Annotated in this window: 52 protein-coding genes and 2 pseudogenes (2 of these 54 running past the window's edge); 19 read left to right on the top strand and 35 right to left on the bottom strand. The window is 60.6% G+C overall.

Translation table 11 applies throughout. The annotated features are described in order from the left end of the window. The 3 genes from CAURIM_RS01590 to CAURIM_RS01580 form a co-directional block, all read left to right on the top strand. Nucleotides 1-642, top strand: the 3' end of a protein-coding gene (locus tag CAURIM_RS01590; RefSeq protein WP_201828734.1) for an ATP-binding cassette domain-containing protein. The gene continues 870 nt to the left of window position 1, outside the view; 642 of the gene's 1,512 nt are visible here — the last part of the coding sequence; the start codon falls outside the window, past its left edge; it ends in the stop codon at nt 640-642. Between the two features lie 68 nt (nt 643-710). After that, on the top strand, nt 711-968 hold the full coding sequence (locus tag CAURIM_RS01585) for a type II toxin-antitoxin system Phd/YefM family antitoxin (protein ID WP_070645790.1): 258 nt from the start codon (nt 711-713) through the stop codon (nt 966-968). 5 nt (nt 969-973) lie between these two features. After that, nucleotides 974-1,228 carry a Txe/YoeB family addiction module toxin gene (locus CAURIM_RS01580; RefSeq protein WP_070645789.1) on the top strand — a complete coding sequence of 85 codons (255 nt, stop codon included), beginning with the start codon at nt 974-976 and terminating at the stop codon, nt 1,226-1,228. Here the strand turns inward: CAURIM_RS01580 and CAURIM_RS01575 are convergent. The 9 genes from CAURIM_RS01575 to CAURIM_RS01535 all read right to left on the bottom strand — a co-directional run bounded on the left by CAURIM_RS01575 (nt 1,225) and on the right by CAURIM_RS01535 (nt 10,442). Continuing rightward, nucleotides 1,225-2,607: a protoporphyrinogen oxidase gene (locus tag CAURIM_RS01575; protein ID WP_070711024.1), complete on the bottom strand. Its 1,383-nt coding sequence runs from the start codon at nt 2,605-2,607 to the stop codon at nt 1,225-1,227. The genes CAURIM_RS01580 and CAURIM_RS01575 overlap by 4 nt on opposite strands. Next, nucleotides 2,608-3,648 carry a uroporphyrinogen decarboxylase gene (gene hemE / locus CAURIM_RS01570; RefSeq protein ID WP_201828735.1) on the bottom strand — a complete coding sequence of 347 codons (1,041 nt, stop codon included), beginning with the start codon at nt 3,646-3,648 and terminating at the stop codon, nt 2,608-2,610. Between the two features lie 38 nt (nt 3,649-3,686). Then, nucleotides 3,687-4,184, bottom strand: a complete 498-nt coding sequence (locus CAURIM_RS01565) for a tellurium resistance protein TerC (RefSeq protein WP_070711023.1) — start codon at nt 4,182-4,184, stop codon at nt 3,687-3,689. Further along, nucleotides 4,181-4,894: a hypothetical protein gene (locus CAURIM_RS01560; protein ID WP_201828736.1), complete on the bottom strand. Its 714-nt coding sequence runs from the start codon at nt 4,892-4,894 to the stop codon at nt 4,181-4,183. Before CAURIM_RS01560 ends, CAURIM_RS01565 begins: the two co-directional genes overlap by 4 nt. Nucleotides 4,895-4,904: 10 nt before the next feature. Continuing rightward, the gene (gene hemB / locus CAURIM_RS01555; RefSeq protein ID WP_049154862.1) at nt 4,905-5,882 is read right to left on the bottom strand and encodes a porphobilinogen synthase; all 978 of its coding nucleotides are present in this window, start codon (nt 5,880-5,882) and stop codon (nt 4,905-4,907) included. An 85-nt stretch (nt 5,883-5,967) separates the two neighbouring features. Next, nucleotides 5,968-7,650, bottom strand: a complete 1,683-nt coding sequence (locus tag CAURIM_RS01550; RefSeq protein WP_201828737.1) for a bifunctional uroporphyrinogen-III C-methyltransferase/uroporphyrinogen-III synthase — start codon at nt 7,648-7,650, stop codon at nt 5,968-5,970. A 179-nt stretch (nt 7,651-7,829) separates the two neighbouring features. Further along, on the bottom strand, nt 7,830-8,720 hold the full coding sequence (gene hemC / locus CAURIM_RS01545) for a hydroxymethylbilane synthase (protein WP_070447912.1): 891 nt from the start codon (nt 8,718-8,720) through the stop codon (nt 7,830-7,832). Continuing rightward, nucleotides 8,721-10,097: a glutamyl-tRNA reductase gene (locus CAURIM_RS01540; protein WP_201828738.1), complete on the bottom strand. Its 1,377-nt coding sequence runs from the start codon at nt 10,095-10,097 to the stop codon at nt 8,721-8,723. It lies immediately after the preceding gene. A gap of 105 nt (nt 10,098-10,202) precedes the next feature. Further along, a complete protein-coding gene (locus CAURIM_RS01535; RefSeq protein ID WP_070447908.1) occupies nt 10,203-10,442 on the bottom strand; it encodes a glutaredoxin family protein in 240 nt (79 codons plus the stop codon). 106 nt (nt 10,443-10,548) lie between these two features. Here CAURIM_RS01535 and CAURIM_RS01530 point away from each other — a divergent pair, with 106 nt between their 5' ends. Further along, a complete protein-coding gene (locus CAURIM_RS01530; RefSeq protein WP_201828739.1) occupies nt 10,549-11,565 on the top strand; it encodes an HAD-IB family hydrolase in 1,017 nt (338 codons plus the stop codon). Here CAURIM_RS01530 and CAURIM_RS01525 read toward each other — a convergent pair. Further along, the gene (locus tag CAURIM_RS01525; protein WP_070719002.1) at nt 11,562-12,140 is read right to left on the bottom strand and encodes an LURP-one-related/scramblase family protein; all 579 of its coding nucleotides are present in this window, start codon (nt 12,138-12,140) and stop codon (nt 11,562-11,564) included. The genes CAURIM_RS01530 and CAURIM_RS01525 overlap by 4 nt on opposite strands. Nucleotides 12,141-12,337: 197 nt before the next feature. Here CAURIM_RS01525 and CAURIM_RS01520 point away from each other — a divergent pair, with 197 nt between their 5' ends. Then, the gene (locus CAURIM_RS01520; protein ID WP_201828740.1) at nt 12,338-13,558 is read left to right on the top strand and encodes an HNH endonuclease signature motif containing protein; all 1,221 of its coding nucleotides are present in this window, start codon (nt 12,338-12,340) and stop codon (nt 13,556-13,558) included. 119 nt (nt 13,559-13,677) lie between these two features. Here the strand turns inward: CAURIM_RS01520 and CAURIM_RS01515 are convergent, their stop codons facing one another. The 5 genes from CAURIM_RS01515 to CAURIM_RS01495 all read right to left on the bottom strand — a co-directional run bounded on the left by CAURIM_RS01515 (nt 13,678) and on the right by CAURIM_RS01495 (nt 17,131). Beyond that, on the bottom strand, nt 13,678-13,779 hold the full coding sequence (locus tag CAURIM_RS01515) for a 30S ribosomal protein bS22 (protein WP_003855542.1): 102 nt from the start codon (nt 13,777-13,779) through the stop codon (nt 13,678-13,680). A gap of 244 nt (nt 13,780-14,023) precedes the next feature. Next, on the bottom strand, nt 14,024-14,212 hold the full coding sequence (locus CAURIM_RS01510; protein ID WP_010189818.1) for a helix-turn-helix domain-containing protein: 189 nt from the start codon (nt 14,210-14,212) through the stop codon (nt 14,024-14,026). A 200-nt stretch (nt 14,213-14,412) separates the two neighbouring features. Beyond that, nucleotides 14,413-15,204, bottom strand: coding sequence for a pyrroline-5-carboxylate reductase (gene proC, locus CAURIM_RS01505; protein WP_070443935.1), 792 nt, complete (start codon nt 15,202-15,204; stop codon nt 14,413-14,415). Between the two features lie 175 nt (nt 15,205-15,379). Then, on the bottom strand, nt 15,380-16,192 hold the full coding sequence (locus CAURIM_RS01500; protein WP_201828741.1) for an Rv0497 family membrane protein: 813 nt from the start codon (nt 16,190-16,192) through the stop codon (nt 15,380-15,382). A gap of 9 nt (nt 16,193-16,201) precedes the next feature. Continuing rightward, the gene (locus CAURIM_RS01495; RefSeq protein WP_012714802.1) at nt 16,202-17,131 is read right to left on the bottom strand and encodes a Ppx/GppA family phosphatase; all 930 of its coding nucleotides are present in this window, start codon (nt 17,129-17,131) and stop codon (nt 16,202-16,204) included. Between the two features lie 33 nt (nt 17,132-17,164). Here CAURIM_RS01495 and CAURIM_RS01490 point away from each other — a divergent pair, with 33 nt between their 5' ends. Next, a complete protein-coding gene (locus tag CAURIM_RS01490; RefSeq protein ID WP_201828742.1) occupies nt 17,165-18,046 on the top strand; it encodes a DUF3109 family protein in 882 nt (293 codons plus the stop codon). Here CAURIM_RS01490 and CAURIM_RS01485 read toward each other — a convergent pair. From CAURIM_RS01485 to mshA, 4 genes are all read right to left on the bottom strand, one after another. Beyond that, the gene (locus tag CAURIM_RS01485; RefSeq protein ID WP_070443947.1) at nt 18,043-18,741 is read right to left on the bottom strand and encodes a response regulator transcription factor; all 699 of its coding nucleotides are present in this window, start codon (nt 18,739-18,741) and stop codon (nt 18,043-18,045) included. The genes CAURIM_RS01490 and CAURIM_RS01485 overlap by 4 nt on opposite strands. Then, nucleotides 18,738-20,003: a sensor histidine kinase gene (locus CAURIM_RS01480; RefSeq protein WP_201828743.1), complete on the bottom strand. Its 1,266-nt coding sequence runs from the start codon at nt 20,001-20,003 to the stop codon at nt 18,738-18,740. The genes CAURIM_RS01485 and CAURIM_RS01480 overlap by 4 nt, the downstream gene beginning before the upstream one ends. 75 nt (nt 20,004-20,078) lie before the next feature. Further along, a complete protein-coding gene (locus tag CAURIM_RS01475; protein ID WP_070645831.1) occupies nt 20,079-20,828 on the bottom strand; it encodes a phosphoglyceromutase in 750 nt (249 codons plus the stop codon). Nucleotides 20,829-20,917: 89 nt separating this feature from the next. Then, a complete protein-coding gene (gene mshA / locus CAURIM_RS01470) occupies nt 20,918-22,183 on the bottom strand; it encodes a D-inositol-3-phosphate glycosyltransferase (protein WP_070443953.1) in 1,266 nt (421 codons plus the stop codon). Nucleotides 22,184-22,259: 76 nt separating this feature from the next. Here mshA and CAURIM_RS01465 point away from each other — a divergent pair, with 76 nt between their 5' ends. Continuing rightward, complete coding sequence (locus tag CAURIM_RS01465; RefSeq protein ID WP_201828744.1) at nt 22,260-23,972, top strand: long-chain-fatty-acid--CoA ligase; 1,713 nt, start codon at nt 22,260-22,262, stop codon at nt 23,970-23,972. A gap of 165 nt (nt 23,973-24,137) precedes the next feature. Then, nucleotides 24,138-25,877 (top strand): long-chain-fatty-acid--CoA ligase, encoded by a 1,740-nt coding sequence (locus tag CAURIM_RS01460; RefSeq protein ID WP_201828745.1) that lies wholly within the window; start codon nt 24,138-24,140, stop codon nt 25,875-25,877. Here CAURIM_RS01460 and CAURIM_RS01455 read toward each other — a convergent pair. Beyond that, entirely contained in the window at nt 25,874-26,872 is a 999-nt protein-coding gene (locus CAURIM_RS01455; protein ID WP_201828746.1) for a hypothetical protein, read from the bottom strand. The two genes, CAURIM_RS01460 and CAURIM_RS01455, sit on opposite strands and share 4 nt — an antisense overlap. A gap of 299 nt (nt 26,873-27,171) precedes the next feature. Between CAURIM_RS01455 and CAURIM_RS01450 the strand changes: the two genes are divergently transcribed. Then, nucleotides 27,172-36,105, top strand: a complete 8,934-nt coding sequence (locus CAURIM_RS01450) for a type I polyketide synthase (RefSeq protein WP_201828747.1) — start codon at nt 27,172-27,174, stop codon at nt 36,103-36,105. Nucleotides 36,106-36,271: 166 nt separating this feature from the next. After that, nucleotides 36,272-36,475 (top strand): hypothetical protein, encoded by a 204-nt coding sequence (locus CAURIM_RS01445; RefSeq protein WP_201828748.1) that lies wholly within the window; start codon nt 36,272-36,274, stop codon nt 36,473-36,475. Between the two features lie 114 nt (nt 36,476-36,589). Here CAURIM_RS01445 and CAURIM_RS01440 read toward each other — a convergent pair whose 3' ends face one another. Further along, nucleotides 36,590-37,774, bottom strand: a complete 1,185-nt coding sequence (locus CAURIM_RS01440; protein WP_236659338.1) for a YihY/virulence factor BrkB family protein — start codon at nt 37,772-37,774, stop codon at nt 36,590-36,592. An 84-nt stretch (nt 37,775-37,858) separates the two neighbouring features. On the opposite strand from CAURIM_RS01440, the gene CAURIM_RS01435 reads away from it, so the two are divergent. Then, the gene (locus CAURIM_RS01435) at nt 37,859-38,335 is read left to right on the top strand and encodes an S-ribosylhomocysteine lyase (RefSeq protein WP_201828749.1); all 477 of its coding nucleotides are present in this window, start codon (nt 37,859-37,861) and stop codon (nt 38,333-38,335) included. 15 nt (nt 38,336-38,350) lie between these two features. Here the strand turns inward: CAURIM_RS01435 and CAURIM_RS01430 are convergent, their stop codons facing one another. Then, entirely contained in the window at nt 38,351-39,472 is a 1,122-nt protein-coding gene (locus CAURIM_RS01430) for a UDP-N-acetylmuramate dehydrogenase (RefSeq protein ID WP_201828750.1), read from the bottom strand. A gap of 24 nt (nt 39,473-39,496) precedes the next feature. Between CAURIM_RS01430 and CAURIM_RS01425 the strand changes: the two genes are divergently transcribed. The 3 genes from CAURIM_RS01425 to CAURIM_RS01415 are packed head-to-tail and all read left to right on the top strand — an operon-like array spanning nt 39,497 to nt 41,646. Further along, complete coding sequence (locus tag CAURIM_RS01425; RefSeq protein ID WP_070645756.1) at nt 39,497-39,988, top strand: DUF2505 domain-containing protein; 492 nt, start codon at nt 39,497-39,499, stop codon at nt 39,986-39,988. 27 nt (nt 39,989-40,015) lie between these two features. Then, nucleotides 40,016-40,825 (top strand): class I SAM-dependent methyltransferase, encoded by an 810-nt coding sequence (locus CAURIM_RS01420; RefSeq protein ID WP_070443992.1) that lies wholly within the window; start codon nt 40,016-40,018, stop codon nt 40,823-40,825. A gap of 23 nt (nt 40,826-40,848) precedes the next feature. After that, entirely contained in the window at nt 40,849-41,646 is a 798-nt protein-coding gene (locus tag CAURIM_RS01415; protein ID WP_070443995.1) for an LmeA family phospholipid-binding protein, read from the top strand. Here CAURIM_RS01415 and CAURIM_RS01410 read toward each other — a convergent pair. The 4 genes from CAURIM_RS01410 to CAURIM_RS01395 are packed head-to-tail and all read right to left on the bottom strand — an operon-like array spanning nt 41,643 to nt 44,213. After that, nucleotides 41,643-42,098 carry a deoxyribose-phosphate aldolase gene (locus tag CAURIM_RS01410; protein WP_201828751.1) on the bottom strand — a complete coding sequence of 152 codons (456 nt, stop codon included), beginning with the start codon at nt 42,096-42,098 and terminating at the stop codon, nt 41,643-41,645. The genes CAURIM_RS01415 and CAURIM_RS01410 overlap by 4 nt on opposite strands. Next, nucleotides 42,098-42,388, bottom strand: a complete 291-nt coding sequence (locus tag CAURIM_RS01405; protein WP_201828752.1) for a DUF2516 family protein — start codon at nt 42,386-42,388, stop codon at nt 42,098-42,100. The genes CAURIM_RS01410 and CAURIM_RS01405 overlap by 1 nt, the downstream gene beginning before the upstream one ends. A 13-nt stretch (nt 42,389-42,401) precedes the next feature. Next, the gene (locus CAURIM_RS01400; protein WP_070444004.1) at nt 42,402-42,863 is read right to left on the bottom strand and encodes a CGLAU_01105 family protein; all 462 of its coding nucleotides are present in this window, start codon (nt 42,861-42,863) and stop codon (nt 42,402-42,404) included. A gap of 15 nt (nt 42,864-42,878) precedes the next feature. After that, nucleotides 42,879-44,213, bottom strand: coding sequence for a DUF445 domain-containing protein (locus tag CAURIM_RS01395; protein WP_201828753.1), 1,335 nt, complete (start codon nt 44,211-44,213; stop codon nt 42,879-42,881). Nucleotides 44,214-44,384: 171 nt separating this feature from the next. Between CAURIM_RS01395 and CAURIM_RS01390 the strand changes: the two are divergent. Together CAURIM_RS01390 and CAURIM_RS01385 are read left to right on the top strand one after the other, a co-directional pair. Beyond that, nucleotides 44,385-44,612 (top strand): annotated as a pseudogene (locus tag CAURIM_RS01390) (type IIL restriction-modification enzyme MmeI); the annotation flags it as partial. Nucleotides 44,613-44,739: 127 nt separating this feature from the next. Continuing rightward, a complete protein-coding gene (locus CAURIM_RS01385; RefSeq protein WP_201828754.1) occupies nt 44,740-48,069 on the top strand; it encodes a type ISP restriction/modification enzyme in 3,330 nt (1,109 codons plus the stop codon). A 247-nt stretch (nt 48,070-48,316) separates the two neighbouring features. Here the strand turns inward: CAURIM_RS01385 and CAURIM_RS01380 are convergent, their stop codons facing one another. Both CAURIM_RS01380 and CAURIM_RS01375 read right to left on the bottom strand, forming a co-directional pair. Beyond that, a complete protein-coding gene (locus tag CAURIM_RS01380) occupies nt 48,317-48,709 on the bottom strand; it encodes a hypothetical protein (RefSeq protein WP_201828755.1) in 393 nt (130 codons plus the stop codon). Nucleotides 48,710-48,888: 179 nt separating this feature from the next. Beyond that, nucleotides 48,889-49,176, bottom strand: a pseudogene (locus CAURIM_RS01375) (integrase core domain-containing protein); the annotation flags it as partial. A 69-nt stretch (nt 49,177-49,245) separates the two neighbouring features. On the opposite strand from CAURIM_RS01375, the gene CAURIM_RS01370 reads away from it, so the two are divergent. The 3 genes from CAURIM_RS01370 (at nt 49,246) to CAURIM_RS01360 (ending at nt 50,542) form a co-directional block, all read left to right on the top strand. Then, nucleotides 49,246-49,530 (top strand): IS3 family transposase, encoded by a 285-nt coding sequence (locus CAURIM_RS01370; protein WP_070444015.1) that lies wholly within the window; start codon nt 49,246-49,248, stop codon nt 49,528-49,530. A gap of 66 nt (nt 49,531-49,596) precedes the next feature. Further along, entirely contained in the window at nt 49,597-50,004 is a 408-nt protein-coding gene (locus tag CAURIM_RS01365) for an IS3 family transposase (protein ID WP_141740705.1), read from the top strand. 220 nt (nt 50,005-50,224) lie between these two features. Continuing rightward, nucleotides 50,225-50,542: a hypothetical protein gene (locus CAURIM_RS01360; protein ID WP_201828756.1), complete on the top strand. Its 318-nt coding sequence runs from the start codon at nt 50,225-50,227 to the stop codon at nt 50,540-50,542. A gap of 59 nt (nt 50,543-50,601) precedes the next feature. On the opposite strand, the gene pdxA is transcribed toward CAURIM_RS01360, so the two are convergent. From pdxA to CAURIM_RS01325, 7 genes are all read right to left on the bottom strand, one after another. Then, on the bottom strand, nt 50,602-51,624 hold the full coding sequence (pdxA, locus tag CAURIM_RS01355; protein WP_083276407.1) for a 4-hydroxythreonine-4-phosphate dehydrogenase PdxA: 1,023 nt from the start codon (nt 51,622-51,624) through the stop codon (nt 50,602-50,604). Further along, a complete protein-coding gene (locus CAURIM_RS01350; protein WP_201828757.1) occupies nt 51,617-52,870 on the bottom strand; it encodes a four-carbon acid sugar kinase family protein in 1,254 nt (417 codons plus the stop codon). The genes pdxA and CAURIM_RS01350 overlap by 8 nt, the downstream gene beginning before the upstream one ends. Further along, nucleotides 52,871-53,887, bottom strand: coding sequence for a 2-keto-3-deoxygluconate permease (locus CAURIM_RS01345; RefSeq protein ID WP_201828758.1), 1,017 nt, complete (start codon nt 53,885-53,887; stop codon nt 52,871-52,873). A 120-nt stretch (nt 53,888-54,007) separates the two neighbouring features. Continuing rightward, nucleotides 54,008-55,177, bottom strand: coding sequence for a UTRA domain-containing protein (locus CAURIM_RS01340; RefSeq protein ID WP_083276409.1), 1,170 nt, complete (start codon nt 55,175-55,177; stop codon nt 54,008-54,010). A 283-nt stretch (nt 55,178-55,460) separates the two neighbouring features. Continuing rightward, nucleotides 55,461-55,832 (bottom strand): hypothetical protein, encoded by a 372-nt coding sequence (locus CAURIM_RS01335; RefSeq protein WP_070711090.1) that lies wholly within the window; start codon nt 55,830-55,832, stop codon nt 55,461-55,463. Between the two features lie 47 nt (nt 55,833-55,879). Then, nucleotides 55,880-56,629 (bottom strand): succinate dehydrogenase/fumarate reductase iron-sulfur subunit, encoded by a 750-nt coding sequence (locus tag CAURIM_RS01330; protein ID WP_070444027.1) that lies wholly within the window; start codon nt 56,627-56,629, stop codon nt 55,880-55,882. Beyond that, nucleotides 56,629-56,983: the 3' end of a fumarate reductase/succinate dehydrogenase flavoprotein subunit gene (locus tag CAURIM_RS01325; RefSeq protein ID WP_070731326.1), read on the bottom strand. Its footprint extends 1,685 nt past the window's final position; 355 of the gene's 2,040 nt are visible here — the last part of the coding sequence; the start codon falls outside the window, past its right edge; the stop codon is at nt 56,629-56,631. Before CAURIM_RS01325 ends, CAURIM_RS01330 begins: the two co-directional genes overlap by 1 nt.

The raw sequence follows: 56,983 nt of genomic DNA, 5'->3' as shown, positions 1-56,983 counted from the left end.
GGGCGTTCTCAACAGGCCAACGATGCAGTGTCTGCCGCCCAGTCGGCGCACGACAAGGCACAGCGCGCGCTTCGCGACGACACCCATGTCCACATCGACCTCCCCGGCACAGAGCTGCCCGCGGGCACCCGAGTGCTCGTCAGCGATCTGCTCAGCATCACTGGCCCCGAGCGCGTTCGCCTCACCGGGCCCAACGGCAGCGGCAAGACCACCTTCCTCAACCGCATTGTCCGCGGCGACGTCGAATACGCGCTGCCCTGTGGATACATCCGCCAGCGCATCGTCTTGCCTGAAGAGAAATCGGTGTTCGACATCGTGCGGGCAGCCAACCCCAGCGCAGACCCGCAGTTCCTGCGCGACCAGCTGGCCCAGATGCTCTTTATCAACGACAAGATCCACCAGCCGGTGGGACAACTCTCTGGTGGCGAGCGCTTCCGCGTCGAAATCGCCCGCGTCCTGCTCAGCGATCCAGCCCCGCGCTTCCTGCTTCTCGACGAACCAACGAACAACATCGACATCCCCACCACCGACTGGCTAATTGAGGTGCTCACCAGCTACCGCGGAGCATTCATCTTGGTCAGCCACGATGAGCACGTGTGCGAGCGGCTCAACCTGACGCGCGCTGTTCACGTGGCCCCATAAACTGAAACTTCTCTAGCGCCCATCCTCTTTTCGTTGTACAGTTTCTTGTACAAGAAGGGAGATCGCTTATGAAGACCATGTCTTACTCGGAATCGAGAGCACGGTACGCCGAAGTATTGCAGTCGGTTGTTGATGACCGCGAGGAAGTCATCATCACTCGCAATGGTCATGAGTCTGCAGTCATCGTTTCCTTCGATGACTACAACTCTCTTCGCGAAACTGCTTACCTTCTGCGTTCCCCTCGCAATGCCCAGCGCCTACTTGACTCCATTGAGAGCCTCAATACGGGGAAAGCAACGGAACACGAGCTCATTGAGGAAGATTAAGCTCCATGATTCTTTCGTGGACAGAGGAAGCATGGGAGGACTACCTCTGGTGGCAGTCTCACGACAAGAAGTTCCTCAAGAGAATCAATAACCTCATTAAGGACATTGCGCGAAACGGCAACGAAGGAATAGGAAAACCCGAACCTCTCAAATTCGAGTTGTCCGGGTTCTGGTCTCGGCGAATTACCGAAGAGCACCGACTGATCTATCGCATTAAGGGCGCGACAATTGAGATTGCTGGGTGCAGATACCACTACTAGCTAACGAGTACTTGCGCGGCAGCGCGGGCGCCGGCGATGACAGCGGGCACGCCGACTCCATCGGCCCAGGCGCCGGCGGTGGCGATACCGGGGACGTCGGCAAGCGCGGCACGCACGGCGGCAACGGTGGCCAGGTGCTTTTCGTCATAGCGGGGGATGCCGCCGAACCAGCGCTGCGTGTAGATCTCTTCCACGCCACTAGCACGGCCGTCGAAACCGGTGATCTTCTGCAGGTCATCGAGGGCATAGTCCACGAGATCATCCTCCTCCGCGCGCACGAGGGCATCATCCCCGAAGCGGCCGAAGGAGGCGCGCACGAGGAAGCCCTCGCGCTCGTTCAGGTGCGGCCACTTGTTAGAAGAGAGCGTGAAGGCCTTGGCGCGCACGTCGGGCTCGTCGGAGGCGACGAGGATGCCGGTGGCGTCGGGAAGCGCATTGCCCTCCGGATCCGTGGCGGAGGCAAAGTTGAAACCGACGACCACAGAGGAGGCCAGCTGGACGGTGGACAGCTTCTGGGCGGCCTCGGGGGCCACGGCCTTGAGCAGGCGCGCCGTCGTGGGAGCCGGGGTGGCAAAGAGCACGCGGTCGAATGGACCGATATCCCCCGGCGCGCCCTTGACCTCAAAGGCATCGCCCTTGCGCGTCACACCAGAAACAAAGGCGTCCAGGTGAATCTGCGCGCCGGACTTCTCAGCCAGGGCCTCGTAAAGCTCTGCGTAGCCGCCCTTGAAGGTGCCGAAGACGGAACCTTCGGCCGGGCTGCGGCCAGACTCGATCTGCTTGATAGCTGCCGACAGCGTGACGGGTCCTTCCTTGGCCAGTGAGTCCAGCGTGGCCGCCAGGTGCGGAACCGTGGCGCGCAGGCCCAGGTCATCGGCCGAGCAGGAGTAAACGCCACCGAGCAGCGCGGAAACCACGTGGTCTACCACGTCATCGCCATATTGCTGGCGCACGAGCTGACCCACGGAGACATCCCCGCCAATTTCCCACTCGAAGGGCTGCTCGTTGGTGATGCGCTCGTTGGTCGCCTCGGAGAAGAAGTCCTGCGGCTCAGAAGGAATACCCATGACCCCGCCCTGCGGCAGGAAGTGCAGCGCGCCACCGGTATACACGCGCGGGCGCAGCTCCGGATTGGGCTCCACGAAGGAATCCTGCAGGCCCAGCTCCGTGAAGAAGTCCACGGCGTCTTGGCGGCGGCGGATAAAGGCCTCCGCGCCCATGTCCGTGGGGCCGCCGTTGAAGGCCACGGTGTGCAGCTTGCCGCCGATGCGGTCGGCTGCTTCGAAGACAAAGATGTCGTGGGGGCCCTTCGTGTTCTGCTTGAGTTCCCATGCCGCGGTGAGGCCCGCTAGGCCCGCACCGATGATCGCGATCTTCATTTAGCCCTCCTCGTGAATGATGGCGACGGCGCGGGTAATGGCCTCCGCCTCCGTGGTCGGCAGCACGCCGTGGCCAAGGTTCCAGATGTGTCCACGCAGGTTCCCTGCCGCGCGGGCGGCATCTACTTCTGCCTTGATGGCGTGTACTTCCTTGCGCACCGCATCCTCGCCGGCGAACAGCAGAGCCGGGTCGAGGTTGCCCTGGAGAATGTCCGCGTTGACGCGGGCCGCGGCGGCATCCATGCTCACGCGGTAGTCCACGCCCATGACCTCAGAACCAGCCTCCGACATCGCGCCGAGCAGCTCGCCGGTCCCCACACCAAAGTGGATGCGCGGCACGCGGCCTTCTGCAACCTTGAGGATCTGTTCCGAATAAGGCAGCACGAACTCGCGGTAATCGCGCTCGTTGAGGTAGCCCGCCCAGGAATCGAAGAGCTGCATGGCGTCAATGCCGGCATCCAGCTGGAGCTGAAGGAAGGAGATGATCGTCGGGGTGAGGCGTTGCATGAGGCGGTGCCAGGTATCCGGATCGGAATGCATCAGAGCCTTAGTGCGCTCGTGATTCTTCGAGGGGCCGCCCTCAATGAGGTAGCTGGCCAAGGTGAAGGGCGCGCCGACGAAGCCGATGAGGGCCTGCTTGTCGGTGAGCTCGCTCAGGATGATCTCAATGCCCTGGCGTACCTCTGGCACATCAACGTCGAGGATAGGCAGGTTGGCCACGTCCTCCTTGGTGCGCACGGGTGCATCCATGACGGGGCCGCGGCCGGGGACGATCTCCACGCCGACACCCGCTGCCTTGAGCGGGACAACGATATCGTTGAACAGGATGGCGCCATCAACATCGTGGCGACGCACCGGCTGCAGGGTGATCTCCGCCAGGAGCTCCGGCATGAAACAGGAATCCAGCATGCTGATTCCCTCGCGTACCTTGCGGTACTCCGGCAAAGAGCGCCCCGCCTGGCGCATGAACCAGACGGGCGGGCGGGAAGGCGTGTGGCCAGTAGCGGCAGCAATCAGCGGCGCATCAGACAGTCGAGACATACCGTCCATTATGAATCAAAAGTTGGAGTAGGCGCCAATCAGGAGTTTTGGGCTCGGCGGGCCTTAATGAAAGCCGTCGAATCCGGGTGAAAGAGGAAGTAGATGGCCACCATGAGCGCCATCGGGATAAGCAACAAGAGCAGCCCGCCCACGCCCGCGATCAGCGCCGCAATGCTGACGAACATGATGTAAGCAGACACCGCGGTAATGATGCGACGCGCCCATATCGAGCCACTCGCCAGCTGCGCGGAGCACGCCGCAATGACGACGGCACCCACCACGTTGGAGATGGCCGTGAAACGTGTGTTGAAGCGGATATAGTCCACCTGCTCTGGGCTGAGCTGGGTGTTCGTCACCGATGTATAGGAGCCGAAGAGGCCCACCATCCCGGCGGTGAGCATGACGATTGCGGCGATGACACAGACCCAGTAGGCAATGCGCAGCTGGGAAGGCCAAGTGGAAAAGTCCTGCTCGCCCTGCTTCTTAGGGCGGCGTGGGCGACGGTTATAGTCCGCGGGGCCGGGGCGCTCGCTCATCGCTTGCCGTCCTTGCGGTCTTCTTTCTCCCTGTCCTTTTCTTTATTGTCCTTGTCCTTCTTCTCGCGCTCCTCCAGGTTTTCCTGGCGGCGCTGCTCCTCCATCTCCTTGCGCATCTGGCGCAGCTGCTCCATTTCGCCGGTGTATTCAAGTACCTCTTCCTTGGTGGAGAACATCAAGCCCATCACGGCCGCCACGCCGACGAGGATCTGCACGGCACCATCAAGCAGGAAGAGCCAATCCGGCGCGCTCGCCCCGGCGGGGCTGCTGATGAAGACGATGAGCACGCGGAGGCCAAAGTAGAGGGAGAAGGCAAACCACAGGCGCCGGCCAGTACCGGCTGCCTTGGAGTTCTTGTGTATAAAGCCCAGCATGATGCCCAACAGCACCACGATGGCGAGTGAAATCAGCGAGCTGAAGGCCACCGAGCCATAGCCCACGAGCTGTACGAGGGCATCGCTGACGTCCTGCCCGGACTTCTCCGCTGCGGACTCCGCCGTAGTGCGGGCCTGGGCAAAGAGCTCTTCCCTATTCAGCAGGGTCAGCACGATACTCAAGACCAGGTGCACCACCTCGAGTACCAAGGCAACGGTCCACACCTTGAGCATGAGGGAGACGGCTTCGGTGCGCTTGGTCTGCTCCTTATCCGGCTCCGTATCCTGCTTCGCCGGCCTGTGGGCCGACGGCGTAGTGTTCGGGCTGAACGTCACGATTCTCCTTTTACTTGAGCAAGCGGGCGGCGTCCGTGGCGAAGTAGGTCAGGATCTGATCCGCGCCCGCACGCTTGAACGCGGTCAAGGACTCCAGCATAACGGCCTCGCCATCGATCCACCCGTTCTGGGAAGCGGCCTGAATCATCGCGTACTCGCCGGAGACCTGGTAGACAGCTACCGGCACGGAGGAGCGCTCGACAGCACCGGCCAGCACATCGAGGTACGGCAGGCCAGGCTTAACCATGACGATGTCCGCGCCTTCCTCGATGTCCAGGTCTACCTCCAGCATGGACTCGCGGAAATTGCGCGGGTCCTGCTGGTAGGTACGGCGGTCGCCCTCCAGGGAGGAACCCACGGCATCGCGGAAGGGGCCGAAGAAGGCCGAGGCGTACTTGGCCGAGTAGGCCATGATCGCAACATCCTCGTGGCCGGCTTCATCGAGAGCCTCACGGATGGCGGCAATCTGTCCATCCATCATGCCGGACGGGCTGACCATGTGTGCTCCAGCGCGGGCCTGGGAGCGGGCCATGTCCTGGTAGAGCTCCACGGTTTCATCGTTGAGCACGCGGCCTTGATCATCGACCACGCCGCAGTGGCCGTGGGAGGTGAATTCATCGAGGCAGGTATCCGCCATGACAATGAGGTCATCGCCGAATTCCTGGCGCAGCTCCGCAATCGCCACGTTGAGGATGCCCTGTGGGTCCCAGGCCACGGAGCCGGTCGCGTCCTTGTCTTCCTCACGCGGCACGCCGAAGAGGTCAACGCAGGTCACGCCCGCATCGAGAGCCTCGTGCGCGGCACGCTTGAGGGAATCCAGGCTGTGCTGCTGCACGCCCGGCATGGAGGGGATGTCACGGGGTTCGTTCAGACCGTCGACCACGAACATCGGGAGGATGAGGTCGGAGGGGCGCAGCGACGTTTCCGCAACCAAATCCCGAAAAGCCGGGTTCTGACGTAGGCGGCGGGGGCGGCGAGCAATGCTCATGAGTAAAAACTCTCCTTTGAGCTACGAGAAAATTGAACTACCTTCCCGACTCTAGTCGCCCCTTACCTGCCCGCCCAGAAGCGGTCTACGCCGTCTTCTTGCGCGAGCGGCGCTTCTTGCGCGGAGCTGGCAGGTTGCCGGCAGCACGCAGGGCGGCGACGTGGTCAGCGAGGGCGTCGACAAGCATCGGCACATCCGCGACCTCCGGGACCACGTCCACGCGCAGGCCCACCTCCTCAGCCGCCGCCTTGGTGGAGGGGCCAATGCAGGCGATGATGGTGCGGGCATGCGGCTTGCCCGCAATGCCGACGAGGTTGCGCACCGTCGACGGCGAGGTAAAGGCAACGGCGTCGAAGCCGCCAGTCTTGATCATGTCGCGGATCTCCGCGGCCGGCGGGGCCGCACGGACGGTGCGGTAGGCCACGACATCATCGACTTCCCAGCCCAAGTCCAGCAGGCCCGTCACCAGCGCCTCGCCGGCGATATCGGCGCGCGGCAGCAGTACACGCCCCACGGCGTCGATATCCTCAACGTAGTTGGGGAAGACCTCCACGAGGCCCTCGGCGTTCTGCTTCGTCGCCGGCGGCAAAAGCTCCGGGACCATGCCTTTGGCGCGAATAGCATCGGCGGTCTTCTGCCCCACCGCAGCGAGGTGCACGCCGGCGAAGTCGCGAGCATCGAGGCCGAGCTCCGCGATCTTCTTCCACACCGCGCTCACCGCATTGACGGAGGTGAACACGACCCACTTGTAGCGGCCCTCGACAATACCCTTGATGGCGCGATCCATCTGCGCCGGGTTGCGCGGCGGCTCCACGGAAATAGTGGGCACCGACTGCGGGATGGCGCCGTGGCCAGCCAGTCGGGCGCTCATCGCTGCGGCCTGCTCCTTCGTGCGCGGCACCAGCACGCGCCAACCATAGAGCGAACGGTTCTCCCACCAGGAATACTTCGAGCGATCATCAAAGCTGCGCCCCAGCGTGACCACGAGCTCGCCCGGCAGCTCAGCGTCAAGCTTGCCGAGTGTTCCCAGCGTGGTCTCGTGCGTGCGCTGCAGGCGCGTGGTGCCGTGGACGGTGACGTATGCTTCCGTCTCCGCGGGCATCCCGCGCTCCACCAGCTCGGCGGAAATAACCGGCAGGTCATCTGCCGTAGCCTGCAAAACCAGCGGCTGCGTCGCGGTGGCCAGCGCATCCCAGTCCGCGCCTTCCGTGATGTCGGCCTCAGTATAGGTCGCACCGAGAGCAATGCCTGCGAAGGAGGGAACCGTCGAAGGCAGAGACATACCCGGGACCACCTGGAATTCCATGCCCGCATTGGCCACGGCGGTGATCTCCGCCTTGATGGACTCACGGTTGAGCGGGTTACCGGTAACCAGACGGATCACGTCGTGCCCCTCGGCGCGCTCGAGCGCGTTACGCAGTTGCGTGACGACGTCCCCCTCGACCTCCTCAAAGACCGCTGCCGTCGGCGGTGCCGGGCGCGGCGGTTTGCGGCGTGCGCCCGCTTCCTTGGCGGCGGCGCAGATGCGCTCGTACTCTTCCTCGGCGGCGTCGAGAAGCTCCTGCGGAACCGGCACCTGCTGCGCCACCATGTCACGCACGCCCTGCGAGACCCCCGGGTCGGTAACGACGTTGGCGGTCGTCTCCAGAACCTCGCGGGCGCGAACGGTCAGCAGGTCGGGATTACCTGGTCCGGCACCGACGAAGACGACTTTGCCCAGATCAGACTTACCCAGCTCAGGCTGGGTATCCGGAACGGCATTGCTCATAAGGTTCTTTTCTAGTTTGTGGATTCCGAGTGCCCCGGCGCCACCGCTGTGGCAGGCACGGGAGTGGAGACAAGAAAGCCCCTCACTCGCGAGTTAAGGGGGCCTAAATCATTGCTCTCAATGATCGTGTGCTAGATACACACTAAAGGAAAAGGCCCCAAAGCAAAAATTACGTGCGGTTATTCCGCTGCCAGCACGTCCGCAGCGCCCTGAGCGAAGAGCTCCTTGGAGATTGCACGTCCCAATTCTTCTGCCTCGCTTGCCGAGCCCTGGGCCTGAGCGATGAGCTGACGGGAGCCGTCGAGGGCGAAGACACCGCCGCGAACGACCAGCTGCTCGCCTTCCCAGTGGGAAGTGGCAGCGACCGGCGCGGTGCAACCGGCCTCCAGCTGGGAGAGCACGGTGCGCTCGGCGCGGGTGGCGGCGGTGGCGGGGGCGTCGGCAAGCAAGGCGATGGCCTTCGCTGCCTCAGTTCCCTTGACGGCCTCGATAGCCAGCGCGCCCTGCGCAGGCGCGGGCATGAAGACCTCCGGATCGAAAACCTCGGTGGCGCGATCAGCATAGCCCGCGCGCACGAGGCCAGCGTAGGCCAGGAGGACGGCGTCGAGCTCGCCGCTGGTGACCTTGCCCATGCGGGTATCGATGTTGCCGCGCAGCGGACGGATGTCCAGGTCCGGGCGCATAGCGCGCAGCTGACTGATGCGCCGCGGCGCGGAGGTACCCACACGTGCGCCCTCCGGCAGCTCCTTGAGGGTCAGACCATCGCGGGCGATGAGCGCCTCACGGACGTCCTGGCGCTGCGGCACCACGAGGTCGAAACGCTCGTCGGCAGCCGTGGGAAGGTCCTTGAAGGAGTGCACTGCGATCTCACACTCGCCGCGGTCGACGGCCTCACGCAGGGCCTGCGTAAACACACCCACGCCGATGCGCTCCACAGGAGCCATGTTGACGTCACCCTGCGTGGTAACGATGTGCAGCTCGGCCTCATAGCCTTCCTGCTGCAACCACTCCTGCACGTGGCCCGACTGAGTAGTGGCTAAGAGGGATCCTCGGGTACCGATCTTCAACATCTATGCGTCCTTTTCTTCCTTAGTACTTTCCGCGGCTTCCATCTGCGCGGCATCCGGCAGATCTGCCATGTCTACTGCTACGCCGCTGCCCTCCAAGTGGAGTCCAAAGAGTTCCTGCAACGCGGTCTCATGGCTTACGGTGCCAGAGTTAGCTGCGAGCTGCTTCGCACGAACCGTGGGCTCGTGGAGCAGCTTATCCGCAACGCGCTTGAGCGCGCGATTGATATCTCCCATCTGGCGCTCGTCCAACTCGGGGTGCTTCTGCTCCATCCGCGCTAGCTCGCACTGGACCAGGTTTGCTGCGCGCTTGCGCAGGGCTGATACGGCCGGGACGACGTCGCGGACGCGCTGCTCGGAAGCATAGGCTTCCAGTTCTTCACTGACGATGCGCCGCGCCTGCGCGTGTGGGCTGCTACCCGCTGCCAGATCGGTATCGGCCGCCTGCAGCGAGTTGTTGAGACGTTCGATATTGACCAGGTCGACCCCCTCTGCCTCTGCCACGGCATCATCAATATCGCGCGGCAGGGACAGGTCCACGAGCATGAGTTCGCGGTCGGCCACGTGATAACGCTCGACGTCGGCAGCCGTAATTGTGAAACCCTGGGCTCCCGTAGCGGAAATCGCCACGTCCACATCGCGCAGGGCTTGGGCGCGCTCCGAGAATTCAATGACGTCTGCGTACACGCCCGCCTCATGGGCGTGCTGCGCCACGCGCTCCGCGCGGGCGATGGTGCGGTTCGCGATAATCAGGTGCGCACCCAGGCGCCCCGCGTGCGTTGCCGCCAGCGAAGCCATTGCACCTGCGCCCAAAATGAGCACTCGCTTGCCCGCGAGATCTTCCCTGCCCATGCGGCTTAGCGCCTGATCAAAAGCAAAGGAGACCATGGAGGAGCCCGCCTCATCGATCTCAGTTTCGGAATGCACCCGCTTGCCGGTACGCAGCGCGGACTGTGCCAGCGCGTGGATGCGCGGGCCGACGGTTCCTTGCTCCGAAGCAAACTGGTAGGCGGTGCGCACCTGGCCGATGATTTGCTGCTCACCCACCACCATCGAGTCCAAGCCGGAGGCCACCATCATGAGGTGCTCGGCGGCGGCGTCGGCATAGCGCACATAAAGATAGGAGCGCAGCTTCTCCTCTTCCACCCCGGAGACTTCAGCGAGGTTGCGCACGACATCCTGGACGCCCGTGTGGAAAGAGCTCGTGACGGTATAAACCTCGAGGCGGTTACAGGTGGAGATAATCATCGCCTCGGTCAACGAGCCTGCCGATACCATGGCCCGGCAGGTGTCATTCTGCACGGTCTCGTCCATGCTCAGCTTTTCCAGCAGCGCCACCGGCGCCGACTGATGCGACATGCCCACGACGAGCACACTCATGCACTACCCTCCAGTTTTGCATCATCCCTTTGGATGACATAGATCATCCAAAAGACTACTAGTTTTCAGCTCGTTTCCGAAACTCGCGGGAGTCCCCGAGGAAAGCTACTCCACCAACGCCTGCGCTAGCTCCTCATTGTCCACTTCCCAGCAGGAGAACTCCTCGCCATCAATCACCACAACGGGGACGCGATCACCATATTCCATGGCCAGCTCCGCATCCTCATCGACGTTGCGCACTTTAAGCTCTGCCCCAGCCTGCCGGACCACCGGGGTAATCTGCTCCAGAACGCGCGCGCAGGAGCCGCACGTGGTACGCACCATCAGCTCGACGACGTGAGACATTAAGAACTCCTCGATAGGACGTAGAACGGTTCGCGGTTTACTATGGACACGTTAGTCTTCCCGCCTTATGAAAGCTGAACGCGTGCCTCTCCCGCCCCCTCCTGGTATGCCCGATTCTCCCCGTGAGTTCCTTGCCAATTGGACCGCAAGCAGGGGAAACTTGCGTAATTTCCTGGAGCAGCAGGCTTTCGCCCCGCTGGGTGAAGAGCACCAGAGGGCGGCCGGTGAGGCGTCGGCAGCCGCGGCGGTAGAGCACCTCTTCGGCATCGACCTGGATGCTTTTTCCTCTGGTGTGGATTCCGTTCGGGGCTCCTTCGAATCCGCCGGCGCGCGCTCCATCACTGAGCCCGACCCAGACATCCCCCAGGACGCCGGCGCTGCCGCCTTCTTCGACGTGGATAACACCTTGGTCCAGGGGTCCTCGCTCGTGTCCTTCGCTCTGGGGCTGGCACGCCGCCGCTATTTCAAACTTTCTGAAATCCTTCCCATCGCATGGAAGCAGCTAAAATTCCGGATTTCCGGTTCGGAGAACGCCGCCGACGTGGCCGCAGGGCGCGTGCAAGCGCTCGAGTTTGTCAAGGGCCGCTCAGTGGAGGAAATGGTGGCTTTGTGCGAGAGCATCGTGGACCAATCCATGGCCCGCAAGGCCTACCCGGGCACGAAGCAGCTGGCGCAAATGCACCTCGACGCTGGCCAGCAGGTATGGCTGGTCACGGCCACCCCCGTGCAGCTGGCGCAGATTCTGGCGCAGCGTTTCGGTTTCACGGGCGCGCTCGGCACCGTGGCGGAGGTCAAAGATGGCCGCTTCACCGGCCGCCTCGTGGGCGATATCCTCCACGGGCCGGGTAAGAAGCACGCCGTGGCGGCGCTCGCCACACTAGAGAACCTCGATCTTGAGCGCTGTACCGCCTACTCCGACAGCGCCAACGATGTCCCGATGCTTTCCATGGTGGGAACCCCCGTGGCCATTAATCCGGATTCCAAGCTGCGCGATATTGCAGAGGAAAAAGGCTGGCTCATCCGCGACTACCGCTCCGTGCGCAAGGCCGTGCGCACTTATGGCCTCCCCGCGCTAGCCACCGCGCTCTTCTCCTATGGCAGCTGGCGCTTCGTGCGCCGCTAACTGCTGCTCTGCGCCTTGGTGCGCAGCATGTCCATGCACATGACCGCACCAATCAGCCCGGCATGCTGTTGCGGGTCAAGCCCCGGCGCAATGCTGAGGCGGTACGTATTCTTCCCAGCGAGGAACCGGCCCACGCCCGCCCACTCATTGCGAACTTCCGCTAGAGGCTGGCCTTGGCTAGTAATCGTGATATTCCAATCCCAGACATCGCCTTCAATCTCGATCTCCGGGAAGCCCTCCATTTCCAAGCTCAGGCGCGTCTTCAGGAGGGAGAATTTTTTAGTTACGACCGCCATGGGCTTCTCGACGCCCGGCAGGTACACCTCATAGGTATCCCGCACGAAGTTCGGCGGATCCTTAATCACCATGAGCGGCTGCTGCGGATTACCTTGCTCATCGGTAAAAGCAACCTCGAGGCTGCGGGAGGAGTTGAAGAACATGTCCTTCAGGCTCGTCGACTGCAGAATCGTCCCGACGGGCACGCCTTGTTCATCGGCGATCAGGAATTCATCCTGCATGAAGGACTTGGTCTGTGAGATAACCAGGCTGTCAAGAGTGAGGAGTCGAGGCAACATAGTTCGCCATTTTACGTACGTGATGGGCTCCTGTGGGGCCAGAAGGATGACACTCCCCCGCCTAGTTTATAGAGGCAAATATACACCCCATAACACCCACTCAACTATTAGCATAGACGCAGGTCAGAATAGATGTCCGAAGCGTGTTTTATAGTTCTGTTAGAACATAGAATCGAGATAGAAGCTTAGAGGACATCGTGAATACTGCTACCCAAACCGCCTACTTTTCCCATATGAACCCTGACTGCGCCCTCGCTGTGGAGCGCAGCGCCGCCCGCCGCGCAGACTACCGCTCGTGGGTAGCTGCCATGCCAGACCTCGATGAGGATTTTGATGTCGCGTGCCAGAGGCTCGTCGCCAAGCTTGGCGTCGGCGACTATACCGTGAGCGAATGCTGCCTGGCCGTGCACCGACTCACGGAGCTCCCGCAGGTCAAGGCGTTACAGGACAGCCAGTTCCTGCTGGATATGAAGGCCCTCATCACTATTGACCGCACCCTGACAAAGCTGGGCGCGTTGCCGCCAGAAACGCTCGCGCTTATCGACGATGCCCTGATCACCTTCTTCACCCCCACCTCCCCGAATCAGGTCTTTCCCACCCCAGCGCAGATTGGGCGCAAACTACGCGATATTTGCAAGAGTATTGACAAGACTTTTAGCTTTCGCAATTCCCCGCAGAAAGAGACGTATACCTTCACCGATACTGGCCAGCGCGGCATCCTTGAGCTCAATACCGATAGCGCCACGGGCATGATTCTGGATAGCTACATCAAACAAGCGGCAAAGGAGAACGGACTCTCACAGGCTGATGCCCTGAAAAAGCTCATCGCCGGTAGTATCTCGCCGCCGGCGACTGTCATTCTGCACACCTACCAAGCCAGCGATATCGACAACGCCCCCACCTTCGTCCAAGGCCATGGGTGGACGTCACAGGACATGCCTGTCACGCGCACGCGCGACCTCTCCTCGCAGCCACCGGAATCGCGCAGCTACATCGCCTCGGAGCTCATCCGCACATACGTGGAAGGCCGGGATGGCACCTGCCGCGCTCCGGGGTGCAACCGGCCGGCCTACCTGTGCCAGATGGACCACCGCGTCAACTACGCCGACGGCGGCGCCACGCACCCACGCAACCTGGCCAGTTTGTGCCAGCACCACCACAATATGAAGACTGATGGGCGCGCGCACTACATCATGGACCCGCACACCGGGGACATCGTGTGGCTCTACGAAGACGGGACCTGGGCTATGACGGAGCCGACTGGCCCGCTGGCACAGAAAACGAAGCGTTGGGCACAAACGGTGGCTCAAAAGATTTCGGCCACCCGCGAGCGCGCCCAGCAAGAAGCTAAGGAAGCACAGGCCACTGCCGAGGAACTCCGTACCCCGACCTCCCCGCAGGAGGACATTCCGTTCTAAGCGGCTCCCGTCGTCTGAAACGACGGCGCAGTCATCCGAAACGGCGGGAAGGAGAAAAGATAACAGAAACTCCCCGCCACGATCCTGAAAGGACCATGCGGGGAGTTACAGGCGAAGCTTTACTTGCCCAGCTTGCGACGCTGAACGCGGGTGCGACGCAGCATCTTGCGGTGCTTCTTCTTGGACATGCGCTTGCGGCGCTTCTTGATGACAGAACCCATAGTAGGTTTCCTCACTTTCGGTATCAGTACGTACGTAAACCGGCCGGCAACGCCTGGAATGAAACCACACACGGTGCACTCGTGGCGGCCCCTGCGAAACAGGGAGACACAGGCATACCAGTGCCGAAACGAATGTTCACTATCTTACCTAGCGGCCTGCCCAGCACCAAAACTAAGGGCAGCGCCCACCGCCGCGGACCGCGAGTGGTCCGCAGTGGTGGGCGCTGCCAGAAAGAGGTGAACGCTAGGCTCCGTATACGGAGGCCTCAAGGTATTCCTTGACGGCAGATTCGTGGACGCGGAAGGAGCGTCCCACGCGCACGGCCGGCATGTCACCTGCATGAACCAACCTGTACACCGTCATCTTGGAGACACGCATGATCTCCGCAACTTCGGCGATGGTCAGGAAAGTTCCCTTATCTTCATTCGTCATAGTTTATTTAACCCTTCAGCACGTGACGCGCTGTAGGCTTCCCCTCCCACAGGACTATCACGCACGCGCTCCTGCCAGCTTAGCGTGAAACGTGTGACTAATGCGACCCAAGAGCTAATTTTTTCCTCTTTCGCACCGCTGTTCCCCATCAAGCCCGTGTGACAACATATGCCACAGGGCTACCAGAACGGCGGGAAATTTTAAGCAAGTTCCTGCGCACGCTGGGTGCATGCTTCGGCGGCACGGAAGAACGCGCCCCGCAGGCCAGACTCCTCGAGTTCACGAAGGGCGGCAGCAGTGGTTCCCCCCGGGGAGGTTACCCCTGCGCGCAAAGCCACCGGATCCTTGCCGGATTCAGCCAGCATGGTGCCCGCGCCTTGGGCGGTGCGGGTGGCTAGCTTTTCGGCGACGTCACGGGTGAGGCCGAGCTGCACACCGGCGTCGATCAGCGCTTCGGTGACAAGGAAGTAATACGCGGGAGCAGAGCCTGCCAGTGCGGTGGCGGCGTCGATGTGCTTCTCCTCAATGACAGCAACCTCGCCGACGGCTTCCAGAAGCTTGACCACGCCAGCCTGTTGCTCTTCGGTGACGTGGGAACCACCCGCGCAGGTGCACATGCCCTTGCCCACCAACATGGGGGTGTTCGGCATGACGCGGACGACTGGCACGCCCTCGCCGGCGGCCTTCTCCAACGTCTCGAGGGTCAGGCCGGCAGCCATGGACACAACCACGGCCGTCTTGGGGATGTCGAGGCCTTCAAGGAGCTCCTCGATGGCATAGGGCTTCACGCACGCGAAGATGTATTCCGCGCCGTCGATAGCCGCAGCATTATCGCTCGTGACCGACACGCCATAGGCGCTCTTTAGCTCCTCGCTGCGCTCGGAACGACGGTTGGTCACCACGATGTCCGCGGCGTCATAGCCCGCATTCACCAGCCCGGAAACTAGGGCTTCGCCGATTTGTCCTCCACCAAGTACTGCAATTTTTGTCATGCTATCCAGGGTGCCAGAAAGGCTAGGATGCGGCCACCAGGTCAAGGCTGTGCACGCAGGCTGACCCCGCGCATGCAAAAGGCATCTGCCAGAAGGCGTTTTCAGGGCAAAGATACCTTTTAACAGATGCCTTGTGACAGATGCCTTATGAGAAGGTGTCCTATGGAGCTGGTTCTTACATCACCACGAGGAGCGGGCCGAAGGTCAGCACCAAGCCGGCCACGGCTGCGAGGAACATGGAAAGACCATCGCGGCTGGTACGCAGTGCGTGGACGATGCCAACGATGACACCGGTGACAACCACACCAAGCACCAGGACAACGAGGCGGTCGAAGCGATCCCAGAGGATCTCGAAGCCCTTGAACACGATGGCGCCGAGCACGATGCCCACGAGGGCGAGCAGGACGACGGCGAAGGGGTTGAGCTTGCCCTCGTCTTCCTCGTCGTAGTCCTCGTCATACTCGTCAACGTCCTCATCGACTGCCTCGAGCTCACCCGTGGTGAAGGTGTCCTCGGCGGCGTCCTGCGGCTTCTCATCGACCGGTGCGGCGGTCTTTACCTCAGGCTTCTCTGGCTCGTCGTTGACCTTTTGGATGACGCGGGTGTCATCATCAGAAGGCTGGGAAGGCTTGGACTCGGACTCCGCGGGCTTCTCCACAGGAACGGCAGCGGCCTGGGGCTTGTCCACCTTCTGGGCTGCTTCCTGCTTGGGGGCTTCCTTCTTCGGAGTCTCTTCCTTGGACTCCTTCTTGGTCTCCTTCTTCGGAGCAGGAATCACCGGGGCCGTCTCATCGATGGAGACGTTCGAGTGCTTTGCCTCAGCCGGGGTTGCCTTCACCTTTTCGAGATTGCCGGTCAGCTCCGCAACTGAGATGCCGCCTTCATCGAGGCTCCGGCGACGGCGGCGCGGGGTCTTCTCCTCGCCGGGTCGGTCCTTCGCGTTACGGGCCAGCAGCTCCGCAACTGTCAACTGTTTCTTGTCAGCCACGTTTCTTTCCTATTCCAGTCCCTTATCGGTACGGCGCAAAATAACACCTTCTCGGAGAGCCCAGGGGCAGATCTCCAGCTTTTCGATTCCCAGGGCACGCATGCTCGCCTCCGCCACTAAAGCACCGGCGACGATCTGATGCGATCGGGTAGAACTTACACCCTCAAGGTCCGCCCTGTCAGCTGCAGTCATACGGGAGATGAAGGAAATCAGCTGACGCAAACCCGGCGCCGTAAGGGTGCGTTTGACGTAGGGACCCGCAGACGAGGGCGCAGCACCGGTCAAACGGGCCAGCGTGCGGAATGTTTTCGAGGTTCCCACGGCCAATCCCGCAGGGCCCAGGGCGCGCATCTTATCGGCCACGCCGACCAGTTCCGCGTCAATGTAATCCCGCAGCAAATTTACCTTGGACTTCTGCGGAGGATCGGTATCAAACCAATTATGAGTCAGGCGGCCAGCTCCCAAGTCGAGGGAGAAAGCCATTTCCGGATGCTCATCGGTACCGGTGGACAGCTCCAGCGAACCGCCACCGATATCGAGGTTGGTGATGCGGCCAGCGGACCAGCCATACCACCGGCGGGCGGCGAGGAAGGTCAAACGCGCTTCCTCCTCGCCCGACAAGATTTCTAGGCGGACGCCGGTTTGCTTCTCAACTTCATCGAGAACCTTGGCCGAGTTCGTGGCCGAGCGCACGGCGGAGGTAGCAAAAGCGATGAATTCATCACAACCCAGCTTCTGGCCCAGCTCAGCGGCCTCACCCACGGCGGAGATGAGCTTCTTCATGCCCTTCTCGTGGATGTTGCCGTCCTTGTCTAGCTGTTCCACCAGACGCAGCGGGGTCTTCCAATCGCTCATCGGCGAAGGCCGCCCACCGGTTGCGGCGTCGACCGCAACGAGGTGGACGGTATTACTTCCGACGTCTAATACACCTAATCGCACGCCTCTAGAGTAGTAGGTCTACCGTGGGTAGGTGTGAATCGCCCGAAATCGAATGAAGTTTACCTGGGTTTTCCCGCCTCCTCCCCGGCGGCGGCGTCCATCTTGGCCGGCCGCGAAAAGGCCCCCGATTTTCCTAGAGAGTGGTTTGAATTTACGGATCCAAACGATCCACTCCACATCTTTTCCATCGACCTGACCTGGCTCGAATCGCACTATGCCTGCCAGTTTGGGACGGAGAGGTGCCACGGCATCGATAAGCAGCAGCCCGATGTCGGCTGCTGCGTGCACGGCGCCTACATGGCTGATGAGACGGATCGGGAGCAGCTTCGCGACGCCGTCGCGCGCATGCCCGCCCGCTTCTGGCAGCACCGCCCTGCGGGGGTAGATGAGTTCCTGGAACACGGAGAACCTGAGGAGTTGGAGCCCTGGCTGGAGTGGGATGAGCTCGACGGCGATGATGGCGAGCCGGAACCGGCCCTGAAGACGCCGCTTGTCGACGGCGCCTGCATCTTCGCCAACCGCGCCGGCTGGCCCACGGGCGCGGGCTGCGCTATCCACCAATGGGCGCTCGAGGCGGGTGAGGAACTCACCGTGGTCAAGCCCGAGGTGTGCTGGCAGCTGCCGATTCGCCGGCACGAGGACTATGAGGAGCGCCCCGACGGGAAGGAAATCCTGCGCACCACTATCGGCGAATATGACCGCCGCGGGTGGGGTAACGGCGGCGAGGACTTTGATTGGTATTGCTCGGCAGATCCCTCCTGCCACATCGCGGAAGAACCGCTGTGGAAGTCGCAGAAAACCGAGCTGATCGCGCTACTCGGAGAGGAATGCTACGACATCCTGGCCACACACTGCGAGGCCCGGGCGCGGTCCGGGGTCGAGTTCCCGCGGCACCCGGCTGACCCCCGCGCTTAAGCCTCGAACTTATAGCCCAGGCCGCGCACCGTCACGAGCTGCTGTGGGCGGGAAGGTTCGGCCTCAATCTTGGAGCGGAGGCGCTTGACGTGAACATCGAGGGTCTTGGTATCACCCACATAATCCGCTCCCCAGATGCGGTCAATGAGTTGGCCGCGAGTCAGTACACGTCCGGCGTTGCGCAGTAGGTATTCGAGGAGGTCAAACTCCTTGAGAGGCATGGATACCGGCTCGCCGGCCACGAGAACGGTGTGGCGCTCCACGTCCATGCGCACGCGGCCGCCTTCCAGGATTTGCTCGTCGGGCTCCTCCTCGGCGTGCTCGGAAGAGACATCTTGGCCACGGCGCAGCACAGCGCGGATGCGGGCGATGAGCTCGCGGGAGGAATAAGGCTTAGTCACATAGTCATCCGCGCCGAGCTCCAGGCCCACAACCTTGTCAATCTCCGAGTCGCGCGCGGTCACCATAATCACCGGCACAGAAGACGTCGTGCGCAATTGCTTGCAGACGTCCGTTCCAGACATTCCCGGCAGCATGAGGTCCAGCAGGACGATGTCTACGTTATGTGCCGCAAACTGTTCGAGCGCGCTGGGCCCGTCGGGGGCGAGGAGAACGTCGAATCCCTCCTTTCGGAGGAGGAAGGCGAGGGGATCGGCCAGCGACTCTTCATCTTCAACGATGAGGATGGTGGTCATTGCGCTTTATCCTTTCGACGAGCTGCTACACGCGCCACAGCGCGCTGCAAACCAGGGGCGGCAGAGCTGACGGCTCCGTCTTCTATATTATCCCGGTTAATAAGATTATCCGCTGGCTTCTCTTCGGCGTATATAGGGAGCTCGATAGTAAACGTCGAGCCAGTTCCGGGGCGTGACCACAGCTTGATATTGCCGCCGTGATTAGCCACGACGTGCTTCACAATGGCCAAGCCAAGGCCAGTCCCGCCGGTCTGTCGGGAGCGTGCCTTATCCACGCGGAAGAAGCGCTCAAATACCCGCTTCTGGTCTTCCGGAGCAATGCCGATGCCGCGGTCCGTGACTCGGATGTGCACGACCTTCCCGCCGACGACCTTCTGCGTCACCGATACCGGAAGCTCATCCGGCGAATAGTGGATGGCGTTGGAGATCAAGTTTGAGATCGCCGTAACCAGGAGGGATTTATCTCCCATCACGTGAACACCTGCGGATTCGCCGCGGGTGAGCTGGTTGTGGTGGGAATCGGCAGCGAGCTGGTTGCGGGTAATGGCCTCATCGATGACGTCATCGAGGTCAAGCGGCTCCATCTCTGGCAGCGCCTCCGCACCCTGCAGCTTGGACAGGGAAATCAGCTCGCTGACCATCTCGGCCATGCGAGCGGCTTCCTTTTGCACCCTGCTGCCGAAGTACTCGACGTGCTCGGGATCCCCCGTGTCTTCGAGGAGGGCCTCGGCTAACAGGGCGATGCCGCCGACCGGGGTCTTCAGTTCGTGCGACACGTTAGCCACGAAGTCACGGCGGGCAGATTCCATGCGCACCGATTCGGACTCGTCGGTGCCGTAGACGATGACGAAGCGATCGTCGTTCAGCGTCAGCGGCTGAACCACCGCGCGTACCTGGATTACGCGGTTACCGGTGCGCCGCTTGGGAATGGCAAGATCCAGCGTTCGGGTCTCCTTATCGTCGAAGACCTCCTCCGCGACCTTCCAAATATCGGGGTTCACGGCACGGTCGTGCACCATCGACATTTGATGGGACGCAGGGTTGGAAAAGATGACCTCTTTGTCGCGCGAGAGCACCGTCATACCGGCCGGCGAGCCCGCCACGGCGAGATGCAGGACCTGGCTCACGCTGGTGACCTGGTTGGCATCCGCATCGCGGACGCGGCGGCGCTCCATGCGTTCACGGAACCGAGTAACTACCGGAATGGCCAGGCCACAGGCCACCACGCCGGCAAGAAAAGCTAAAACCAGTTCCACAATCATTCACGCCCCTACAAAGAATCCCCAAGGAGTATATGCTCCCTGGGGATTGTGCGCAGCACGCAGCTTGCTCGGTGTTTAGTTCTTTCCACCCTGAGCGGCCACGGCGGCAGCGCCGGCAGCAGCAGCTTCCGGATCCAGGTAGGTACCGCCCGGGTTCACCACGGATCCGTCCTCGGTGATCTCGTAGACCAGCGGGATGCCAGTTGGAATATTAAGGCCGGCAATCTCCTCATCGGAGATCTGATCCAGGTGCTTGACCAGCGCGCGCAGGGAGTTGCCGTGTGCGGCGATGAGAACGGTCTCACCCTTCTTGGCGCGCGGGAGGATTTCCTCCTCGAAATAAGGAACGAAGCGCTCGACGACATCCTTCAGGCACTCGGTACGCGGAACCTGATCCAGGTTGGCGTAGCGCGGGTCACCGGCCTGGGAGTACTCGGCGCCATCCTCCAGCTCCGGCGGCGGGGTGCCGTAAGAACGGCGCCATGCCATGAACTGCTCCTCACCGTACTTATCCTTGGTCTCTGCCTTGTTGAGGCCCTGCAGGGCGCCGTAGTGGCGCTCGTTGAGACGCCAGTCGCGCACAACCGGGATCCAGTGGCGGTCCGCAGCGTTGAGCGCAATATTGGCGGTGCGGATGGCACGGCGCAGCAGGGAGGTGTAGACGATATTCGGCAAGATGCCCTGTTCCTTGAGCAGCTCGCCGCCACGCTTGGCCTCGCCCTCACCCTTGGCGGTGAGGTTGACATCAACCCAACCGGTGAACTGGTTGGACTCGTTCCATTCGGACTGTCCGTGTCGAAGTAGAATCAGCTTTCCGTTACTCATAAACACCAGCATGCCACGTTTTTCGGCGGCTCGCCTGTGAACCCGAGCACATCACCCCTAAGTGTGGGTTTACGCCCATTTATGTGGGATTAGTATCCGATTGCCCGGCGCGCATGACAGTCCGGAATCTCGATACTCATCGCATCGGCATAAATATTCTCCAGCTGGGTGGCGGCCGCTGCCCAACTGAACTGCTGGGCGTGATCGACGGCGGCTTCGCCCATGGCGATGCGGCGGGGGTCGTCGTCAAGCAACTGCTCTAGCGCGTCAGCCCAATCCTGCGCCGAATGGGAGTGGACGAGCAAGCCCGTGTCACCATCCGCGACGGCAATAGGCAAGCCGCCGACGGCCGCTGCCACCACGGGCGTTCCGGAGGCCTGCGCTTCCATGGCTACCAGCCCGAAAGACTCGTTATAGCTGGGCACCGCGACGATATCCGCGGCTTGATAGATGGCCACGAGCTCCTGCGGCGGGCGCGGGCTCAGGAAGCGCACGACGCGCTCCACCCCCAGCTCGCGAGCGAGGTTGTGGTAGGCATCCGGCGAGGAATTCGCTCCGGAGGCACCGCCACAGATGATCACGCGCAGGCGTCGATCCGGATCGCGCTCCATCAGCTCCGCGGCGGCGCGGATGAGCACGTCGGGGCCCTTAAACTTTTGCAGGCGGCCCACAAAGGCCACGACTTTGGTGTGTAGCGGGATGCCCAGCTGGCGGCGGGCGCGCTCCGTCATGCGGTCTGTACCTGGGGTATACAGCTCGGTATCGGCACCCGGGGAGACCACGACGATATTCTCCGGCGAGGCGTCGTAGTGCTCGATCAGATCGCGGGTTTCCTGGGCGGTGTTGACCACCAGGATGTCGGCGTTATCCACCAGTTGCTGCTCGCAAATGCGGCGGGCTTCGGTTTCCGGGGTGTCATCGAGCGTGCGGTGCACGTTCTTCACCGCGGCCAGCGTATGTGCGGTGTGGACGAGAGGGACATCCCAAAGGTCACGCAGCAGCCAGCCCACCTGGCCGGAGAGCCAGTAGTGGGAGTGGATGACGTCATACTCCACCTCAAAACAGCGCGCGAAGTTGAAGATGCCGCCCGTGAACGCGGCCAGCTGCGTGGACAGTTCCTCCTTGCTGAGGCCTTCATAGGGTCCCGCCACAATATTGATGACGCGCAGGCGCTCCTCGACGTCCACCACTTCCCCCTGACTGGGGCGCGTGGCGCGAGTGAAAATATCGACCTCTACGCCGAGGCGCGCGAGCTGGCGGGCAGTGTTAAGAACATAGACATTCATGCCGCCCGCGTCCCCGGAACCGGGCTGTTCAAGGGGCGAGGTGTGCATGGAAATCATCGCGATGCGCATAATTTTCCAGTGTATCCCGAAACGAGCCGCGTTATACTGGCCCGTACCTCAACCTACGCGACCGAAAGGTGAATCGATGTCGGCATACGAGTCCAAGGCGTGGCTCCAGTACTACCCGGAGTGGACCCCGCACAGCTTGGAGTACGGGGACACCACGCTTCTCGACGTTTACGACAACAACCTCGCGCTCCACCCCGACAAGCCGGCAACCTACTTCTTCGGCCGCACGCAGACCTATGCCGAGCTGGACAAGCAGGTCCGCCGCGCAGCCGCCGGCCTCCGCGCTTTCGGCGTGCGCCCGGGAGACCGCGTTGCCATCGTCGCCCCCAACTGCCCGCAGTTCATCTCCGCCTTTTGGGCCGTACTCAAGCTGGGCGCCATCGCGGTGCTACACAACCCGCTTTACACCGCCCACGAGCTGGAGGGCCTGTTTAAGAACCACGGCGCACGCATCGCCATTGCATGGGATAAGACGGCCTCCACGTTGGAGAAGCTGCGTCCGACGACCTCCCTGGAGACCGTCGTCTCCATCAACATGATCAACGCGATGCCGACTCCGCAGCGCCTAGCCCTGCGCCTGCCTATTCCGCCGCTGAAGTCCAAGCGCGATCAGCTCACCGCCCCGGCCCCGAATACGGTGCCGTGGGAATCCCTCGTGGGCAACGCGATCGGCGGCGATGGTTCTGACGTCATCACCCCGGAGGAAGTCACCAAGGACACCACCGCGCTGATCCTCTACACCTCCGGCACCACCGGCAACCCCAAGGGTGCGGAGCTGACCCACGGCAACCTCTTCTCCAATATCTTGATGGGCAAGCACTGGGTACCGGGCCTGGGCGATTCCCCTGAGCGCATGCTCGCCGCCCTCCCCTTCTTCCATGCCTATGGCCTGACCATGAACGCCACCTTGGCGCCGCTCATCGCCAGCGAGCTGGTGCTGCTTCCGAGCCCGCAGATGCCGCTCATCATGGATCTCATGAAGAAGCACACCCCAACCTGGGTGCCGGGTGTGCCGACCTTGTACGAGCGCATTGTGGCGAAGGCGGAAGAAAACGACGTCTCCCTCGATGGCGTGCGCGCGGCCTTCTCCGGTGCCTCGACCCTGCCGGTCAATACCGTGGAGAAGTGGGAAAAGTACACCGGTGGCCTGCTCGTGGAGGGCTATGGCTTGACGGAGTGTTCGCCCATCATCGTGGGCAACCCCATGAGCAACGACCGCCGCCCCGGCTACGTGGGCATCCCCTTCCCGGATACCGAAATTCGCATCGCCAACCCGGAGAACCTGGATGAGACCATGCCGGACGGCCAAGAAGGTGAGGTCCTGGCCCGCGGCCCGCAGATTTTCAAGGGCTACTTCGGCGATGAGGAAGCCACCGAGAAGGCCTTCCACAATGGCTGGTTCCGCACCGGTGATATGGGCGTGATGGAGGAAGATGGCTTCATCCGCTTGGTCAGCCGCATTAAGGAAATCATCATCACCGGCGGCTTCAATGTCTACCCCGGCGAGGTTGAGGAAACGCTGCTGGACCACCCAGACGTGGCGGAGGCCGCCGTGGTGGGCCGCCCGCGTTCGGACGGCTCGGAGGACGTCGTGGCCTGCATCGTGCTGAACGACGGCGCCGCGCTCGACCCCGAAGGCCTCAAGGACTACTGCCGCGAGCGCCTGACTCGCTACAAGGTGCCGCGCACCTTCTACCATTTTGAGAAGCTGGCCACGGACCAGCTGGGCAAGATTCGCCGCCGCGAGGTTCAGGCGGATCTACTCGAGCGCCTCAAGGCGGAGAAGTAGCACTCCATAGCCCCGGAGCGATCCCTGCGCGATAGACGCATATCACCGGGGTTATTGTATTTTCACTCCTCGAAGCAACTTTGCTAATTTTTGCGAGACTTCTGTCACAAGTTGGTTATACTGTTCCACACATAATAAGTTTGACCACCTAAGGAGTTCGCGAACATGACCGAATCCCCTGCCCAGGCCCCCTCCGCCTTTGAGACGAAAGCCTGGCTCCAGTATTACCCTGAGTGGACTAAACCCAATCTGGATTACGGCACCGAAACGCTCTTGGACTCCTACCGAGAAACCGTGGAGGAATTCGGCGAAAGGCCCGCCACGTGGTTCTTTGGTCACCAGATGACCTACCGCGAACTCGACACCCACGTGCGCGCCGCCGCAGCGGGGCTTAAGGCCTTCGGCATTCGCCCCGGTGACCGCGTCGCCGTAGCGCTCCCCAACTGCCCCCAGCACGTGGCGGTCTTCTATGCCATCTTGAAGCTTGGGGCGACCGTCGTGGAGCATAACCCGCTCTACACCGCTGCTGAGCTCGAGCCCCTGTTCCAGGACCACGCCGCCCGCGTGGCCGTGGTCTGGGATAAGGCGAGCCCGGTCTTTGAGGAGCTGCGTGATTCCACGCCGCTGGAGACGATCGTTACGGTCAACATGATTGAGGCCATGCCGCGCCCCAAGCAGCTGCTACTGCGCTTGCCCCTTCCTTTCATTAAGGACAAGCGGGCCGAGCTTTCAGTTCCCGCCCCCAACACCGTTCCGTGGAGCACGCTCACGGGCCGCGCCATCGGCGGGCAGGGCCAGAAGCTCGAAGACGCCAAGGTCAACCGCGACGATACCGCACTAATCCTTTACACCTCCGGAACCACCGGCAGACCCAAGGGAGCGGAGCTGACCCACTCCAACCTGTACTGCAACATGAAGATGGCGGAAGCGTGGGTGCCCGAATTGGGCAAGAAGCCCGAGCGCATGCTCGCCGCCCTCCCCCTCTTCCACGTCTATGGACTCACCCTCATCGCCGCCCTTGGCGTACACATTGGCGGCGAGCTGGTCCTCACCCCTGCACCGAAGGTTCCTCTGCTCCTCGACATCATGAAGAAGCGCCTCCCCACCTGGATGCCGGGCGTGCCCACGATCTACTCCAAGGTTATGGAGGCAGCCAAGGAACAGAACATCGATCTCCACGGCATCGGGAACAGCCTCTCGGGCGCAGCAGCGCTACCAGAGGAGATCGTTGAGGAATGGGAGATGCTGACCGGCGGCCTGCTCGTGGAGGGCTATGGGCTCACGGAAACCTCGCCGATCGTGGCCGCAAACCCGCTCAACAAGAACCGCCGCCCCGGCTATATCGGCATCCCCTTCCCGGATACCGAGGTGCGCATCGGCAACCCAGACAACCTCAGCGAGACCCAGCCGGATGGCACCGCGGGCGAACTCCTCGTGCGCGGGCCGCAGGTGTTCAAAGGCTACTTCAACATGCCGGAGGCCACCGAGCAGTCCTTCCACGAAGGGTGGTACCGCACGGGTGACATGGCAATCATGGAATCCGATGGCTTCATCAAGATCGTCTCCCGCATCAAGGAAATGATCATTACCGGCGGCTTCAATGTGTACCCGGCCGAAGTGGAAGACGTTATCCGCCAGCACCCGGACGTTACCAACGTGGCCATCGTCGGCCGTCCGCGCGCGGACGGCTCCGAGGATGTCGTGGCCTGCATCATCCTGGAGGATGGCGCGGTGCTCGATCCAGAGGGCCTCAAGGACTACTGCCGCGAGCGCCTGACCCGCTACAAGGTACCGCGCACCTTCTACCACTTCGAGCACCTGGCCTCCGACCAGCTTGGCAAGGTCCGCCGCCGCGAAGTGCAGCAGGACCTCCTCAAACTGCTCGGCAAAGAAGCTTCCGCCTAAGCCGCGCGGTCGATATAGCGCATCACGCGCGTGGGGTTGAAGGTTCGGTAGAACGCTTCACCAGCACCGACAAGCTGGCTCACCAACGTGCTGAGCTGCCAATCCAGCTGCTCATCGGTGTAGCCCCACTTCGTGGGAATGCGGGCCGTGGCCACCAAGACCAGGTCCTGCCCATCGCCGCCATCGAGGTTCACCACCTCGATGCGCGCGGAGTAGACATATTGATCATCATTCATAAACTCGGCCCAGCGCACGAGGGCATCAAGGTCGCACGCACAGCGGCCGGAGGGCGTGACGAGGCGGAGTTCAATATCCCCGGAGCCATCACGAGCGGATTCAATAGTGATCACGTGTTCATTGATGAGGATGCTCACGGCCCCGTTCCGGTGGTCCACCACGTGAACGGGCGTGCCGATCATTGCCAGGCGCGTGGCGCGCTCGTGCACCCGCCACATCCCCACCGCTGAAACCCCATAAGCCTCGCTGAAACAGTGGGGCGATACCGGTTTAAGCCCAGACCCCTTCCGTGGCTTGGAGGGCTCTTCCGGAAACTGCTCATCTAGGCGCGCGAAGACCGCCGACATTTCGGCCGCATAGCCCGCGATAATGCTCTTGAGCTGAGCATTCGTGGCCGTCGACGGCAGATAAGGCGGCGCAAGGACCAGCAGGTGGGTATGCATAGTAGAGCTTCCACAGGGCTCGGCAACGAGGTTGCCAGAGATTCCACCGCCGTTGAGATCATTGACCTCCATGCGCAAAGGCTGCCGGTCCGGGTTGAAGCGCACTGCACCGCCCCAATACCCAAGGACACAGAGGCCGCCCTTGTCCTCGTTGACGTCGATACTTAAGAGACCGCCGGCAATTTTGATGGTGGGCAAGCCGGTGGAGGAATCTTCCTCCAGCTTTCCGGCCAGCTTGGTCATGGTTTTGATGACTCGGCTTTTGCTGAGCCGAGCTGGTGTCTTGTTTGTTTTCTCGGTTGCTGATTGAGGCATAGTCCCCCCTTGTTTTCTTTTCTTTCATGCTGCGCGAACCGATGCTGAGCCACCCCTGCTCCTCCCCGAGCCGCTGCAGTGAGGCCAAGAATACAAAAGGTTGCGCAACTTCGCGCGGCGGCGACGCGGCGAGTACCCCCACAACCCAAACGTGAGAAAAACCTCACATTTTCCGCGCGGGAGGCCGCTTTGTGCGAAGGCTTCGACTACGGTGGCACATCATGATTGTTCTGTAGGGCTAACTAATCTTGCCCACAGCTCTTCATAAAACCGTTCCCCATCAGCTCAAAAGAGGAAAGATGCCTGTTACTATGCTGCATTCCATGCCCCGCCCGGCCGTACTTTTCGCCGGACAAGGCTCCGATTGGCAGGGTTTCATCGCCACCGCCGCGCAGTCTGCCGCCACTGCTGACACCCTGCGCGAGACCCTCGCCCAGGCACGCAGCCTCACCGGCCCCGCCGCACGCACCATCGCCTCCACGTGCCCCGGCGCGCTCGAGCGCCTCGAGCAGCTCATTGCGGGTTCCACCGAGTCCACGTCCCTCGATGCCCTGCCGGCGGTCTCCATCCCCGGCATCGTCCTCGGCCAGATTGCCGCTATCGAGCAGCTGCGTGACCTGGGCGTCGACATCGACGAGCGCGCTGGGCATTCGCAGGGCAGCTTGGGCGCGTTGGCCGTCGACAAGCCAGCGCAAGCCCTGGCCCTGGCCATCCTGATGGGCACCGCCGCCAGCGCGGTCAACGGCTCCGATCCGCGCTTCCAGATGCTGTCCATTCGCGGCCTGGAGCGCAGCTTCATCACCGAGTACCTGCACGGCACCGCCGCCATCGCCGTGGTCAACGGCCGCCGCCACTTTGCGCTGTCCGGCAGCCCGGAGGACCTGGCTGCCACCCGCACCGCCATCGACGAGGCCGTGAAGAGCTTCAACGCCGAGCTGGAGAAGCGTACCGTCGGCGGCGATGAGCTCAGCCCCCGCTTTGATGAGCTGCCCGTGGCCCTTCCTTTCCACAACCCGGTGCTCGCCCCAGCCGCCGAGCGCACCATAGACCTGGCTCAGAAGTGCGGCCTCGACGTGGATGAGGCCCGCACCCAGGCCGAAGCCATCCTGGTCACCGAACACGACTGGCCGGCCACGCTCGCCGCGCTCGACTCCGAGCACCTCATTGTTCTCGACCGCGCCTTGGCGAACATCACCCGCCGCGTGGTGGAAGGCACGGGAGTCACGGTGGTCTCGGCCGCCACCCCGCAGGAGCTTGATGCGCTGGCGACGCCGGGCGCTGAACTGCCCAAGGCCCTGAACTACGCTGACTTCGCCCCGCGCACCATCGAGCTTCCCAATGGCCGCACCTATACCCAGACCCGCTTCTCCGATCTCACGGGCCTGTCCCCGATCATGCTGGGCGGCATGACGCCGACCTCCGCTGATGGTGAGATCGTGGCCGCGGCAGCCAACGCTGGCCACTGGACGGAGATGGCCGGCGGCGGCATGTACTCCGATGAGGTCTTCCGCGCCCACCTGGCCACAATGGAGCAGCACCTGCGCCCTGGCCGCACGGCGCAGTTCAACACCATGTTCTTTGACCGCTTCCTGTGGAACCTGCACTTCGGCCAGGCGCGCATCGTGCCCAAGGCACGCGCGGCCGGTGCGGCTTTCAACGGCGTGTGCATCTCCGCCGGTATCCCGGAAGTAGAGGAAGCTGGCGAGCTGCTGGACCGCCTTCACGCCGATGGTTTCCCCTTCATCTCCTTCAAGCCCGGCACCGCGAAGCAGATCCGGGATGTGCTGGCCATCGCCACAGCCTACCCGGAGGACCGCATCATCATGCAGGTCGAGGACGGCCACGCCGGCGGCCACCACTCCTGGGTCAACCTGGATGACATGCTGCTGGATACCTACGCCGAAATCCGCCAGCACCCCAACGTCTACTTGGCAGTCGGCGGCGGCATCGCCTCCCCGGATCGCGCCACCTCCTACCTCACCGGTGAGTGGGCGAAGAAGCACGCTATGCCGGCCATGCCTGTCGACGCCGTCTTCCTCGGCACCGTCGCCATGGCCACCAAGGAAGCCAAGGCCACCGATTCGGTGAAGGACCTGCTGGTCAACACGGAAGGCATTTCGCCTTCCAAGAACGGCGGATGGGTCGGCCGCGGCACCGGCGCGCACGGCGTTGCATCCTCGCAGTCCCACCTGCTGGCGGACATCCACGACCTGGATAATTCCTTCGCCGCGGCCTCGCGCCTGATTACTTCCCTGAGCATCGAGGAATACCCGGCCCACCGCCAGGAGATCATCGACGCCCTGGCCAAGACCTGCAAGCCTTACTTCGGCGATGTGGAGTCCATGACCTACGCGGAGTGGCTCGAGCGCTTCGTGAAGCTGGCCCACCCGTTCGTGGATCCGAGCTGGGATGATCGCTTCTTCGATCTCCTGCACCGCGTTGAGGCCCGCCTGAACCCGGCCGACCACGGCCAGATTGAAACCCTCTTCCCCGCTGTGGAAGCTGTGCACGATGCCCCGCAGGCCGTGGCCAAGCTGCTGGATGCTTACCCTGCCGCACGCACCACCGAGGTCTCCGCGCGCGATGCCGCCTGGTGGATTTCCCTGCACTACAAGCACGTCAAGCCCATGCCGTGGGTACCGGCCCTGGACGGTGACCTGAAGTCCTGGTTTGGCAAGGACACCCTCTGGCAGGCACAGGATGAGCGCTACACCGCTGACCAGGTGCGCATCATCCCCGGCCCCGTGGCCGTGGCCGGCATTACCAAGAAGAACGAGCCCGTGGCGGACCTGCTTGCCCGCTTCGAGCAGGCCACCACGGATGCGCTGCTGGAGCAGGGAGTCAAGCCGCAGAAGGCTTTCTCCCGCCTGAACTCCGCCGCCGATGAGGCCGCATTCCTGCGCACTTCTCCTACCCTTCTGTGGCACGGCCACCTCATGGCCAACCCGGCTTATGAGATGGATGAGAACGCCTTCGACCTGCGCCAGGATGCTGAAGGCAACTGGGAGATTGTTATCACGGCGGACTCCTATTGGGATGACCTGCCGGAGGAGCAGCGCCCCTTCTACGTTCGCGAGGTCACCGTCCCTGTGGACCTGCCGGAGGATGTAGCCACGGGTGGCTCCCCGGTGGTCTCCGAGGAGCGCCTGCCTAACTCCGTCTTCACCCTCCTGGAGGGCTTGGCTGGTGTCGGCTCCACGGCGGAGCAGGGCAATGAGATCACTAAGATGCCCACCGTCGAGTCCGGCTACTCCTTCCACTTCCCTGCTTCGCTGCTCTCCGCACACAGCGCGGTGACCTGCGGTGAGTCCTCCACAGAGAAAGCCGGCACCCCGGATGTTCTGGTCGGCCCGTGCTGGCCGGCCATCTATGCCGCGCTCGGCTCCGGCCGCCTAGAGGATGGCTACCCGGTCATCGAAGGCCTGCTTAACGCGGTGCACTTGGACCACGTCATCGACCTGCGCGTGCCGCTGGAGCAGCTTGCCGACGGCCGCCAGATCGACGTCACCTCCTCCTGCACCGCCATCGAGGAATCCGTCTCCGGACGCATCGTCACGGTGGAGCTCGAGCTCAAGGATCACGCTTCCGGTGACATCGTAGCCACGCAGATGCACCGCTTTGCCATCCGCGGCCGCGCCACCGGCACCGCCGCACCGAGCCAAGCACCGGAGTGGGGAGGCGGCAAGTCCGCCACCAAGGTGGTGCCGACACCGCGCTCCTTTATCGACCGCGCCACCGTCACCGCCCCGCAGGACATGACGCCCTTTGCGCTGGTCTCCGGCGACTATAACCCGATTCACACCTCCTATAACGCGGCCCAGCTGGTTAACCTGCAGGCACCGCTGGTGCACGGTATGTGGCTCTCGGCCGCGGCACAGCAGGTGGCCGGACGCCACGGCCGCGTGGTGGGCTGGACCTACTCCATGTACGGCATGGTGCAGCTGGGCGATGACATCGAGGTCACCGTCGAGCGCGTCGGCCGCAAGGGCATCCACCAGGCCCTCGAAGTCACCTGCCGCATCGAGGGCGAAGTCGTCTCCCGCGGCCAGGCCCTGCTTGCCGCGCCGACCACGGCGTACGTCTACCCCGGCCAGGGCATCCAGGCCGAAGGCATGGGCAAGGGCGACCGTCAGGCCTCCCCGGCAGCGCGCGAAGCCTGGCGCCGCGCCGATGTGCATACCCGCGAGAACCTCGGCTTTAGCATCCAGAAAGTCATCGATGAGAACCCGACGGAGCTGACCGTTCGCGGCACCACCTTCCGCCACCCGCAGGGCGTGCTGCACCTGACCCAGTTCACGCAGGTGGCCCTGGCTGTGGTGGCCTATGCCCAGACCGAGCGCCTGCGCGCCGAGGACGCCCTGGCCCCGACCTCCTACTTCGCCGGTCACTCCCTGGGCGAGTACACCGCGCTGGCTTCGCTGGCGAATATCTTTGACCTTGAGGGGGTCATCGACATCGTCTACTCCCGCGGCTCCGCCATGGGCAGCCTCGTCCCGCGCGATGCGGAGGGCAACTCCGAGTACGCCATGGCGGCTCTGCGCCCGAACATGGCCGGCATTGATGCAGACAGCGTCGACGCCTGGGTGGCTGAGGTCTCCGAGGCCACCGGTGAGTTCCTGGAGATTGTTAACTACAACATCCGCGGCCAGCAGTACTCCGTCGCCGGCACCAAGAAAGGACTCAAAGCTCTGGTGGATAAGGCCAATGCCATCGCCCCGCGCGCGGCGGTCATGGTCCCGGGTATCGATGTTCCTTTCCACTCCCGCGTACTGCGCGAGGGCGTTCCGGCCTTCGCGGAGAAGCTCGATGAGCTGCTGCCGCAGGAGCTGGACCTGGATGCCCTGGTAGGCCGCTACATCCCGAACCTGGTGGCCCGCCCCTTCGAACTCACCCAGGACTTCGTCGACGCCGTGGCACCGCTGGCTCCCTCCGGCAAGCTGGACGGGCTGAAGGCGGAGGACCTGAACGAGCACGAGCTCGCCCGCCTGCTGCTCATCGAGCTGCTGTCCTGGCAGTTCGCTTCGCCGGTGCGCTGGATTGAGACCCAGGAGCTCCTCTTCGGCAAGGTCGAGCAGATCATCGAGGTCGGCTTGGCTTCTTCCCCGACGCTGACCAACCTGGCTACCCGCTCGCTGGCCGTCGCCGGCATCCCGGAGGGCACCATCCGCGTGCTCAATGTGGAGCGCGACCAGGAGCAGGTCATGCTTGCCGACGTCTCCGAAGCCCCCACCGCCGAACCGGCACCGGAATCCGCTGCGGAGGAAGCTCCGCAAGCCAGCGAGGCACCAGTCGAGGCTGCCGAGGCTCCGGCTGCGGCCGAGCCAGCTACACCGGCTCCTGCACCTACCGCGTCAGCTGCCTCCGGCGACGCCCCCGAGCTGCGCTTTGGTGCGGCAGAGGCCATCATGGTGCTCTTCGCCTTCCAGAACAAGATCCGCGTGGACCAGATCACGGACTCCGATACCGTAGAAGAGCTGACCAACGGCGTGTCCTCGCGCCGCAACCAGCTGCTCATGGACATGTCCGCGGAAATCGGCGTGCCGGCCATCGATGGCGCCGCCGATGCCGACGTGGCCACGCTGCGCGAGAAGGTCGCCACCGCCGCCCCGGGCTACTCCGCTTTCGGCCCGGTTCTGGGTGAGGCCGTCGGCGCGCGCCTGCGCCAGCTCTTCGGCGCTGCGGGTCTCAAGCCCACCGCCGTGGCGGACTACGTCACCGGAACCTGGGGCCTGCCCGAATCCTGGGTTGCCCACGTCGAGGCGGAGATCCTGCTCGGCTCCCGTGAAGAGGACTCCGTGCGCGGCGGCTCGCTGAGCACCGTGCCGGCGAGCGCTACCTCGAAGTCCGCAGCACACGAGCTGATCGACGCCGCCGTCCAAGCCGTCGCCGCTACCCACGGTGCCTCCGTGTCCAAGGGCGCGGCCGCCGGTGGTGCCGGTGGCGGTGCCGTGGTTGACTCTGCTGCTTTGGATGCTTTCGCCGAGACCGTCACCGGTGAGAGCGGTGTGCTGGCTACTGTTGCCCGCCAGGTTCTTTCCCAGCTGGGCTTGGACTCCGAACCGGAGCTCATCGAGGCACCGGATACCACCGTCATCGATGCCGTCGAGGCAGAGCTCGGCTCCGGCTGGCTCAAGTCCGTCACACCGTCCTTCGATGCGAACAAGGCCGTGCTTTTCGACGACTCCTGGGCCATCGCCCGCGAGCGCCTCGCCCGCCTGGCACTGGGCCAGGCCGAGTACCCGGTGGACAGCTTCCGCGGTGCCGGCGAGGATCTGGCGCGTCAGGCGCGCTGGTGGAAGCGCGAGGATATCGCCAAGGCCGCCGTGGACACCACCCCCGGCGCGTTTGCCGGTGAGGTTGCCCTGGTCACGGGTGCTGCCCCTGGTTCCATCGCCACCGCGCTGGTGGAGCGTCTGCTGGAGGGCGGCGCAACCGTCATCATGACTGCCTCTCGTGTCAGCCAGGCCCGCAAGGAATTCGCGCGCACGCTCTACGCCGAGCACGGGGCTGCTGGTTCCGCCCTGTGGCTGGTCCCGGCGAACCTGTCCAGCTTCCGCGATATTGACGCGCTCATCAACTGGATCGGCACCGAACAGCGCGAGTCCGTGGGCAACGAGGTCAAGATCCTCAAGCCGGCCCTTACCCCGACGCTGGCCTTCCCCTTCGCCGCGCCGAGCGTATCCGGCTCGCTGGCGGATGCCTCCGGCACCACCGAGGCCCAGGCCCGCTTGCTGCTGTGGTCCGTCGAACGCACCATTGCGGGGCTGGCGAGGTTGAGCCAGGAGGATATGGACAAGCGCTGCCACGTTGTCCTGCCGGGCTCGCCCAACCGCGGCACCTTCGGTGGCGACGGCGCCTACGGCGAGGTCAAGGCCGCACTCGATGCCATCCTCAACAAGTGGAAAGTCGAAGCCGGTTGGCCGCAGGGTGTCACGCTGGCGCAGGCCAAGATCGGCTGGGTCGCCGGCACGCACCTCATGGGCGGCAACGATGGGCTGGTGCCCGCTGCCGAGAAAGCCGGCATCAAGGTGTGGAGCCCGGAGGAGATTTCCGCCGAGCTCATGGACCTGGCCAGCGCCGATTCGCGCGAGCAGGCAGCTCACGCCCCGGTGGAGAAGGACCTCACCGGCGGCTTGGAGGGCTTCTCCCTCAAGGAGCTCGCCGCAGATGTGGAGCCGGCAGGAACCACTGGCGCAGCTGCACATGAGGAAAAGGACGCCCCCGCCACCATCACCGCGCTGCCCAACCAGGTCCAAGCGGTACAGCCCGGCCTGGAGGAAGAAGTTGGCCAAGTCACCACGGACCTGGAGGACATGGTGGTCATCGCCGGTATCGGCGAGGTCTCCTCGTGGGGCTCCGGCCGCACGCGCTTCGAGGCCGAGTATGGCCTGCAGCGCGAGGGTTCCGCGGAACTGACCGCCGCTGGCGTACTGGAGCTGGCCTGGATGACCGGGCTGGTGGAATGGCGCGAGGACCCACACCCGGGCTGGTTCGTCGTGGAGAGCGATGAGGAGATCGCCGAGGAGGACATCTTCGAGCGCTTCCGCGATGAGGTCGTCGCACGCTCCGGCGTGCGCACCCTGACGGATAAGTACCACCTCACCGACCGCGGCTCCATCGACCTGACCACCGTCTTCCTCGACCGCGACGTCACCTTCACCGTGGATTCGGAGGCCACCGCCCGCGATATCCAGGACGCGGACCCGGAGTTCGTCAGCATCGTCGAGGAGGACGGCGAATGGCAGGTCACCCGCCGCCAGGGTGCCACCGTCAAGGTCCCGCGCAAGGCCACGCTGACCCGCACCGTCGCCGCCCAGATGCCGGATGACTTCGACGCCGCCAAGTGGGGCATCCCAGAGCACATGCTCGATTCCCTGGACCGCATGGCGGTGTGGAACCTGGTCAGCGCGGTGGATGCCTTCACCCAGGCCGGCTTCTCCCCGGCGGAGCTGCTGCGCTCCATCCACCCGGGCCAAGTAGCCACCACGCAGGGCACCGGTATCGGTGGCATGGAATCCCTGCACAAGGTCTTCGTCACCCGCTTCCTCGGTGAGGAGCGCCCGTCCGACATCCTGCAGGAGGCCCTGCCGAACGTCATCGCGGCGCACACCATGCAGTCCCTGGTGGGCGGCTACGGTTCCATGATTCACCCCATCGGCGCCTGCGCTACCGCAGCGGTGTCGATTGAGGAGGCCGTGGACAAGATTGCCTTGGGCAAGGCCGATGTGGTCGTGGCCGGCGGTATCGACGATGTCCAGGTGGAGTCCCTCCAGGGCTTCGGCGATATGAACGCCACCGCGGAGACCGCCAAGATGACCGCCAAGGGAATCGATGATCGCTTCATCTCCCGCGCCAACGACCGCCGCCGCGGCGGCTTCCTCGAAGGCGAGGGCGGCGGCACGGTCCTGCTCGTTCGTGCCTCATTAGCAGCCGACTTAGGACTGCCGGTGCTCGCGGTGGTCGCGCACGCCGCCTCCTATGGCGACGGCGCCCACACCTCCATCCCGGCCCCTGGCCTGGGTGCACTGGGGGCTGGCCGCGGCCGGGAGAACTCCCGCTTGGCGCGCTCGCTGCGCGGACTGGGCCTCACCCCCAACGACGTCAGCGTCCTGTCTAAGCACGACACCTCCACCAACGCCAACGACCCCAACGAGTCGGAGCTGCACTCCCTGCTGTGGCCGGCGATTGGCCGCGATGAGGATCAGCCGATGTTCGTCATCTCCCAGAAGACACTCACCGGCCACTCCAAGGCGGGTGCCGCGCTCTTCCAGACAGGCGGCATCATCGACGTCTTCCGCACGCACCGCATCCCGGCGAACGTGTCCCTGGACTGCGTCGACCCGCTCATCGCCCCGAAGGCGCCGAACCTGGTGTGGCTGCGCTCCCCGCTGGACCTCGCAGCGGCGGGACGCAGCGTGAAGGCAGCGGCACTGACCTCGCTTGGCTTCGGCCACGTCAGCGCGCTCATCGTTTACGCCCACCCCGGCGTGTTTGAGCAGGCTGTGTCCCATCAGCGTGGGGCGGATGCCGCTTCCCAATGGCGTGAGCGCGCCGAGCAGCGCCTGCGTGCTGGCCGCGCCCACTTTGAGGCCGGCATGCTGGGCCGCGCCCCGCTCTTCGAGGTCATCGAAGGCCGCCGCCTCCCAGCACGCGACGCCAAGGCCGCCGAGATTGCCATGCTTCTCGACGACTCCGCGCGCCTCACCGATAACGGCACCTACCCCTCCGCCTAAGGCCACCCCTTCGCAGAGGAACCCCTAAAAGCAAGCCGACGACGTCCGCTAAGAAGCGGGCCTCCTCGGCTTCTTTTCTGCCTGCGCACATATCACTACGTGATAGTTTTCCTATAAAAGCACCGTTTACCTAATTGCGAGACTTCTACGAACCAGAGGAGGAAGCATGAATATTGAAAAATTCCTCATGACAGCAGTCGGCTCGCTCAGCGTTGTGTGCCTCATCGGTTGGCTCATGGCTGATTATGAGTGGGCAACCAAGACCGCAACGGTTATAGGGTTTGGATTCCTCATCTCGGCCCTCCTCAATAAACGCAGGCAAGACAAGGCCGCGGGCCACCGCCGGGTAGCTGAAGAATCTGCGCAGTGACAACTCACCGGCTGGGCACGCAGCGCGGAAGATACACCTTCCCTCGGCTGCACAACTGCCCTATCTGCCAAACTTAGCGCCGATCCATGCAACGCGGGGCCAAGGTTTTGGCAACTAGGCGCGTTCTTCCTCTGATTCTTCTGCCGGCTCGTCCTGCGCCCGCCGCGCATTATCTGAAATCTCACGCGCTCTCTGCTCCAAGCTCTCCTGGGCGCGGGCCTGGGCTTGGGAGGAGCTATCGGCACGCGGCGGGGCTTGGATGAAGCGCTCGGAGTGCATTCCCAGTTGCAGCTCCTTGGCGCACAACACCTCCGCATCAATCTTGATGCCGACGATTAGCACAGTGTTCATCAACCACGTGGCCACGAAGACCGCCATGACCGTGCTCAACGCACCATAAGCGCTGGCCGCAGCGAGGTACTTCAGGTAGAGGCCTACCAAACCCCAGGACACGACCGTGCCTACAAGCGCCACCACGGAACCGGAGGTTATCCACCTAAAGCGCCCGGGACGCACGTTGGGACCGAAGTGATAGAGCACCGCGATGAGCGTGAGCACCACTACCACCGTGACGGGAAAGCGCAGCCAGTTCCACACCGGAAGGAAGATTCGCACCAAGTATGTGGCGGCATCCTCTAGTCCTACGTTGCGTGCAAGCGGAATCAATCCTTCATTAAGAACTGCATCACGCAGCAAGTTGGCAAAGAGCACGATGACCGCGCCGACCACGATGACTGCTGTCAGCCCCCACATCAGCGCCCACGTGTGGATGATGCCGCGGCCTTCCACCCGGCCGTACACGGTATTGGCTGTCCGCGAGAAGGCCCGCACATACGCCGACGCCGAAAACAGCGAGATGGCCAGGGAGATGATCAGAGCCAACGTACCCTGCGCGCTGGAGCCGATAATCGTGCCGACGACCGTATGGGCTTGTTCTGATAGCGACCCGGGGACGTATTGCTCAATGAACTCAGAAGTCAGCTGCTCCACTTCCGCTTGGCGGGAGGAGAAGATAAGCGTAGCGATGGAATAGGCGGCCAGCACCGTAGGTGCAAAAGCCATGAGCGTGAAGTAGGTCATCCCGGCGGCGCGGTCCATGAAGGCATCGTGGAAGAAGTCATTCCACGTGCGGCGGATGACCAGTCCCCAGCTCTCCTTGCGGAGCCGGTTGTCTCTGGAGAAAGGGTCGCGCTCCTCATCGTGGCCCTGGACCTCCAGGATGGTCGAGCTTTTAAACGGCACGATGGTCTCTGGCTCTTCGGCCGGAATAGCGTTGCCTCGGGTCTCCTCTTCGCTCATATCTGACCAGCGTATGCGGCACAGCCCGCATTCAGGGGAAGGACACTCGGGCCACAGGCTAGGCCGTGGTTACACTGGGGAGGCATGACTGAGAAGAACTCCGAGAACAAGATCAACGTAAAGTCCTTCGAGCTTGACCACCGGCTTGTCGACGCCCCCTATATTCGCGTCGCCGACCGCACTGACCTGGGCGGCGGGGTCGAGATTATCAAGTATGACCTGCGTTTCTGCCAGCCCAACAAAGAGCACCTCGGCACCGAAGCACTGCATTCGGTCGAGCACATGATGGCCAACTTCATGCGCAACTACACCGACAAGCTCATTGGCTTTGCTCCGATGGGTTGCCGCACCGGCTTCTACGCCATCACCAACGGCATGGAACAGGACGAGCTGCTCCGCGCTGTCGAGGGCTCGCTCAATGACATCCTCAACGCCACCGAGGTCCCCGCCGCCAACGAGGTGCAATGTGGCTGGGGCGCCCACCACTCACTCGAGGGCGCACAGGAGGCCGCACGCAATTTCCTCGCGGCCAAGGATGAGTGGCTCAACGTCATGGCCTAGCCACCCAAGTCCTCCTTAAATGCTCACACCCAGCCAGATGGGCTCCGGCTCCAGCGTCACGCCGAAGGCCTTCTGAACCCCGGCGCGGATGTCGCGGGCCAGCGCAACGATGTCGTCTGCGGTGGCCTCACCACGGTTGGTCAGCGCCAGGGTGTGCTTGGTAGACAGCGTTGCCCGGGCGCCGGCCCCTTCGCCCGGGTAGCCCTTGGCAAAGCCAGCGCGCTCGATGAGCCAGGCAGCGGACAGCTTTTCCTTTCCTTCTCCAGATGCGGTGCCGCTTGCCGGCACCGCATGGCGGGGCATGCGGTCCGCATCCTCGTCACCGCGGGCGGCGCGGACGGTGGCTTGGATAGAATCGGCAAGCTCGGGCTCGACGATGGGGTTGGTAAAGAAGGAACCGGCTGACCAAGTGTCGTGGTCGTCTGGGTCGAGCACCATGCCCTTGCCGCGACGCAGCTTCAGTACTTCCTCGCGGACGTCCGCGACCGGACGGCGCTCACCGGGGTTCTGAGTGAGCTGGCCAAAGCGCAGCGGCTTGGATAATCCATCAGTGGTCAGCTGCAGCTCAATAGCCAACACCACGCCGCGGCCAGTGAACTTCAGGTTGGAGTAACGGTAGGCCAGCTCCAGTTCTTCGGCCGGTACCCACTTGGCCGTCCGCGTAGCGCGCTCATAGAGGTAGACCTGCGTGAGGACGTCGGAGGTCTCCGCACCATAGGCGCCGACGTTCTGTACTGGTACGGCACCCGCATTGCCCGGGATGCCAGAGAGGCACTCGATGCCGCCCAGACCGCACTCCACGGTCAGGGCCACGACGTCATCCCACGCCGCGCCCGCATCAGCGCGCACGAGTCCGTTGGCCACGGTGACGTCGATGTCCTCGAAGTCGAGGGTGACCACCACGACATCCAACTGGCCTTCCGCCACCACGAGGTTGGAGCCGCCGCCGACGACGAGGTAGTCCTGGGAGGACTCGTCAAGCGCTGCCAACGCAGCGATGGCGGCCTCAGCGCTGGCGCAGCGCACCGTCACCAGCGGTGCACCACCGATGCGCAGCGTCGTGAGATCGGCGAAGGTGGTCTCGGAATCCAGAGTGACTCCGTCAATGTCAGCGAGGGTCAGGAATTTATCTAGCACGTCTACCAAGGTAGTCTGTAACTCATGTCAACCCGTAGCGAAAACACCGTTATCATCAACCAGCCCATCGATAAGGTGCACAAGGCACTGACCACTCGGGAGTACTGGGACTTCATCGTGGCCAAGCTGTCCCCGGAACCGGGTACCGTGCACGAGTTCACCGGCAACACCGCTGTGCTCTACGAAATTCTTCCGACCTCCCTCCTCCCGGAGGCTGTTCGCGCCATGGTCTCCCAGGACCTGAAGGAAAAGCGCACCGTGACCATCGGCGAGGTTGTCGATGATCAGATGTCCGTTTCCTTCACCGCTGACGTCAAGGGCACCCCGGTCGACTTCAAGGGTGACATCACCTACAAGTCCCAGGATGAGACCACCGTTCTGGACTATGTCTCCGAGGTTTCCGTCAACATCCCGATGATGGGCGCTGCCATCGAGCCGAAGGTCGCTGAGGCTCTGCAGGAGCTCTACACCAACGAGGGCAAGCTCACCGAAGAGTGGATCTCCAACAACCTCTAAACAACTCCCTACACCACAGTTGTTGCTATGGCCGATCATGCGCATAACCTGAAGGCTCAGGAAAGCGCTGGTCGGCCTTTCGGCGTTGTTACCCGCGGCACCACCAACCCCAACCGCCTGCGCCGCTGCGATCGGTGGATGGTGGCGCACCCTGAAATCTCTTCGCTGCTGCGCTCCACGAGTAAGCCGCTGGCTCTCGACGTCGGCTACGGCGCCTCCCATACCACCACCGTGGAGTGGGCGGGCTGGCTGCGCAGCGTTAACCCGAATACCCGGGTAACGGGCCTAGAGATTTCCCCCGAGCGCGTCTTGCCGCCGCGCGATGGCGTCACCTTTGAGCTGGGCGGCTTCGAGCTTGCCGGCTACCGCCCGCAGCTAGTGCGCGCCTTCAACGTGCTGCGCCAGTATGACGTTGACCAAGTAGAGAAAGCCTGGAACACGGTGACCTCGCGTCTTGCTCCGGGCGGCTTCTTCGTGGAGGGAACCTGCGATGAGCTAGGGCGCAGGGCGGCCTGGGTGCTTCTCAGCGCCGCCGGTCCACGCACGCTGACCCTCGCCTGGGATCCCTTCGACGTTCAGCGCCCCAGCGATATCGCGGAGCGCCTGCCCAAGATCCTCATCCACCGCAACGTGCCGGGTGAGCCAATCCATGAACTCCTGCAAGCGGCCGATGCCGCCTGGGACCGCGCCGCCGGCTGGTCTCCTTATGGACCGCGGGTGCGCTGGCGCATGGCGCGTAAAGAACTCCGACAGACAGTGCCCATCCATCCGGTGAACCGCCGCCTGCGGGATAACGTGCTCACAGTGGATTGGGAACTCGTAGTTGGCCAACTTTAAGCCCGTGCGCCACACTAGTAGTCATGGCTTCTTCTAAATCTCCCGCCTCAACGGCCTGGAAAATTTTCATCGGCGTGCTCGTTGCACTCCTGCTCATCATCTTGGTAGCTGAGCTCGGTATACGCTGGTTCTTGGGCTCACAGATGAAGAGCGAATTCACCCAGTCCGCCAAGGAGCAAGGCGTGGAGACCTCCGAGGAACCGGAGGTGAGCTTTGGTGCCAGCCCCATGGTCTTTGGCATGCTCAACGGCAAGATTCCGCAGATGGATATGAAGACCCCGTCCACGCTACAGATTGAGGGCACTAACATCATCGGCCAACCGGCCGCTGATATTCACGTCGAAGACATGACGCTGTCCCAGGAGCCGGTCGCGGGCACGCTGCGGGCTTCGACGACGGTCCCGGATCAATTCCTACTGGCCAGCTTCCAAAAGGCTATTGCTGAGCAGTCCGGCTATGACGCGCTGGGCAACCTCGTGGTGACCGCGATTACCGCCAACGATGCCGAGGATGACCTCGAAGTGGAATTTGCCGGTGGCCTGGCCACGCTCTCGCTCAAGCCGGAAGCTCGCGACGGCAAGCTCGCCATCGATGCGAAGGAAGCATCGCTCTTCGGCTTCGACCTGCCCGAGCAGGCCACCTCCGCGATTTCGAATGCCTTGGCCGAAGGCATGGAGGAACAGCTCGCGGGCCAGCAGCTGACCTTCGAATCCGTGGATGTTGGGGCTGGCGAACTCACGCTCACCCTCATTGGCCACGACGTTCCGATGAGCGAGCTCGATTCCGCTACCGCACCAGCACAGCAGGCACCGGCTAATTAAGACCTAAGACTCTCCACGGAGAGTTGCGTATCCAGGGCTTCGTCGTCTGAAACGACGGAGCCCGTTTCAATGAGGCACTGATAACCTGCCTGTTCGGCAGCACGCAGATACTCCGCCACCGGCAGAGCTGGATGCTCAGGAAGAATGAGACCCAAGCGCACGGGCAGCGGGCAGGCCTCGCGGAGGGTGACGAGCTCGGAGAGCAGCGAGGTGGCATCCCCTAGCAGCGCATCCACCGCAACCCACACCTCGGCCGCACCTGATTGCACGGCCAGCCGCGCCTCCGCCGCCTTCACCAAAGAGTGGTGGCGCCCGGTGGGATAGCCGGCAACTGCAATGACGTGCTCGGCGCCCTCGGCGGCAAGCACGTGGTGCGGGGAGACAAGCACTCTTTGCTGCCCCGCTGACTGGGTTCGCGCCTCCTCCACGGAGGCCTCAAGCAGGTTCAGCATTAGTAGGAATAATCGCCGTTGATGATGGCCTTGAGCTGCGGGCGCACATCGAACCAGTACACGCCGGTGATAATGGCACCAATCCAGCTGACAAAGGGCAGCGGCAGGTTCATCAACAGGGCGGAGCCGAAGAGCAACCCGACCCATACCCACTTGTTCTGGCGGTCACCGGCGCGGAAGGCGTCCTCCCGCGTCATCGCTGCCAGAACGGCACCAAAGAGGGCGAAGAGGGATACCGCCATGAAAATGTAGTGCGGTATCGACGCAATGGTGTTAAGAAAAGTATGCATCAAGAAAGACTAACTAGTTCTCGTCAACTACTTCGCCGTCAATGACATCGTCATTCGGCTTCGGGGCATAAGGGTTGCGCGGGCTCTGCGGCTCCTGCGGCTGCTGGGCATGCTTGCCCTCCGCGCGCTGCTCCTTGGCATTGTTGATAGCGCCCTGCACACCCTCACGGGTCTCGTTGAAGGCGGTGTTGAAATCCTCACGAGCCTTCTCGAAAGACTCCGAGTTGCGGGTCTCACGGGCGGCGGAGGACACAGACTCCCCAATATTCTTCGCCGTGGAGGTCACGCGGTCGAAGAAGGACTCCTCCTTCGCGGTGCCATCACCCATGCCTGCCTCGTCGGCAGCGCGGGCGATGCGATCCGCTTGTGCGCTCTGGGCTTGGTTCTGGCGCTCCTCCTTGAAACGGCCACCAAAATCCTTGGCCACATCAAAAGCAGAGGAACCGGCATTCTTGATTGAGTCAAATACGGACATGGTCGTCACTCCTTGTTAGACGCCAAAAAGCAGATGATTAACAGTGTAGATAACCAACCCAGCCAGCGCACCCACGACCGTGCCGTTGAGGCGAATGAACTGCAGGTCCTTGCCCACCATGAGCTCGATATTCTCGGAAGCCTCCTCGGCATCCCAGCGCTTAATGGTCTCCGGAATAATCGCGATGATCTCCGGTGCGAATTTCTCCACCGCGTAGCGCGCGGCCTTGTCCACCAGCTCGTTGGCCTGGGCCAGGAACTCCGAATCCTCCAGCAAGCGGTGCGCCAATTCCTTCACCTTGGCGGTGATCTTCTGACGCAGGAAGGACTCCGGGTCGGTGAGCTGCTCAATGAGCGTGGAGGAGACCGTCGCCCACATGGCCGCCGGCGCCTTCTGCGCCTGATCGGAGGCCAGCATCTCCTGCTTAATTCCCTCGATGCGCCCGCGCATATCTTCATCCCACTGCAGGTCCGAGGCCAGCTTGGATAGGTTGCGGCGAATGGCTAGGCGGGCTTCGTGGTTGCCGTTGCGGCGCACCTCATCGGCGAATTCCACGAGCTCTGCGTAGACCTTCTCCCCCACCATCTCGCGGGCAAAGCGCGGTGCCCAGCCGGGCATGCGCTCATCAATGGCGGTGACCACCGTGGATTCCATGCCGAGGATCTTCCCGTGCGTCCAGTCAATGAGGTCATCCTCCAACGGCCGCGCCTTGCCATCCGCGATGTAGCCCTCCAACAGGCGTCCCAGCGGCGGGCCCCACTCCGGCTCTGCCAGACGGTCCATGACTTGGGTGCGGATGAACTGCTCCGCCTCCGCCGGGTCTAGGTCTGCGACCACGCTGGCTGCGCGCTCACCAATCCACGCGGAGACCTCCTCCGCCCGTCCAGGCTCCACGCCCTGGTGCGCCAGCCACAGCGGTATCTCGGCCTCCCGCACCTTGGCGCTGAGCGCATCCGCGGTGAGGAAGTTCTCCTCCACGAAGTCCTTGAGCGCATCACCCACGCGGTCCTTATTATTCGGGATAAGCGCCGTGTGCGGGATGGGCAGGCCCATCGGCCGGCGGAAGAGGGCGGTCACGGCAAACCAGTCCGCCAGTCCACCGACCATGCCTGCCTCCGCCGCCGCGCGCACGTACCCCACCCACACCGGTGCCCCGCTTGCCGACGCCTGCCACCACGAGCACCCCAAAAAGATCACCGCCGCACCAATCAGGAAGGACAGCGCAATCGCCTTCCAGCGGCGCAGGTCCGCCCGGCGCGCCTCCTGGTTTCCTGGCTGCGGCACAAACGACGTCTGCGCCGCCGACGTTTCCTTAGCCGGCTCAAGCCCTGCGTCTGCGCGGTGCGTCATGGGTTGGTTCTCCTTGGGGTAAACGAGGCTTCGTGATGGATAGCTAATCCATCAATCAACATTAGTGCGCGTAACGGACACACTCGATCGCCGCCAACACTAAGATCGACTCCTAGCTTTATGAACGCCAGCCTGCCGAGGGCTATTCCACTGAATTGAAGGGTGAACTAGGTGGCAAGACTCAGCCTCAAAGCAATCGAAGAACGCATCAAGCCGCTTGCTGGGAAAGATGAGTATGACCGCGAGTTCATCTTCGATCTCATGCTCGCCTACGGCCGTTCCAAGGGAAATATCACCCGCCTTCGTAACGGCTCACTCAACATCGCTGACGATCTGGAACACGAAGTAGCTCAGAAGAATGTCATCTACTTCCGCGAAACGACAGGTGGTCTGACTGAATTCCATCGCGCCCCTGTTTATAAACAAGCTCAAAGGAGGATTTGCCAAGACCTACGCCAACGCCGAGCAGCTGAATAAGCTGCTCGGCCCACGAGTTCTATTAACAAATTTTGAAATGAGTCAATTAATGCAAAACGAATCCGCCCCCTTAGCTCAACTAATTACCAGTCTTCGCAAGATAGAGACCGAAATTTCCCTCGATAATCGCACCAGTGCAGAGGACCAACTGAAAGTCCCGATCCACAACTTCCTTACTGAAATAGGCCAAAATCGCACAACCCAGGTCAACGTGGTAACAGAACACCGTCAAGGCAAGAATGATTCAGTCCAAGGGGTTCGACTGGACATGGCTGTCAAAAACGGTCGAGGACAGCTAACCGGACATATAGAGTTAAAAGCTCCTACTAAATCAGCCAATCCATACCGGCCCACAGGGTGGACGAAACACGACAAATCTCAATGGAAACGCTTGTCCAATCACCCCAACTTGATTTATACAAATGGCTGGGAGTGGACACTTCTGCGACACGAATCAGACCGCCCTGTCTCCCACCTAGTGCTCAATCCCAACGCAGATGACGCCGTTCCTGATGAACAAAAGAGTGAGTTAGCAAGTCTGCTAGACCAGTTCCTCTCTTGGAAGCCGACCACACCATCGTCACCGCCAGGCCTCGCTGGCACGCTTGCCCCATTGACCAGATTCCTACGTGACACCGTTCACGAAGTTCTGACAGACAATCACCTCGACGCCCTCGACAACTTATACAAGTCTTGGTCAGCTGAGCTGATGCCAGGTGCAACAAAGCCACAGTTCGCTGATTCCTTTGCCCAAACTTTTACTTACGCCTTGCTACTGGCACGTGTGGAATCAGATACCCCAGCTGAAGACTTCAACGCAAACTCCATCACCCCAGACCTCCGCAAAAATGGCCACCGCCTACTAGGGTCAGTCCTCGAACTCATGGCGCAAAAGACCAACCGTGAGCTAGTTGAAGGCCCCGTCTCTCTGCTTGAAGCAACCATCGGCGCCGTCAATGTGGATAAATTCACCAAAAACGCCGACCCTTGGCTCTACTTCTACGAGGACTTTCTCGCATCATACGACCCTAAAATGCGCGCCGATGCCGGAGTCTATTACACCCCCGTCGAAATCGTAGAAGCCCAAGTTCGTCTACTAGATGAAATCCTTAAAACTCGCTTCGGTCGTCAAGACGGACTGGGAGATGAGAGTACAAATATCCTGGACAATGCAACAGGGACCGCAACCTACCCTTTGGCTGTTGCCCGTCATGTTCTAAATAGTGCAGCTTCCAAGCAAGATGCGGCACGTAGTCTTGCGAAACGACTATTCGCCTTCGAATTGCTGATGGGTCCGTACTCGGTCGCACACATGCGATTGACCCAACTTTTAGAATCAACAGGGGTCGAGCTCGGGAAAGACGGTGTCCAAGTCTTTCTCACGAATTCGCTTACTGACCCTGGAGAAATCTCTGATGTAAACGAACAGATTTCCTTGTGGGAAGTTATGGAGGATATAAACGAGGAAAACCGTAAGGCTGGGCTCGTTAAGAACTCACGTACCCCAATACGTGTCATCCTTGGCAACCCCCCTTATGACCGCGGCTCAAAGAAGAAGGCACTCGGCGCTGGCTCTGCCCGTTACAAGAACATCATCCTAGAAGAATCAAACGGCAAGCCCCCGCTTATCGACGCCTTTATGGAACCGCTAAAAGCACTGGGCTTAGGGCAACAAGCACCCAACTTGTACAACTCCTACGTCTATTTCATCCGTTGGGCCATCTGGAAGGCCTGCGAACAGCACAAAAACCAAACTGGTGTTGTCAGCTATATCACCAGCTCATCCTACCTGCGAGGCCCTGGTTTTGTGGGAATGCGTGAGTACATGCGCCGGGTCTTTGATGAACTATGGATCGTTGACCTTGGAGGCGAAGGCCGAGGCAGCCGCAAGGAAGACAATGTCTTCGCTATCCAGACTCCGGTTGCCATTTTCTTCGGCATCCAGCATGAAAAAACTTCAACAGGAACGATCAAAAAGAATTCCGATCGCCTGCGGCAAAAAGCAGTAGTCCATTACAAACGCATCACCGGCACTCGTAATGAGAAACTGGCTGAAATGGAAAAACTACAGCCACCATCAGTTGACAACGGTTGGCAAACAATAGAGCCGAAGGAATGGGGAGACAAATTTGTTCCCACCTCCGAAGGCGCGTTGTCGGATGGGGTGACGTTGGACATTATTTTCCCCTGGGTACAGTCCGGTGCAAAATTCCAACGCAAATGGCCTATCGCTGTAACTGCAGAAGCGCTTAATACACGATGGGATACTCTTTTTGAATCGGGCAGTGCCAATTCCGGACTGTTTGCTCCAGATCGCGACAGAACCGTTGATTCTCGCCGCAATAATCTTTTTACTGATGAACCTCTACCGCCACTGAAAGAACCAAGTGCCTATGCGACAAAGCAGCAGCCCACTAGATACGGATGCCGCAGTTTTGACCGCCAATGGTGCCTGCCTGATCACCGCGTAGGGACTTACATCCGCCAACAGCTTTGGGACACACTAAGCGACCGTCAAATCTTCCTTGTCTCGCTGTCATCCACATCACTTAGCAAAGGACCAGCTGTAACAGTTAGCCCTTATGTTCCTGATTTACATTTCTTTCGAGGCTCTTTCGGCGCAAAGGATACCTACCCACTGTATCGTTCCTGTACAGCGGAAGAAGAAAACCTTTCCAGCGCGCTCTTAGCTACGTTGAAAGTCACATACGGCAGGGAGGTTAGCGGCTTCGAAGTTGCCGCCTACGTCGTTGGCTTGCTAGGTACGTCGGCATACACCAAACAGTTTGAAGATGAGCTGGCAGAATCAACAGCGCATGTCCCTTTTACTGCCGACGCGGAGCTTTTCGACAAAATAGTAGAATTCGGACGTCGAATTATCTTTGAACAGACCTGGGGTGAACGTGGGGCTCAACTCAACGAGTTCGGGCAGCCCACTGGCCATCGGTTCCGCGGCCACGCCGTTATCGGCGCCCCAACCACCACGACTGGCTATCCCGAGTCTTGGTCCTATGACGCAGAGACCAGCAGTCTCACCGTTGGGAATGGCCGCTTTGATCACGTTTCAGCGGAAATTATGGACTATGAAGTTTCCGGAATGAATGTTGTAGCGTCCTGGCTGGGATACCGAATGAAAGCTCCAGCTGGTAAATCATCTTCTCCGTTGGACCAAATTCAAGCACATACGTGGCAGCATGACACTGAGTTGTTAGAGCTGCTCTGGCAACTAGAGTTCATGATCCACGCCGAAGCTGAAGGCAACAAATTACTACAAGAAGTCCTTAGTGGTGAGAAAATCAGCCCGAAAGACCTAGGCGTCCCCACTGACGCGGAACGCAAGGCACCACCGAAGAAAAAGCGAGGGACGATTGACTTCTAGAGTCAACGCAACCACCAGCGCCGATACCTGTAATTCGTGGATAAAAAAGACGGGCGGCCTGCCACTGCTGCATCAGGACCGGCAAACGAATAGACCCAGTTTAGGTGTACGAAAAGTTTGAACCGGACACATCTGATTCCACACGAAGTGTTCCCTTAGGACACAAGTAGCCAAAGCGAAAAGCACCTGTTTCCAGCAGCTTCTGGAAACAGGTGCTAATTGATTTCAAGGAGCAATGCTCTCGGAATTAGTCATCAACCTTTACAAAGGAACAGCCTTGGTAGATGATCTGGTCGTCCTTCGTGGAGAAGGATTCTTCTTCGCCCTTCAGGCCGTCGGACTCCATCTCGTCGTCCAAGCTCTTTTCGTCGCCTGGCTCGCCCATGTGCTCCAGGGTGAAGATCTTTTCATCTTGGTCAACGGAGCCGCTAAACACCGTTCCATCAGTAGTGATTGAGAATTCATCGCCATCAATCTCAATCTGTGCGGAGCCTTCATTGCCGATGTACTCGTACTTGCCATCCAATTCGGAGCTACCGCAGGATGCCAGAGTTAAGGAGCAACCAAGAGCTAAAGCAGCGGCGGCAACGGGACGAAACGCATAAGAACCTCCAAGAGAGACCAGAGAATTTTCTGGCAAAAACCTTACAAGATCAACTCACGTCCGGTTCCCCGAATGCCTTAAACTCAGCGCGCTACGCCACGTGCCCAGTCATAAGAAGACCTCTCACCAGCAGGTAAGAAAGGCTGCCTAGTAAATACAGTCTTGTTCTTGGGGTTGCCCGCAAATCGTGGACACGTAGTGGAGCTACCTAGTGGTTAGGCAGCTATTTCTTTTCTGCTGGTGGTTGAACCGGTGTGGTTCTCGAAGTCGACGGGGCTGACCATCCCCAGTGCGGAGTGCCGGCGCCGACGGTTGTAGACGACTTCAATCCAGTAGGCAACGGCCTTATGCGCGGCATCACGGGTCGCCCAGCGCTTACGGTCGTAGAACTCGGTTTTAAGCGTGGACCAGAACGACTCAGCCATCGCGTTATCGAAGCACACACCAGTACGCCCCACGGACTGAGCAATGCCCAGGCTGCGGCACACCTCCCAGAGCTTGGACCCGACCCCTGTTAGGTAGACACCTGATATCCAGCCCGGTTGGGTTGGGAAGAAAGGTAATCTACCACCATGCCTAGGTACTCCGAACAGTTCAAACGTGATGCTGTGGCCCTCTACGAAAACAATGAGGACCTATCACTTCACGCGGCTTCAGCAGAGCTTGGAGTCAATCGCTCCTCACTTTATTCCTGGCTTAAGCAGTACGGCACCGGCAAACGTGCCCGCACGAAGACCATGCGTGACAAGGCCCAGGCGACCACTGATTCTGAACGGATCCGCCAGCTAGAAAAAGAAAACGCGAAACTGCGCGAAGAACGCGACATCCTGCGCAAGGCCGCGAAATATTTTGCTTAAAGAGACACGCTGGTAATCCGCTTCCAGTTTGTCGATGACCACCAAACCGAATACTCGGTCAAGCGGATGTGCCACGTGTTAAATCTCAATCGCTCCTCGTTCTACAAATGGCTCAACATCCGCCAAGAACGCAGGTTAAAGACGTGTTCCGATGCCCTTATTGGTGCGAGAATCAAGACCATCTTCGATAATGAGCACGGGCTTTATGGTGCTAAACGCATCGCTGCAAGCCTCAACGACGAGGCGGACTTTCCCCCGATCAACCACAAGAAGGTCGCACGCATCATGAAATCCATGGGGCTGAAAGGCTTTACTAAACGGCGTCGATGCATCACCACCAGGCGCAAGCCTGGCCATCGAGTCATGCCCGATTTAATAGGCCGCAAATTCACCGCTGACAGGCCGAACCACGTCTACGTAGGCGATATCACCTTCAGGATACCTCTCGTCGTGAACATCCCAATGCGTGTGTGATCTGCGCGTAGCTAGCACCATCAAGGCACATCGCGATGATCTGCTTGAAGTTGGCCACAAGGACCAGCTCCTTCCAAGTAGAAGTTGACGCAACACCAGCGGATTGTGGTGTCGCCAACATCAACTATGAAAGAAAACCCCCTTGCAGTACCGGGTACGCAGAACACCGGTACCAACTACGCGGACTCGCGGTACCAACTACCCCAAATCGACAGGTGGCATGCGCGGCGACATCGTCTTCCGCCTCACGGTGCCGTCCGCGCGCTGTGGCTGCTCCCTGCCGGAGCTCATGGGCTGGGTGGTCAAGGCCAACCAGGAGCAAGCCGTCGTGACCTCCTACCTCATCCTCAATGACGGCCACGAGGACTTGAACCTGCTGCTTCTCGGCCGCATTTCCACCGCCTGGGACTACAGCGACGCCCAGCTGCGGGCGCAGCTGGGCGGGATCCTCGCGCACATGTGGGTCTATGCCGAGGACTTCTACCGAGAGATCAACCCCAAGCGCGAGCTCGAGTACGTCTTTGAAAGTGGAGACTGACGAAAGGATTGGTCTCCGAAGACGGCAACCAAGTAATTAATGAGGTCTTGTGGATCCGTTTAGCTCGAAGCCACGGTCCAGACATCGGCCCATCCAGAAGAAAGCTCAGCGGCACGCCTCGTTGCCAGTACTAAAGATTCTTCGCGTGCAATGCCTTTTCCAGCGATGTCAAAAGCGGTGCCGTGATCCACGGAAACACGTACAACTGGGAGGCCAGAAGTGATGTTTACCCCGTTGTCTCCGTATACGGCCTTGAACGGAGCGTGTCCTTGGTCGTGATAACAGGCGATAACAAGGTTGTATTTTCCTTTTACTGCAGCAGGAATCAGTGCATCAGCTGGCAGCGGTCCTGTGACGTTTATTCCTTCTTCTTGAGCTCTTTGGATTCCTGGGAGCAGTTGGTCTTGGTCTTCATCGCCGAACAGACGATTTTCACCTGCGTGTGGATTGATTCCGCAAACTCCAATTGTCCACTCAGGGTGTCCATTAGCCTTTCCAAGAGCTGCTGCGAGTTTGATTACATTGTAGGTTCGATCCGGTGTACACGAATCAACTGCGGACTTGAGTGATTGGTGGGTGGTCAGGTGAAAGAGAAATAGATCATCTGCGGAAAGAATCATTGAATAGTTTTCCACGCCAAATTCATGTGCCAAGATTTCTGTATGTCCAGGCCACAGGTGTCCGCCCGCATGCATGGCTTCTTTGTTCAGCGGTGCGGTGACAATCCCTTGAACGAGGTTCTTTTTTGCGTCGTCGCATGCAGCGACGACGAATCGGTATGCACCATCGCCTGCGGTGGCCGAAACTTTGCCGAGCTCAACTCGTTCAAGTTCTGGTCCAACCTGGATGACTTCGATTCGGTTGGGATCATTAGTTGCGTCACTTGGAGAAGTCAAGACGTGAACGGAATTTGGATCTAGACCTGCTACCTCACATCCATGGCGCAATGAATTGGCATCACCGTAGGCTATGGGGACACAAATTTCACGCAGTTCAGGGTGAAGCAGGAGTGTCTTAGCTGTGATTTCGGGTCCGATTCCGGAAATGTCTCCGATGGTAATAGCAAGTGTTGGATTATTCATTTGAAATTCCTTTCCAAATTTGATTCACAATATTGATCAATAGATTGGGTTCCCCAAATCCACCAGACTTTGTCACGATGGGTAGCTTTTCAAATGGCCCGTCTACGACTATTGAGAGAGGAACGCCTTTTTCAATGCTTCCGAGAACTTGGGTATTTGCTATGGAAAGTTCTTTGAAGCATGCAGCAGAGCCGTCTCCACCGAAAATGATTAGCGATCCAAACTTTCCGCTTTGTAGTGCCTTCTTAGTAAGTGATGAAAGCTTGTTCGCGAAGTCAGATGCAACTTGAGTTCGTTTTTCAATCGATGCAGTAACCGTTGGGTTTGCTCTCAAGACGAGTACACCATTGGTGTCTTGCGAAAGCACACTGATTTGCCGTAGAAGGCTGGGCATTGAGGGGTCTTGTGTGAGCTGAGCTGGGGCCGGGCTGAACACAGTAGACGAAACTCCTGCGGAGTCTGAAATATATTCATCGACCTGTGCTTGACTCACGTCATGAATCGATGTCACCACGACCAAAGGTGGAAAATCGATTGGTAGCGGTAGTTTTGCTGCTGATTTTGGTTCGCTTGCCTTGGCGATAAGTGCTTGTGCAAGGCCGGCAGAGCCGACAAAGACAATTGGCCGCTCGACTCGGTCCGCGACTTCACTAATCTGCTCTAGATCTTCTTGAACTCTTGCATCGAAAGTAATTATTTGAGCGGTGCTTTCGATAATTTCTTGGACACAGTGGTCGACGTCGTGGTGATTCCTAACATGAAATGAGTCAGGAATTAGATCGCCAATTCTGGAAGACTTCACGGGTGTGATCGGATCTCGCCCACTGCGAGTTTCGGTAACTGGAATTCCGTCTACGTATAGAACTTCATCATTGATGACTCGTCCCATTTCTGGATATGCGGTGCAAACGAATGCGAGCGCATTTCGATTACCAAGTCCTGCGATTGCGCCCTTAATTTGTTGCGCCACAGATCCCCGCATCGTTGAATCAACCTTGAGATAAATCTGCTCAAACCCGGCTCTTATAGCTTGCTCAGTCAAATTCCTTGTGGTTTCCTCGGCCTTTGCGTAGCTTGGTCGGGTGGCAGCGTTGATTGCGACAACTTCACTTCTTGAATTGTCCAGTTTTACAAGTTCTTGAACGGAGCTTGTGAGGAGCGTGTTGAAACCGTTGTCTGCGAACTGGACTGCGGTGTCATTTGCTCCAGTAAGGTCATCCGCTAAGACTAGGGTACGAGGTAACATTTAGACTTTCTCCTCGTCAAGATTTTGTGGCACTTCGGCCTCACTCCGATCTATCAATCCGCCTTCTTTCTTGAGAACGTACGCTGCGAGTAGGGGAGCCAGAATTGCAGAAACAAGAACTGCGGCGGCTACCTGAGTTGTGGCTGCATCTACATATTGGACAAACGTAGGGTCTGCTTCTGCAACGATTAACGGAGTCGCTACAGCATTTCCAGCTGTTGTAGCCGCGGCGAAGCCCATGCCTGATTCTCGGCCGCGTCGAAGAACAAATTTGTATCCAAGATAGGTAACCGCGCCGGTAAGAAGTACCGAAATTACGCCGAGGATCAGTCCCATCGCTCCGCCTGTGGCGATTGAGCCCAAGTTAATTCCGGTTCCTAGAGCAAAGGCAAAGAATGGAATTACGATGGCACCGGTAGGACGGAGAACGTCGGTCCATTTGGGATCAAGATTTCCTACAACCATTCCAATGATGAGTGGAATGACTGCTGCGGCCATTAGCGAGAGAGGGATGTCGGCCATTCCTGAAGCGCCTAAGAAAAGTAAAGTGAAGAAGGGGCCATCATTTACGGCTGAAGCGATGTACGCGCCGCGATCTCGGTAGTCGCCGTATTTGCCAGTGAAAGCGAGCCATACTCCGCCGTTGGAATTTGCTACCACGGTTAGTAGAGCGAGGATTGAAATTCCGAAGAATCCATCCAAACCGATCAGGTGTCCAAGCCCAACGATCAGAAGGCCCGGAATAATTGTCTTGGCGAGAAGAATTGTTCCCGCATGTGCGAGCACTGGTCCGGAGCTTCGAACAGTGATTTGGGTACCTGTAGCAAAAATTAGTAGTGCAATTAGTGGCGTCGCGGACGATTTGAAAAGTCCGGTGGTAAAAGAACCCATGTCAAGGAATGAAGGGAAGAAAGTTCCGACGATTGATCCCAGAATGAGGGGGATGACCATTGTTCCGCCAGGGACTTTATTCATCCAATCCCAGAGAGGAAGGATTGATTTTTGTGATTCAGCCATTCCAATATCCTTAGTGTAGATGCTGACAGACAGCATCGCTTATCCGTACAAGTAAGAATTTAGCAACTTGTACGGATAAGTCAAGGGTCTTATGGCTGTCTTTTTGTGTGCCGGTTCACACTATGTGGAAGTTTCGAGATCTAGCGCAACGCGGGTACCGGCGTGGAAAGTGGTAAATCGTTCGATCTCATCCCCGTCGATATTTGTTGTATTGCCTGAGAGCACAAGAAGGGGGGCGCCAACTGGCAACTCTAAGAGGGCGGCTAATTCCTCAGACGCAGGAATGGCTGTAATTGATCGTGACGAATGGGTAGGCATGTTTCCTGCTGAGCGGAATAGGTCATGTAGCGAACTCTGCTCCAGTGAATCTTCGTCTACCCCCGTGGCAGCCTCGAAAGGTACCTGCGTGTCGATGACGCAGAATGGTACACCGTCCAAGAATCTGATTCGGCGAAATGTAATATCTCCACTAATGGAATTCCTTGTCAGCGTCAGCACTTTCGTACGAACGTCCATTTCTTGGAGCAGGGCCTGCATGCCTAGACCATTAAGTGATTGGGCAACTCGATGGACTCTCTTCGGATTTATTACCTCTGTTTGTCGACCTTGCGATTTGGAAAGTAAACCTTCTGATTCTAAGAGGGAAAGCGCTTGGCGAATGACGGATCGGGAGACGTCAAAACGCTGTTGAAGGCTGGATTCGGAAGGTAAGTATCCAACTAGCACAGATGAATTTATTTCGTCTCGGAGTGTTGTGGCGACGGTCAAATAGAGCGGTATTCGAGTTGGCATTGGAATATTCGGGGTTATTGAACCTGTTTTAGGTCTAATCCTATCGGCAAATCCCCTCGCATTGTTGGAACCACATTTTGAACATGCTTTGGCATTCCTTTGGAAATGCATTGGGTCGTTCGAGATTCTATTTTCCTGGAGATCGGTATCGAGTGCAGAAGGTTGGTTGATTCGGCTGGGGCAAGGTTGGGGGCTAGGGGTGTCGAACAAGAAATAGTAGATCGACCAAGGGCCATAATCTAAGCCTTGCTCCATTAACTGTTGTCTGGCATGGACGACTGCGATTTTGTCGGCTTCGTCAAATTTCTTAAACGGGTTCTTCGGGGCAGTCGAATCCGGCACAATACCTGCTCGGCCCTTCTGCGCTATCCGGTGTTTGATGTTGTGGTACGTCTGCCGCGAGATCCCCAATTCTTTGCAAAACTGTGTGACCGTCTTGCCGTCACGAACGGGATCGAAATCTGCGACCTTTCTACGCTTATGCAATGGAATAGCCATCCGGCTATTCCACCGCCGTAAATGTCCAAAAAGCCACTAGACATCCTGTCCAAAAACATCCTGGACTCCGAGTCCAAAAAGTCGCTAGACATCACAGTTCTAGGCTGAATGAATATTCCGCGCAAGGAGGCACGAGCGGGACGTCGCCAAGCGCCGGCGCTCACCCCAAACGCCAACAACCCCCACCTCCTCACATGGCCTCCCATGCGTTGTGTTTGTTTGGAGGTGGGGGTTGTTGTGGTACCAGTACAGAAACTCAGGCGTTCAACGGCCTAGGAGGTGCCTAGTTGATGCGGCCGGTTTCCTTGCGGTACTGGCGGTAGTAGCGGCGGCCATACTTGACGGCGGCGATAGCCATGATGGCTACGACGACGCTGGCGATGGCACCCACGATCAGGTTGATCTGGTAATCAGCACCCGCGGTGCCGTCCGGGTAGAGCCAGGTGCCGAGGCCCCAGATCAGGATACCCAGCGGCGGCAGGATCGAGAGAGTCAGACCCATGCCCACCCAGGTGGAGGTGCGCAGCAAAGAAGAGTGCGGTGCGCCGTAAGAAACGGGGTCATATCCCTCGATGTAGGAGTCCTGAATCTTACCGGAGAACTCCGGGTAGGTCTCGCTGTGGTGATCAGCAACTGCCGGGTTGAGGTCGCTCATGGCTGAAACTTTCTCTCGTTCCTGTTAATCCTGTGAATGACTATAGCTTAGTCGTCCTTGCCGCGGAAAGCAGCACGTGCGCGTTCGCGGGTAACCGCGGAAACCGCGGTCAGCGGCACACCAGCCGGGCAGACGTCGGCACACTCGCCGTAGAGCGAGCAGTGGCCGAAGTTCTGCTCCAGATCGTCCACCATGTTGCGTGCGCGGCGGCCACGCTCTTCCTTGCCCAGCGGCATGAGGGAGAGGTGAACCAGCTTGGCGCCGGTGAACAGGTGGGCAGCACCGTTCGGGCAGGATGCCACGCAGGCACCGCAGCCGATGCAGGCAGCGTGATCCAGAGCGTACTCGGAGGTCTCGTGGTTGACGTGCAGGGTGTCAGCATCCGGAGCGGTACCCGCATCCATGGACACGTAGCCGCCCTGCTCCATGACGTGGTCCAGCTTGGCGCGGTCCACGATCATGTCCTTGATAACCGGGTAGGCAGCGGAGCGGAAAGGCTCCAGCTTGATGGTGTCACCATCCTTGAACTGGAAGAGGCGCTGCTGGCAGGCCGGGGTGTTCTGGCCCGGGCCGTGCGGGCGGCCGTTGACCAGGAGGCCACAGGTACCACAGATACCCTCACGGCAGTCGGAAGCGAATGCGAACGGCTCGGTGCCTTCCTCAATGAGGCGGTCGTTGACGTGGTCGAGCAACTCCAGGATGGACATCTGCTCGGCGGCGTCGTCAACCTGCACGGTCTCGAACTTGCCTTCTTGCGTCGGTCCGGCTTGACGCCAGATCTCAAGTGTCAGTTTCATTACTTGTAGTTCCTTGTCATCAGCGGGATCGAATCAAAGTACAGCGGCTCAGCGTGGCGGATGAACTCGCCCTCAGCAGCGCCCGGCTCCCAAGCGGAAACAAAGCACCAGTTCTCGTCATCACGCTCGGCCTCGCCGTCCTCGGAGAGGTGGTCCTCGCGGAAGTGAGCACCACAGGACTCGTCGCGGTCAAGGGCGTCAATACACATGAGCTCACCCAGGTCGATGTAGTCAGCAACGCGCAGACCGTACTCGAGGACCTGGTTCATGTCGTTGGCCTCACCAGTGATGCGGACGTTAGCCCAGAAGTCCTTGCGCAGCTCGCGAACCTTCTCGATGGCAACCTTGAGGTCC

The organism is Corynebacterium aurimucosum, assembly GCF_030408555.1.
In the GTDB taxonomy this organism is placed as follows: domain Bacteria; phylum Actinomycetota; class Actinomycetes; order Mycobacteriales; family Mycobacteriaceae; genus Corynebacterium; species Corynebacterium aurimucosum.
The sequence above is the reverse complement of the archived record's forward strand: the minus strand, read 5'-3'. Positions and strand labels throughout refer to the sequence as shown.

Bases quoted from the DNA above. Each gene is read 5' to 3' on its own strand.
- CAURIM_RS01445 (WP_201828748.1), top strand. From the start codon at position 36,272: ATGAATATTGAAAAATTCCTCATGACAGCAGTCGGCTCGCTCAGCGTT.
- CAURIM_RS01575 (WP_070711024.1), bottom strand. From the start codon at position 2,607: ATGAAGATCGCGATCATCGGTGCGGGCCTAGCGGGCCTCACCGCGGCA.
- CAURIM_RS01550 (WP_201828737.1), bottom strand. From the start codon at position 7,650: ATGAGCAATGCCGTTCCGGATACCCAGCCTGAGCTGGGTAAGTCTGAT.
- CAURIM_RS01450 (WP_201828747.1), top strand. From the start codon at position 27,172: ATGCCTGTTACTATGCTGCATTCCATGCCCCGCCCGGCCGTACTTTTC.
- CAURIM_RS01455 (WP_201828746.1), bottom strand. From the start codon at position 26,872: ATGCCTCAATCAGCAACCGAGAAAACAAACAAGACACCAGCTCGGCTC.
- CAURIM_RS01535 (WP_070447908.1), bottom strand. From the start codon at position 10,442: ATGTCTCACGTCGTCGAGCTGATGGTGCGTACCACGTGCGGCTCCTGC.
- CAURIM_RS01340 (WP_083276409.1), bottom strand. From the start codon at position 55,177: ATGGCTATTCCATTGCATAAGCGTAGAAAGGTCGCAGATTTCGATCCC.
- CAURIM_RS01480 (WP_201828743.1), bottom strand. From the start codon at position 20,003: ATGATTGTGGAACTGGTTTTAGCTTTTCTTGCCGGCGTGGTGGCCTGT.
- CAURIM_RS01485 (WP_070443947.1), bottom strand. From the start codon at position 18,741: ATGACCACCATCCTCATCGTTGAAGATGAAGAGTCGCTGGCCGATCCC.
- CAURIM_RS01410 (WP_201828751.1), bottom strand. From the start codon at position 42,098: ATGCTGAACCTGCTTGAGGCCTCCGTGGAGGAGGCGCGAACCCAGTCA.
- hemC (WP_070447912.1), bottom strand. From the start codon at position 8,720: ATGTTGAAGATCGGTACCCGAGGATCCCTCTTAGCCACTACTCAGTCG.
- CAURIM_RS01350 (WP_201828757.1), bottom strand. From the start codon at position 52,870: ATGTTACCTCGTACCCTAGTCTTAGCGGATGACCTTACTGGAGCAAAT.
- CAURIM_RS01515 (WP_003855542.1), bottom strand. From the start codon at position 13,779: ATGGGTTCTGTCATCAAGAAGCGCCGCAAGCGCATGTCCAAGAAGAAG.
- CAURIM_RS01525 (WP_070719002.1), bottom strand. From the start codon at position 12,140: ATGTTGCCTCGACTCCTCACTCTTGACAGCCTGGTTATCTCACAGACC.
- CAURIM_RS01425 (WP_070645756.1), top strand. From the start codon at position 39,497: ATGTCAACCCGTAGCGAAAACACCGTTATCATCAACCAGCCCATCGAT.
- CAURIM_RS01330 (WP_070444027.1), bottom strand. From the start codon at position 56,629: ATGAAACTGACACTTGAGATCTGGCGTCAAGCCGGACCGACGCAAGAA.
- CAURIM_RS01400 (WP_070444004.1), bottom strand. From the start codon at position 42,863: ATGTCCGTATTTGACTCAATCAAGAATGCCGGTTCCTCTGCTTTTGAT.
- CAURIM_RS01360 (WP_201828756.1), top strand. From the start codon at position 50,225: ATGCGCGGCGACATCGTCTTCCGCCTCACGGTGCCGTCCGCGCGCTGT.
- CAURIM_RS01460 (WP_201828745.1), top strand. From the start codon at position 24,138: ATGACCGAATCCCCTGCCCAGGCCCCCTCCGCCTTTGAGACGAAAGCC.
- CAURIM_RS01435 (WP_201828749.1), top strand. From the start codon at position 37,859: ATGACTGAGAAGAACTCCGAGAACAAGATCAACGTAAAGTCCTTCGAG.
- CAURIM_RS01385 (WP_201828754.1), top strand. From the start codon at position 44,740: ATGCAAAACGAATCCGCCCCCTTAGCTCAACTAATTACCAGTCTTCGC.
- CAURIM_RS01420 (WP_070443992.1), top strand. From the start codon at position 40,016: ATGGCCGATCATGCGCATAACCTGAAGGCTCAGGAAAGCGCTGGTCGG.
- pdxA (WP_083276407.1), bottom strand. From the start codon at position 51,624: ATGAATAATCCAACACTTGCTATTACCATCGGAGACATTTCCGGAATC.
- CAURIM_RS01530 (WP_201828739.1), top strand. From the start codon at position 10,549: ATGCCCGATTCTCCCCGTGAGTTCCTTGCCAATTGGACCGCAAGCAGG.
- hemE (WP_201828735.1), bottom strand. From the start codon at position 3,648: ATGTCTCGACTGTCTGATGCGCCGCTGATTGCTGCCGCTACTGGCCAC.
- CAURIM_RS01475 (WP_070645831.1), bottom strand. From the start codon at position 20,828: ATGAGTAACGGAAAGCTGATTCTACTTCGACACGGACAGTCCGAATGG.
- CAURIM_RS01565 (WP_070711023.1), bottom strand. From the start codon at position 4,184: ATGAGCGAGCGCCCCGGCCCCGCGGACTATAACCGTCGCCCACGCCGC.
- proC (WP_070443935.1), bottom strand. From the start codon at position 15,204: ATGACAAAAATTGCAGTACTTGGTGGAGGACAAATCGGCGAAGCCCTA.
- CAURIM_RS01580 (WP_070645789.1), top strand. From the start codon at position 974: ATGATTCTTTCGTGGACAGAGGAAGCATGGGAGGACTACCTCTGGTGG.
- CAURIM_RS01415 (WP_070443995.1), top strand. From the start codon at position 40,849: ATGGCTTCTTCTAAATCTCCCGCCTCAACGGCCTGGAAAATTTTCATC.
- CAURIM_RS01345 (WP_201828758.1), bottom strand. From the start codon at position 53,887: ATGGCTGAATCACAAAAATCAATCCTTCCTCTCTGGGATTGGATGAAT.
- CAURIM_RS01440 (WP_236659338.1), bottom strand. From the start codon at position 37,774: ATGAGCGAAGAGGAGACCCGAGGCAACGCTATTCCGGCCGAAGAGCCA.
- CAURIM_RS01370 (WP_070444015.1), top strand. From the start codon at position 49,246: ATGCCTAGGTACTCCGAACAGTTCAAACGTGATGCTGTGGCCCTCTAC.
- CAURIM_RS01465 (WP_201828744.1), top strand. From the start codon at position 22,260: ATGTCGGCATACGAGTCCAAGGCGTGGCTCCAGTACTACCCGGAGTGG.
- CAURIM_RS01405 (WP_201828752.1), bottom strand. From the start codon at position 42,388: ATGCATACTTTTCTTAACACCATTGCGTCGATACCGCACTACATTTTC.
- CAURIM_RS01365 (WP_141740705.1), top strand. From the start codon at position 49,597: ATGTGCCACGTGTTAAATCTCAATCGCTCCTCGTTCTACAAATGGCTC.
- mshA (WP_070443953.1), bottom strand. From the start codon at position 22,183: ATGCGCATCGCGATGATTTCCATGCACACCTCGCCCCTTGAACAGCCC.
- CAURIM_RS01585 (WP_070645790.1), top strand. From the start codon at position 711: ATGAAGACCATGTCTTACTCGGAATCGAGAGCACGGTACGCCGAAGTA.
- CAURIM_RS01510 (WP_010189818.1), bottom strand. From the start codon at position 14,212: ATGACGAATGAAGATAAGGGAACTTTCCTGACCATCGCCGAAGTTGCG.
- hemB (WP_049154862.1), bottom strand. From the start codon at position 5,882: ATGAGCATTGCTCGCCGCCCCCGCCGCCTACGTCAGAACCCGGCTTTT.
- CAURIM_RS01395 (WP_201828753.1), bottom strand. From the start codon at position 44,213: ATGACGCACCGCGCAGACGCAGGGCTTGAGCCGGCTAAGGAAACGTCG.
- CAURIM_RS01335 (WP_070711090.1), bottom strand. From the start codon at position 55,832: ATGAGCGACCTCAACCCGGCAGTTGCTGATCACCACAGCGAGACCTAC.
- CAURIM_RS01540 (WP_201828738.1), bottom strand. From the start codon at position 10,097: ATGAGTGTGCTCGTCGTGGGCATGTCGCATCAGTCGGCGCCGGTGGCG.